The organism is Stenotrophomonas sp. HMSC10F06, from assembly GCF_001807865.1.
GTDB classification, from domain to species: Bacteria; Pseudomonadota; Gammaproteobacteria; order Xanthomonadales; family Xanthomonadaceae; genus Stenotrophomonas; species Stenotrophomonas bentonitica_A.
Map to the genome: position 1 here is coordinate 31,547 of NZ_KV791308.1, position 57,142 is coordinate 88,688.

At 66.2% G+C, this 57,142-nt stretch carries 48 protein-coding genes and 1 riboswitch (1 of these 49 only partly in view); of the genes, 34 read left to right on the plus strand and 14 right to left on the minus strand.

The window, feature by feature from the left end:
* Window positions 1-69: 69 nt before the first annotated feature.
* Both HMPREF3113_RS17170 and HMPREF3113_RS17175 read right to left on the minus strand, forming a co-directional pair.
* The gene (locus HMPREF3113_RS17170; RefSeq protein WP_070474263.1) at window positions 70-519 is read right to left on the minus strand and encodes a 3-dehydroquinate dehydratase; all 450 of its coding nucleotides are present in this window, start codon (window positions 517-519) and stop codon (window positions 70-72) included.
* A 3-nt stretch (window positions 520-522) separates the two neighbouring features.
* A complete protein-coding gene (locus tag HMPREF3113_RS17175; protein ID WP_046272279.1) occupies window positions 523-933 on the minus strand; it encodes a hypothetical protein in 411 nt (136 codons plus the stop codon).
* Window positions 934-1,111: 178 nt separating this feature from the next.
* On the opposite strand from HMPREF3113_RS17175, the gene lepB reads away from it, so the two are divergent.
* Both lepB and HMPREF3113_RS17185 read left to right on the plus strand, forming a co-directional pair.
* Window positions 1,112-1,741 (plus strand): signal peptidase I, encoded by a 630-nt coding sequence (lepB, locus tag HMPREF3113_RS17180; protein WP_070474267.1) that lies wholly within the window; start codon window positions 1,112-1,114, stop codon window positions 1,739-1,741.
* A 132-nt stretch (window positions 1,742-1,873) separates the two neighbouring features.
* Window positions 1,874-3,151, plus strand: coding sequence for an MFS transporter (locus HMPREF3113_RS17185; protein WP_070474271.1), 1,278 nt, complete (start codon window positions 1,874-1,876; stop codon window positions 3,149-3,151).
* On the opposite strand, the gene HMPREF3113_RS17190 is transcribed toward HMPREF3113_RS17185, so the two are convergent.
* Window positions 3,141-4,043, minus strand: a complete 903-nt coding sequence (locus HMPREF3113_RS17190) for a LysR substrate-binding domain-containing protein (RefSeq protein WP_070474274.1) — start codon at window positions 4,041-4,043, stop codon at window positions 3,141-3,143. The genes HMPREF3113_RS17185 and HMPREF3113_RS17190 overlap by 11 nt on opposite strands.
* A gap of 245 nt (window positions 4,044-4,288) precedes the next feature.
* Here HMPREF3113_RS17190 and HMPREF3113_RS19070 point away from each other — a divergent pair, with 245 nt between their 5' ends.
* The 5 genes from HMPREF3113_RS19070 to HMPREF3113_RS18690 all read left to right on the plus strand — a co-directional run bounded on the left by HMPREF3113_RS19070 (window position 4,289) and on the right by HMPREF3113_RS18690 (window position 11,062).
* Window positions 4,289-4,639: a hypothetical protein gene (locus tag HMPREF3113_RS19070; RefSeq protein WP_254665321.1), complete on the plus strand. Its 351-nt coding sequence runs from the start codon at window positions 4,289-4,291 to the stop codon at window positions 4,637-4,639.
* Between the two features lie 187 nt (window positions 4,640-4,826).
* Complete coding sequence (locus HMPREF3113_RS18500) at window positions 4,827-7,448, plus strand: DUF6531 domain-containing protein (protein WP_254665322.1); 2,622 nt, start codon at window positions 4,827-4,829, stop codon at window positions 7,446-7,448.
* Between the two features lie 781 nt (window positions 7,449-8,229).
* Window positions 8,230-10,320: an RHS repeat domain-containing protein gene (locus HMPREF3113_RS17200; protein WP_083298847.1), complete on the plus strand. Its 2,091-nt coding sequence runs from the start codon at window positions 8,230-8,232 to the stop codon at window positions 10,318-10,320.
* A 27-nt stretch (window positions 10,321-10,347) separates the two neighbouring features.
* Entirely contained in the window at window positions 10,348-10,566 is a 219-nt protein-coding gene (locus HMPREF3113_RS18685) for a hypothetical protein (RefSeq protein WP_139146399.1), read from the plus strand.
* Window positions 10,567-10,600: 34 nt separating this feature from the next.
* Window positions 10,601-11,062 (plus strand): hypothetical protein, encoded by a 462-nt coding sequence (locus HMPREF3113_RS18690; protein WP_139146400.1) that lies wholly within the window; start codon window positions 10,601-10,603, stop codon window positions 11,060-11,062.
* A gap of 204 nt (window positions 11,063-11,266) precedes the next feature.
* Here the strand turns inward: HMPREF3113_RS18690 and HMPREF3113_RS17205 are convergent, their stop codons facing one another.
* Window positions 11,267-12,232 (minus strand): LysR family transcriptional regulator, encoded by a 966-nt coding sequence (locus tag HMPREF3113_RS17205; RefSeq protein WP_070474283.1) that lies wholly within the window; start codon window positions 12,230-12,232, stop codon window positions 11,267-11,269.
* Window positions 12,233-12,340: 108 nt separating this feature from the next.
* Between HMPREF3113_RS17205 and aceB the strand changes: the two genes are divergently transcribed.
* From aceB to HMPREF3113_RS17225, 4 genes are all read left to right on the plus strand, one after another.
* A complete protein-coding gene (aceB, locus tag HMPREF3113_RS17210; protein WP_070474287.1) occupies window positions 12,341-13,987 on the plus strand; it encodes a malate synthase A in 1,647 nt (548 codons plus the stop codon).
* A gap of 83 nt (window positions 13,988-14,070) precedes the next feature.
* Window positions 14,071-15,363 (plus strand): isocitrate lyase, encoded by a 1,293-nt coding sequence (gene aceA, locus HMPREF3113_RS17215; RefSeq protein WP_070474290.1) that lies wholly within the window; start codon window positions 14,071-14,073, stop codon window positions 15,361-15,363.
* Between the two features lie 223 nt (window positions 15,364-15,586).
* Entirely contained in the window at window positions 15,587-16,633 is a 1,047-nt protein-coding gene (locus tag HMPREF3113_RS17220; RefSeq protein ID WP_070474294.1) for a GGDEF domain-containing protein, read from the plus strand.
* A gap of 13 nt (window positions 16,634-16,646) precedes the next feature.
* Entirely contained in the window at window positions 16,647-19,136 is a 2,490-nt protein-coding gene (locus HMPREF3113_RS17225; RefSeq protein WP_070474297.1) for a putative peptide modification system cyclase, read from the plus strand.
* A gap of 10 nt (window positions 19,137-19,146) precedes the next feature.
* Here the strand turns inward: HMPREF3113_RS17225 and HMPREF3113_RS17230 are convergent, their stop codons facing one another.
* A complete protein-coding gene (locus HMPREF3113_RS17230; protein ID WP_070474300.1) occupies window positions 19,147-19,455 on the minus strand; it encodes an NHLP-related RiPP peptide in 309 nt (102 codons plus the stop codon).
* A gap of 187 nt (window positions 19,456-19,642) precedes the next feature.
* On the opposite strand from HMPREF3113_RS17230, the gene HMPREF3113_RS17235 reads away from it, so the two are divergent.
* Window positions 19,643-20,836 carry a putative peptide maturation dehydrogenase gene (locus tag HMPREF3113_RS17235; protein WP_070474303.1) on the plus strand — a complete coding sequence of 398 codons (1,194 nt, stop codon included), beginning with the start codon at window positions 19,643-19,645 and terminating at the stop codon, window positions 20,834-20,836.
* A 1-nt stretch (window position 20,837) separates the two neighbouring features.
* On the opposite strand, the gene HMPREF3113_RS17240 is transcribed toward HMPREF3113_RS17235, so the two are convergent.
* The 3 genes from HMPREF3113_RS17240 to HMPREF3113_RS17250 are packed head-to-tail and all read right to left on the minus strand — an operon-like array spanning window position 20,838 to window position 25,666.
* Complete coding sequence (locus HMPREF3113_RS17240) at window positions 20,838-22,826, minus strand: acetyl/propionyl/methylcrotonyl-CoA carboxylase subunit alpha (RefSeq protein ID WP_070474497.1); 1,989 nt, start codon at window positions 22,824-22,826, stop codon at window positions 20,838-20,840.
* Between the two features lie 55 nt (window positions 22,827-22,881).
* Entirely contained in the window at window positions 22,882-24,492 is a 1,611-nt protein-coding gene (locus HMPREF3113_RS17245; RefSeq protein ID WP_070474306.1) for a carboxyl transferase domain-containing protein, read from the minus strand.
* A 10-nt stretch (window positions 24,493-24,502) separates the two neighbouring features.
* A complete protein-coding gene (locus HMPREF3113_RS17250) occupies window positions 24,503-25,666 on the minus strand; it encodes an isovaleryl-CoA dehydrogenase (protein WP_019184850.1) in 1,164 nt (387 codons plus the stop codon).
* Between the two features lie 146 nt (window positions 25,667-25,812).
* On the opposite strand from HMPREF3113_RS17250, the gene HMPREF3113_RS17255 reads away from it, so the two are divergent.
* The 3 genes from HMPREF3113_RS17255 (at window position 25,813) to HMPREF3113_RS17265 (ending at window position 28,591) form a co-directional block, all read left to right on the plus strand.
* Window positions 25,813-26,418 carry a TetR/AcrR family transcriptional regulator gene (locus tag HMPREF3113_RS17255; protein ID WP_070474310.1) on the plus strand — a complete coding sequence of 202 codons (606 nt, stop codon included), beginning with the start codon at window positions 25,813-25,815 and terminating at the stop codon, window positions 26,416-26,418.
* A gap of 114 nt (window positions 26,419-26,532) precedes the next feature.
* Window positions 26,533-27,051 (plus strand): c-type cytochrome, encoded by a 519-nt coding sequence (locus HMPREF3113_RS17260; protein WP_070474313.1) that lies wholly within the window; start codon window positions 26,533-26,535, stop codon window positions 27,049-27,051.
* 94 nt (window positions 27,052-27,145) lie between these two features.
* Complete coding sequence (locus HMPREF3113_RS17265) at window positions 27,146-28,591, plus strand: ExeM/NucH family extracellular endonuclease (RefSeq protein ID WP_070474317.1); 1,446 nt, start codon at window positions 27,146-27,148, stop codon at window positions 28,589-28,591.
* 83 nt (window positions 28,592-28,674) lie between these two features.
* Here HMPREF3113_RS17265 and HMPREF3113_RS17270 read toward each other — a convergent pair whose 3' ends face one another.
* On the minus strand, window positions 28,675-29,541 hold the full coding sequence (locus tag HMPREF3113_RS17270) for an EamA family transporter (RefSeq protein WP_070474319.1): 867 nt from the start codon (window positions 29,539-29,541) through the stop codon (window positions 28,675-28,677).
* Window positions 29,542-29,597: 56 nt separating this feature from the next.
* Here HMPREF3113_RS17270 and HMPREF3113_RS17275 point away from each other — a divergent pair, with 56 nt between their 5' ends.
* Together HMPREF3113_RS17275 and zapE are read left to right on the plus strand one after the other, a co-directional pair.
* A complete protein-coding gene (locus HMPREF3113_RS17275; protein ID WP_070474322.1) occupies window positions 29,598-30,284 on the plus strand; it encodes an alpha/beta hydrolase in 687 nt (228 codons plus the stop codon).
* On the plus strand, window positions 30,281-31,381 hold the full coding sequence (gene zapE, locus HMPREF3113_RS17280) for a cell division protein ZapE (protein ID WP_070474325.1): 1,101 nt from the start codon (window positions 30,281-30,283) through the stop codon (window positions 31,379-31,381). Before HMPREF3113_RS17275 ends, zapE begins: the two co-directional genes overlap by 4 nt.
* A 57-nt stretch (window positions 31,382-31,438) precedes the next feature.
* On the opposite strand, the gene HMPREF3113_RS17285 is transcribed toward zapE, so the two are convergent.
* A complete protein-coding gene (locus HMPREF3113_RS17285; protein ID WP_083298848.1) occupies window positions 31,439-32,260 on the minus strand; it encodes a DUF2884 family protein in 822 nt (273 codons plus the stop codon).
* Window positions 32,261-32,838: 578 nt separating this feature from the next.
* On the opposite strand from HMPREF3113_RS17285, the gene HMPREF3113_RS17290 reads away from it, so the two are divergent.
* From HMPREF3113_RS17290 to HMPREF3113_RS17310, 5 genes are all read left to right on the plus strand, one after another.
* Entirely contained in the window at window positions 32,839-35,223 is a 2,385-nt protein-coding gene (locus HMPREF3113_RS17290) for a ribonucleoside-diphosphate reductase subunit alpha (protein ID WP_070426398.1), read from the plus strand.
* A 147-nt stretch (window positions 35,224-35,370) separates the two neighbouring features.
* Window positions 35,371-36,390 (plus strand): ribonucleotide-diphosphate reductase subunit beta, encoded by a 1,020-nt coding sequence (locus tag HMPREF3113_RS17295; protein WP_070474329.1) that lies wholly within the window; start codon window positions 35,371-35,373, stop codon window positions 36,388-36,390.
* A 128-nt stretch (window positions 36,391-36,518) separates the two neighbouring features.
* On the plus strand, window positions 36,519-36,932 hold the full coding sequence (locus tag HMPREF3113_RS17300; protein WP_019184839.1) for an acyl-CoA thioesterase: 414 nt from the start codon (window positions 36,519-36,521) through the stop codon (window positions 36,930-36,932).
* A gap of 54 nt (window positions 36,933-36,986) precedes the next feature.
* Window positions 36,987-37,805 (plus strand): NAD-dependent protein deacetylase, encoded by an 819-nt coding sequence (locus tag HMPREF3113_RS17305; protein ID WP_070474332.1) that lies wholly within the window; start codon window positions 36,987-36,989, stop codon window positions 37,803-37,805.
* A 58-nt stretch (window positions 37,806-37,863) separates the two neighbouring features.
* Complete coding sequence (locus tag HMPREF3113_RS17310; RefSeq protein ID WP_046272298.1) at window positions 37,864-39,012, plus strand: NADH:flavin oxidoreductase/NADH oxidase; 1,149 nt, start codon at window positions 37,864-37,866, stop codon at window positions 39,010-39,012.
* A gap of 51 nt (window positions 39,013-39,063) precedes the next feature.
* On the opposite strand, the gene HMPREF3113_RS17315 is transcribed toward HMPREF3113_RS17310, so the two are convergent.
* Window positions 39,064-39,996 carry a LysR substrate-binding domain-containing protein gene (locus HMPREF3113_RS17315; protein WP_070474502.1) on the minus strand — a complete coding sequence of 311 codons (933 nt, stop codon included), beginning with the start codon at window positions 39,994-39,996 and terminating at the stop codon, window positions 39,064-39,066.
* 224 nt (window positions 39,997-40,220) lie between these two features.
* Between HMPREF3113_RS17315 and aceE the strand changes: the two genes are divergently transcribed.
* Window positions 40,221-42,893 carry a pyruvate dehydrogenase (acetyl-transferring), homodimeric type gene (gene aceE, locus HMPREF3113_RS17320; protein WP_019184835.1) on the plus strand — a complete coding sequence of 891 codons (2,673 nt, stop codon included), beginning with the start codon at window positions 40,221-40,223 and terminating at the stop codon, window positions 42,891-42,893.
* Window positions 42,894-42,968: 75 nt separating this feature from the next.
* Window positions 42,969-43,820: a formyltetrahydrofolate deformylase gene (purU, locus tag HMPREF3113_RS17325; protein WP_070474335.1), complete on the plus strand. Its 852-nt coding sequence runs from the start codon at window positions 42,969-42,971 to the stop codon at window positions 43,818-43,820.
* Window positions 43,821-44,057: 237 nt separating this feature from the next.
* Here purU and pncA read toward each other — a convergent pair whose 3' ends face one another.
* The 3 genes from pncA to metE all read right to left on the minus strand — a co-directional run bounded on the left by pncA (window position 44,058) and on the right by metE (window position 47,794).
* Complete coding sequence (pncA, locus tag HMPREF3113_RS17330; protein ID WP_046272299.1) at window positions 44,058-44,684, minus strand: bifunctional nicotinamidase/pyrazinamidase; 627 nt, start codon at window positions 44,682-44,684, stop codon at window positions 44,058-44,060.
* 52 nt (window positions 44,685-44,736) lie between these two features.
* On the minus strand, window positions 44,737-45,426 hold the full coding sequence (locus tag HMPREF3113_RS17335) for an epoxyqueuosine reductase QueH (RefSeq protein ID WP_070474338.1): 690 nt from the start codon (window positions 45,424-45,426) through the stop codon (window positions 44,737-44,739).
* A 70-nt stretch (window positions 45,427-45,496) separates the two neighbouring features.
* Window positions 45,497-47,794 (minus strand): 5-methyltetrahydropteroyltriglutamate--homocysteine S-methyltransferase, encoded by a 2,298-nt coding sequence (metE, locus tag HMPREF3113_RS17340; protein WP_070474341.1) that lies wholly within the window; start codon window positions 47,792-47,794, stop codon window positions 45,497-45,499.
* Between the two features lie 212 nt (window positions 47,795-48,006).
* Window positions 48,007-48,240, minus strand: a riboswitch (cobalamin riboswitch).
* 103 nt (window positions 48,241-48,343) lie between these two features.
* Here metE and HMPREF3113_RS17345 point away from each other — a divergent pair.
* The 10 genes from HMPREF3113_RS17345 to HMPREF3113_RS17390 form a co-directional block, all read left to right on the plus strand.
* Entirely contained in the window at window positions 48,344-49,126 is a 783-nt protein-coding gene (locus HMPREF3113_RS17345) for a hypothetical protein (RefSeq protein ID WP_083298849.1), read from the plus strand.
* A 169-nt stretch (window positions 49,127-49,295) separates the two neighbouring features.
* Window positions 49,296-49,760 (plus strand): sigma-70 family RNA polymerase sigma factor, encoded by a 465-nt coding sequence (locus tag HMPREF3113_RS17350; protein ID WP_254665327.1) that lies wholly within the window; start codon window positions 49,296-49,298, stop codon window positions 49,758-49,760.
* The gene (locus HMPREF3113_RS17355) at window positions 49,757-50,542 is read left to right on the plus strand and encodes an anti-sigma factor (protein ID WP_070474344.1); all 786 of its coding nucleotides are present in this window, start codon (window positions 49,757-49,759) and stop codon (window positions 50,540-50,542) included. The genes HMPREF3113_RS17350 and HMPREF3113_RS17355 overlap by 4 nt, the downstream gene beginning before the upstream one ends.
* Before the next feature lie 90 nt (window positions 50,543-50,632).
* Entirely contained in the window at window positions 50,633-51,592 is a 960-nt protein-coding gene (locus HMPREF3113_RS17360) for an acyl-CoA desaturase (RefSeq protein ID WP_070474347.1), read from the plus strand.
* Window position 51,593: 1 nt separating this feature from the next.
* A complete protein-coding gene (locus HMPREF3113_RS17365) occupies window positions 51,594-52,874 on the plus strand; it encodes an NAD(P)/FAD-dependent oxidoreductase (protein WP_070474351.1) in 1,281 nt (426 codons plus the stop codon).
* Entirely contained in the window at window positions 52,871-53,638 is a 768-nt protein-coding gene (locus HMPREF3113_RS17370) for a DUF1365 domain-containing protein (protein ID WP_070474354.1), read from the plus strand. The genes HMPREF3113_RS17365 and HMPREF3113_RS17370 overlap by 4 nt, the downstream gene beginning before the upstream one ends.
* On the plus strand, window positions 53,635-54,891 hold the full coding sequence (locus HMPREF3113_RS17375; RefSeq protein WP_070474357.1) for an SAM-dependent methyltransferase: 1,257 nt from the start codon (window positions 53,635-53,637) through the stop codon (window positions 54,889-54,891). The genes HMPREF3113_RS17370 and HMPREF3113_RS17375 overlap by 4 nt, the downstream gene beginning before the upstream one ends.
* A 1-nt stretch (window position 54,892) precedes the next feature.
* Window positions 54,893-55,450: a DUF2878 domain-containing protein gene (locus HMPREF3113_RS17380; protein ID WP_070474363.1), complete on the plus strand. Its 558-nt coding sequence runs from the start codon at window positions 54,893-54,895 to the stop codon at window positions 55,448-55,450.
* On the plus strand, window positions 55,447-56,244 hold the full coding sequence (locus tag HMPREF3113_RS17385) for a DUF1295 domain-containing protein (RefSeq protein ID WP_070474366.1): 798 nt from the start codon (window positions 55,447-55,449) through the stop codon (window positions 56,242-56,244). The genes HMPREF3113_RS17380 and HMPREF3113_RS17385 overlap by 4 nt, the downstream gene beginning before the upstream one ends.
* Window positions 56,241-57,142, plus strand: the 5' portion of a protein-coding gene (locus tag HMPREF3113_RS17390) for a cyclopropane-fatty-acyl-phospholipid synthase family protein (RefSeq protein WP_046272309.1). 172 nt of this gene lie beyond the right edge of the window; the window shows 902 of its 1,074 coding nt (coding positions 1-902); its start codon is at window positions 56,241-56,243; the stop codon falls past the right edge of the window. Before HMPREF3113_RS17385 ends, HMPREF3113_RS17390 begins: the two co-directional genes overlap by 4 nt.

A 57,142-nucleotide genomic window follows, 5' to 3' on the forward strand; every position in this document is an offset into this window, starting at 1 on the left:
CGCCCCCTCCCCCTTTATTTCGCCTCCAAGGGCATAGGGGCCCAGCGCCCGCCCCACCGACCCCGCGCCTCACGTCCCCACGTGCACGCCCTCGGCGATCTCACTGCACCCCAGGTGATCCAGCGCGATCTCCAGCGCGTGCATGTAACTCTGCGCGCAGTACCCACGCGCCACGCCGATGCGCTGGCCCACATCCGCTGGCAAGCACGCTTCCGGTGCGCGCGCATCGTCGTCGTGCACTTCCACGTAGGCGTTGTGCAGATGCGGCAGCAGGCGCTGCAGGCGCGCGCTGTTCACGCACGCACCCGGATCGAGCAGGGTGACTTCGCCACGGCTGTGATCGGCCACGCGCAGGGCGTCCAGCAACTCCTGCTCCGAGCCGCACGCGCGGATCGCCACCGTGGTGCCCGCATCGATCGCACGGTGCACCAGGGATTTCAGGACCAGCGCCGGCAGCGGCTGCGCGGTACGGATCAGCTGCCCGGCCGCCTCCGGCCCGCGGATGATGAAGATCGACATGGCTCAGCCCTCCACGGCCTGCAGGCGATGGGCGGCGATCGCCAGCGACAGGCGACACGCATCCTGGCGGCCGCTGCTGCAGACCACCCGCGCGGCCGGGGCGTGCTGCGGATGCAGGTGCTCGTCCAGCGCGTCGTCGTCGTTGCTGGCCATCTCGATGTACGGCGCTGGCAGGTCCTCCAGCGCGGTGCGCAGCGCCTGGCCATAACGAGCCCACTGCGGTGCATCGACCGCTGCGGTGGCGATCAGGACCAGCGCCGGGCGGCTGCGCTGTGCACGCTGCAGACAGCGCACCAGGGCCGGCAGGGAGTCGCAGTCGCGGCAGGCCAGGCGGTGCCCGGCGACCCGCGCAGGCAGCGGCGACGCGTCCGGCACGGCGTTCGACGGTGTGTGCCGGATCAGCAGGATGGTCATGGAGCGTCTCTTCGAAGCGCCCTTCGGCGCGGTGTCGCCACGATGCGGCCGCGCCCCGTAAAACCGCGATGCCGACCGGGCGGCCCCTGCGTAAAGAGTGCGTAGCTTTTTCAGCGCGGGGCAGGGAACTTGCCCGCCGTCCATTCGGTCACAGCCACACACTTCCTGGAGCGCCCGTATGGACACCCCCGCCGCCGCTGCCCCCAACGACCACCGCCTGCTGCGCTGGCTCAAGAAAGAAGCGCTGCCGCTGCTGGTCATGCTCGGCCTGCTCGCCGCGGCGCGCGACACCTTGGCCAACCACTACCAGGTGCCCAGCGGCTCGATGCAGCACACGCTGATGCCGGGCGACCGGGTGGTGGTGGACATGCGCGCCTACGGCGTGCGCCTGCCGTTCACCTCGGTGGAGCTGCTGCACACCGGCCAGCCGCAGCGCGGTGACGTGGCGGTGTTTAATTCCCCGCAGGACGGCACCCGGCTGATCAAGCGCATTGCGGCGGTCGGCGGGGATCGGGTCGAGCTGCACGACGGTCACCTGAGCATCAACGGCCGTCCGCTGGCCCAGGCCGGGGTGGGTGAGATCGAGGACTTCGGCCAGCATCTGGCGCAGCTGGATCTGGGCCAGGGCGGTGGCCCGGACATCACCGGCCTGACCGTACCCGCCGGGCAGGTGCTGATGCTCGGCGACCACCGCGGCAACAGTGCCGACGGCCGCTTCTTCGGCCTGGTCCAGGCCAGCGCGCTGTACGGCAAGGCCTCGCATGTTTACTACCGGCGCGGCGAAGGCCTGACCTGGCAGACGCTGTAATCCGGGCCGCGAACTGAATCGATATCTGCAACGTCTCGATTCAGACCTATCAGGTTATGGATCGACCTGTCCGCGCTGCCTATCCTGAGCGCTGACTCCTCGCTCCGGCCCACGCACGCGGGCCTTACCGGCATGAATGGCGACACCGCAGCGGTCCCCGACCGCAGCCCCCCGGCCACCACCAGCGCAGCGGCGGCCGGCGATCAGATCCAGCAGGGCACCCCGGCCTTCCGGCGCACGGCGGCCGCGCTGTTCCTGGCCGGCTTCTCCACCTTCGGGCTGCTCTACACAGTGCAGCCGCTGCTGCCCGAATTCAGTCGCCACTTCGGCGTCTCCGCAGCCAACAGCGCGCTGACCCTGTCGCTGAGCACCGGTCTGCTGGCGGTCTCGATGCTGATCGCGGGATTGATCTCCGACCGCATCGGCCGCCGCAGCGTGATGGTCGCGGCGTTGCTGGCGTCGAGCGTATTGTCTGTCGCCACCGCGATGGTGGATGACTGGACTACGCTGCTGGTGCTGCGCACGCTGCTCGGCATCGCGCTCAGTGGCGTACCGGCGGTGGGCATGACTTACCTCGCCGAGGAAATGGACAGCCGCGCGCTGGGCCTGGCGATGGGCCTGTACATCGGCGGCAATGCGATCGGCGGCATGAGTGGTCGTCTCATCGCGGGCATCGTCGCCGACCATTGGGGCTGGCGCTGGGGCATTGGCGTGGTCTCGCTGATCGCGCTGCTCAGTACCGTGCTGCTGTGGATCCAGCTGCCGCCCTCGCGCCACTTCCAGAGCCGCCGTGGCGGCCTGCGCGAACTGCCGGCGCGCTGGCGCAGCCTGTTCGGCGATCCCGGTCTGCCGTGGCTGTTCGCGACCGCCTTCGTGCTGATGGGCGTGTTCGTCACCCTCTACAACTACCTCGGCTTCCACCTGCTGGCGCCGCCGTATGGCCTCAGCCAGACCGTGGTCGGTTTGATCTTCAGCGTGTATCTGGTCGGCACCTTCAGCTCGGCGTGGATGGGGCAGCAGGCCAACCGCCATGGCCGCAGCCGCGTGCTGGCGATCTGCTACGGATTGATCGCGCTGGGCATCGTGCTGCTGGCGATGCCGTGGCTGGGCTGCATGGCGGCCGGCATCGCGCTGGTGACGTTCGGCTTCTTCGGCGGCCACTCGGTGGCCAGCAGCTGGGTTGGCAGCCGCGCCGGTGCGATGCGCGCCGAAGCGTCCGCCCTGTATTTGTTCGCCTACTACCTGGGCTCCAGCGTGGCCGGCGTGCTCGGCGGCGTGTTCTACACCCGCTGGGACTGGCTGGGCGTGTGCGGCTTCGTCGGCGTACTGACCGTGGCCGGTGGCGCGATTGCCTGGCGCCTGGGCCAGCGCGTGCAACCGGGTACCGCTACGCTCGCGCTCAGCCGCTGACACCCTGCAGCAGCCGGGTGAAGTGACCGATCAGGGGCGAGGCCGCACCGCGTCGGCAGGCGACGTGCACTTCGGAACTGGCCGCGCGATCACTGAGTGCGACGAAGCGCGCGCCGTCCACCTGGATATGGCAGCACGAGGCAGGCAGTACCGTTACCCCCAGCCCCGAGGCCGCCAGGCTGATCAGCGTCGAGGCTTCCCCTGCCTCCTGCACGATGCGTGGGGTGAACCCCGCGCTGCGGCACAGCGCGATGACATGATCGTGGATGCCCGCACCCACCTCGCGCAGGAAACCGACAAACGGCTCATGCGCGAACAGCCGCAGCGCCACCGCCGCATCGGCCGGCAACTCACGCACCAGCGGATGCTGATCGTGCACCACCAGCGCAAGTGGATCACTGAAGAGCTTGCGAGACATCAGCGGCGCGGGCAGGGCACGTTTGCGGATCAACCCGACATCCAGCTCGCCGGCCATCAGCGCATCGATCTGCTGCAGGGTATTCATCTCGCGCAGCTTCAACTGCACCTGCGGGAATTGCTGACGGTAGGCGAAGATCGCGCGCGGAATCTGCGTGGACAGCGGCGTCGCCCGGGTCAGCCCGATGCGCAGCTCACCGGTTTCCCCGCGTTGCGCGCGCTGGGTCAGATCGATCGCGGTATCCACCCGCGCCAGCACCTCACGCGCCTGCTCCTGCAGCACGCGACCGGCGTCGGTCAGTTCCACCCGGCGGTTCGCGCGCAGGAACAACCGCGCGCCGAGCAGTGTTTCCAGCTGGCGGATCTGTTGGCTGAGCGGCGGCTGCGACATCCCCAGCCGCTCGGCCGCGCGGCCGAAGTGCAGCGTCTCGGCGACGGCCAGGAAGTAGCGTAGGTGGCGGAGTTCGATGGACATGGGGGGGATTATGGCGTTCGGTTTGCCAATTGTCTGATTGCCTGGCCGACGATGGATGTGGGTCTCGTCGTGTAACGTTTCATCCAACTGGATATGGCAGCAGGAGGCGGACAACACCGCCACCTCCAACCCCACCAGCGCAAGCGGATCACTGAGCAGTTTGCGTGACGTTAGCGGCGGGTAGGGCACGGCCGCGGACCAACCCCACATACAATTCTCCGGCGATCAGTGCACCGATCCGCTGCATGGCGTTCATCTCGCGTAGCGTCAACTGCACCTGCGAAAACTGGTGGCAGCAGCCGAAGATGGCGCGTGGAATATACCTGCACAGCGGAGTAGCTAGTCTCACACCCGCTATCTGGGCCGCGCCACGCTCGATCAACCACCTGCGCGAAGACAAGAACTACATAAGCCAGTTCGTCCCGCGCATGCGCGGCGAGGGCGTGCACGCGGATCTGCTGTCCAACCGCTTCAAGCTGGCCCGCAAGCGCCTGGGCTTCGATGCGCAGCACAGCCACTGGCCGAAACTGGACTGCACCCGCTTCCTGCGGCCGCTGCCGCCGCGGGTGGACTCGCCGCAGGGTTCGTTGTTCTAACGAGCCTTGAAGGGACGGTCGTCAACAAACGTCTTAGTCCGTACCTAGTCGCCGTACATCAATGTAATCGGCCCGTTACTGCCGAGCATGCGTCCGCCACGGCAGTCTATTAAACAACCCCAGGCTTGCTTGCTGAACCGTGAACGATGTAGCTTAAGCTTAATTCTAAGTGAATGAGTCAGTATCCATGGATGGAAAAAGCACGCCCAATAGCCCGGGTAAGAGGCGCTTCTCCTATGTGATGACGCTATTGCCTATCGTTTCTTTGGGCGTCATATCAACGAGTGCTTTTGCAGCGCCCGCGAAAGAAAAGGTGCGAATAATCAGCCAAGCCGAGGGCGGGGGTGGGGTAGCCACAACAGATATGGCAAGGATGACCGTCCGTGGGACTAGACCCAATCAGCCTCCCCTATTTAAGTCCTATAGCGGGATCTCCGCTCCTTACATCCAGCTGCCAATAGGGGGGGGCGGAGGAGGAACTGCAGCCCCTGCCCAAACATCGAAAGAGCAGGAAACCGACGATAGGCAGGACGACTGTCCAGAAGTTAGTGGGAATCCCGTGGTTCTTTACACTGGGAACAAGGTGGAGCCTGAGCTGGATTTTGCGAGCCAGGGAGAAATGGGCCTGTATCTGCAGCGCACCTACAACCACCATTGGAGTGCGGTTGGCATCTTTGGCCAACACTGGCTGAGCAACTTCGACTACTCACTGGCATTCTCTGATGAAAGGAATCTGGCTTGGTCGCAACGGCCAGATGGTCGGCGAATCAAGTTCCTCCGTGACCTGAGCAGTGGTTACTGGTTCGAGGACAAAGCGCAACCGGTGGCGTACATCAAGCAAAACGGCGATGGCTCATTCACGCTGCACAACGAACAGCGCGGGACAGAGAGCTATAACGCCGAAGGATTCATTACGCAGCAGCGCGATGAACAAGGCGTGGCATGGACGTACTCTTACAATAATCGTTATCTCCAGCGGGTGACTCATTCTTCGGGTCGACAAATCAACTTTTCCTGGAGTAATGGCCAGCTCGTGAGTGTAACGGACCCAGCCGGGAACGCTTACCAATACACGTACACCGCCAATGCCTTCGGTAGTAACCGCCCCCGACTCGCCTCTGCTGTAATGCCTGGCGCGCCCGCTACAACCATCAGCTACCACTATGAAGATGCGAGATTCCCCGGCGCCCTTACGGGCAAATCGTTCAATGGTAATCGATACTCAACCTTTGCCTACGATGCGAGCAGGCGCGCGGTTCTTTCCGAGCATGCAGGTGGAGTCGAACGCTTTACTTACAGCTACGCTGTACTTCAGACGGAAGCCGTCGCCCCTCCCCCCGCACCTGCTCAGCCAGGACGGTCTGCCGGAGGGACGGGGAGTACGCCGGGTTCACCATGGTGCGAACCGCGCGTAGGAGGAGAAATCTGCTATGCCCCACAGTCCCTGCCGTCCTTCCCGTCCCAGCCATCTCTGCCGACGTCCGGCGGCCCAATTATCAACCTTCCCGGCGTACCTGGGTCACCTGGCCTACCTACAGACCCGCTTTCCCAACTTCCGACCACCAGGGACCGTGCAGTAAAGATCAGCGTCACTGAGACCAACCCGCTCGGCCGTAAGACTACCTACAAGTACGAGGATGGTAGGCAAGTATCGGTAAAAGGAGATGCGTCACCGAAATGTGCAGCCAGCTATAAGGAGCGTAGTTATGACGCCAATGGCTACCCCGACCTGGTCCACGACTTCGCGGACAACTTGACCAACTTTGATTACAGTCCCCAAGGCTTCCTGCTCAAACAGGTTGAGGCGGTCGGAACCAGTGCCGAACGGACAACAACGTGGGAGTGGGACACTGGGAAGAACCGCTTGCTGAAGCAGAGAATAGTGGGCGACGTCGAGAACAGTTTCACTTATGACGCCAAGGGAAACCTGGCCTCATCCACTGCGCGGAACGCCAGTGCAATTGGTGCGGTGGGCCAGTCCAGTGTCACGACATACACCTACACTTACCACTCCAATGGGCTAAAGGCATCAATAAAGTCCGACGGACCTCTCGCGCAAGATGACGTCATCGAAACATATAGTGGGTCAGGCGACCTTCTCGCGGTCAAAAACGCACTCGGTCACACCGTGAGCTACAGCAACTACAACGGTCTTGGACAGCCTGGCCGAATCGTTGGCGTCAATGGCGATGTAACCGAAATCTCTTACGATGCGCGGGGAAGAGTTGCCTCGTCTCGTAGAAGCATTGGGAATGACTGGGCCACGACGACTATCAGCTACGATCCAACTGGCAATCTGGCGAGCATCCTCCGCCCCGATGGCATCAAAGTAAGCTACAGCTACGACGCTGCACGGAGACTGGTGCTGGAGTCTAGGCCCCTCGGAGACGGGCAGTTTGCAAGGGTGAAGCATAGTTACGACAACGCCTCTAACCGTACTCGAACCGAAATATCGCAAAGCGACTATCCAGCCGATAGCCAAGTAGTTGGATACATCGATGGTGTCGCACACGACGGCCAGTGGAACTGGTTCGTACACGGTTGGGCCTGCACTACTGGATCCGCCGCATCCATCCAGGTCGACGCCTATGCCAGCGGGGTTTGCACATCGGAAGCACCAAGGCGAATAGGGCTACCGGTACTGAGGTTGCGAACGTTTGCCAGGCGAGTGGAGCAGCGTACGGATTTCGCGTGCCAATCACCTTGGCTCAGCGCCAACAGTTGGGTGGCCGAACTGTTTCGGTCCAAGGCGTATCGCCTCAAGGAGCCACTTACAATCGGGCTTTGCCGAGCGCGGCAGATCATCTGATCCCGACAGCGACGATCATTGGCGGCGTCAGTGGGGTGGTCCAAGACGAAACATGGAACTCATACATCGAAGGGTGGGCGTGCTCCGTTGGTGTTGCTGCACCTATCGCTGTCCACGTCTATGCTGGCGGCGCTGCGGGTTCGGGCACGCACGTTGCAAGCGGGACCGCCAACCTGCCAGGTGACGCCACCGTCGCACATAGCTGTCAGGTGGCGACAACTGCGCATCGGTTCAGGGTGCTCTTAGACTTTGGCACCCGCCAGGCCCACGCCAACAAAACGCTGCACGTTCACGGCATCTCGCCTGTTGGACAATCCAACCTGGTCGTTACCGGATCCGGCAGCCATACCGTTCCACCGGCCACACTTAGCGCGCAGATCATCAGCTTTAACACTTCTCCGACTAATATCGTAAATGGAGAAACCACCGAGCTGACTGCTCGGGTGCGCAACACAGGAAATATCGTCTGGCATAGCAATACCTATCTTGCTTGGGGATTCATCCACCTAAACAACAGCATGCTCCTGTCAGCACCAGTTCCTCCTGGGGGAGAGGTGGTCTTCAGTCAAACCATCGCGCCAGAAAATCCTGGGACGGGAAACATGTACTTCGAATATTCTGCGCAGATGGCGAGCAGTGGTACAGCGTGGGGCCCGCGAGCCACCACGGGAGTGACCGTGTCCAATGTTGGCTGGGTCTGTAAGCCGAACGGAGAGTGTCAGGCGCCAATGTCAGTCGAGCCAGGCGGCCAGATGCTGAAGTCCACGGAAGGAGAGCGCTGATGTCCATCGCAACGGCAACACTGATCGCGTTGAGCACAGTTTCCTACAGCGTTGACTATCAGTATGACGAGCTGGGAAGACTGGTGGCGGAGAACGGTAACAGTGGTCAGAACGTCCGCTACGCCTATGACGCTGAGGACCGTCTGATCCAAATCACGGATTCGCAGAATCGCACGACGAAATTCGAGTATGACGCGCGAGGACGATTGTTGAAGAAGATAGATCCAGCGGGTGGCGCGACACTGCTGGCCCACGACGTGGGTGATCGTGTTACCAAGGTGATCGACCCCCGTGGATTGGTAACGAGATTCGAATACGATGGATTTGGACAACTGTGGAAGCAGAGCAGTCCGGATACTGGGGTCACGAGCCACCAATACAACGCAGGCGGAATGCGAACGGGTACCGTGCGTAACGATGGCAGTACGGTGTCCTTTACTCATGACGGTTTGGGACGACTTACTGAGGTCAATTCCGACGGTCAACAACACAGTTACAGCTATGATTGGTGCAGTAGGGGGCTGGGCCGGCTATGTGGATTGGCCGCTCCAACCACATCCACACATTTCGCCTACAGCCCTGCTGGTGAAGTTTTGATCAGGCGGGACTTCATCATTGCCGGTGGAGCGACGACGGACCACAGCACCACCTACGGCTTCGACGGGATTGGCAGGCCTAACAAGATCACCTATCCCAATGGAAACGCTGTTGAATACGGGTACGGGGCCGGCGGTCAACTTGGTTCAATGTCCGTGACCATCAACGGTGTGACCAAGCCGGTGATCACAGCCGCGAGTTACAAAGCAACGGGTGCTCGAAACAACCTCTCTTACGGCAATGGTCTTGTGCGTGGATATGGCCACGATCTGGACGGCCGCCTCACCTCCATGTCCGTACGGCGAGGGGACAACACCGCACTGAGCGCCTGGGACTACCAGCACAGCGCGGACAATGAGATCACCCGGATAGGTGACGGGGTCTCCCCGGACATGACGCAGGTCATTGGCTACGACGCGCTGAGTCGCCTGACCACCCTGACGCGATTCGGCGTGACCAACCAGCTCTCGTACGATGCGGGTGGCAATCACGATCGTTACCAAGCAGGAACCTCGTTGACCCAGTACAGCATCGATCCTCAGAGCAATCGCGTCCTGAACTACACGAGTGATGGCGTAGGCCGCCAGTACCAGTACGATGCTGTAGGTAACAGAATCAGCGAGACGAGCGGTTCGCGCGTGCAGACGTACACCTACAGCCCCTTCAACCGGATGAGTCAGGCTAACGTCAATGGGACCGTTACAAACTACATGCTCAATGCGCAAGGCCAGCGTGTAGCGAAGCTCAACGCAAGCACGAGCCGCTACTACTACGCGGGGCAGAATCAGCTCACCTCGGAGCTGACGGACGGTACTTGGACGAACTACCTTTGGTTCGGCGGCGAGCTGGTAGGCTTGGACCGTGGTGGGCAAGTTAACTTTGTACACGCCGATCATCTGGGGCGGCCTGAATTCGCTACGAACGCCAGCCAGCAGACGGTGTGGAAGGCTTACAACTACGCCTATGGCCGCAGTGTTCAGCAGGACAGCATTGGGGGGCTGAACATTGGTTTCCCAGGCCAGTACTACGATGCCGAGACGGGGCTCTGGTACAACGGATTCCGGGATTACGACGCAAGCATTGCCCGGTACGTGCAGAGTGATCCAATTGGGTTGGATGGAGGTATTAACACGTATGCGTACGCAAAGGGAAATCCAATTTATTATGTAGATCCGCTCGGTTTGGTTGGAGGGCCGTTGAACGGATTTAACCCAGGGTATGGTCCGATAGTCATCAAGACGCCGACTTCGGCCATACATTGGGCAGAGAAGCTTGGAATGGGCTTGGTTGTGAGTAAGGCGACGATGGGTGTTATGAGCGTAAACAATCGTGGACAGCTGGTGCCGAAGGCTTCATCACTACTGGGGCGAGTATCTGTAGTTGTCGCTCTTATGGAGCCTGTAGAAATGGGCTGTGCAGAGCTTGACTGTGATAAGAATGGAATAATTGATTTCTTGGAGAAAGCTCCGTCATCTTGCGATGCTCCTCAATAGTTTTCCAAATTTATTAAGGCTGTCGAAATGCGAAAAGAAGCTAATTCAAAGTACTCAAAGAAGTCACGGATGGCTTTCTCGGCACTTATTTTTATTTTTATCTACTTCTTTGGTGTTGCGATATTTTGGAACCTGCCAAAGTACTTATCTCAAGCCACGCCAGTGCTGGCGATCGTATGGTTCTTCGTAACCACTACACTCTCCAAATATCTGATTGGTTTGTTAGGTTGGAGTGACGAGGCATGAACTTTGATTAAATTTATGCTTAGCGCGGGAGGGGGTGAATTTGATTTCAGGTTCGAGAACGCTGATTGTGCTCTCCGTTCTAGTCTTGGCGTTGAGCTGCGCCAAGAATGATGTTGGACCTAGGATAGCGCAGCTGTGTTTTGATGATGAGCGGGGCGTCGATGAGCTGATTGGGGTTCTCGAAAAGATCGCTTCCGACAATTCCCTGGGCTTTGTTGATCGGAGTTCAGGTATCCAGCGAGAGCTGCGAACGCTTGGCATGGACCCGGGTTATAGGGTCATCGGAATTTCAGTAACTGGAGAGGACGGTGTGGGGCTCGCAGCAGGGAACTTGAGCCTGGGTCCTTATCAAGCGGTAGTAGGTTTTACACAGGGCGCTGACGCCGACGCATCTGAAGCGTTTGCCAAGAACGCGATTGCTGCCTTGGAAGCGAAATGGACGCTGCGTCAGGTTGCCAATGGCCAAGGTGCGTTCAAGTTGCCCGACTGCCGCTGAGAGCGCGAAGAGCAACGCGAGGTTGCTTGCGGTTTACTGATTACCACAATTCCGGGAATCGAAATGCAGAAATGTAAAGCGTAGGGCGTAGATGATCGTTTAGGCTGCTGGGCAGTATTTGCAGGCGTCCAAGCAGCACAGCTTGGATGCAGTCTTACCCGATACGCAGAGCATTGCCGCGGGCGGCTTCTTCCGTCGTCTGCCTCACCGCTCCGAATGTCCACTCTCGTCATAGCTGCGCGGACTGAACAAATCCGGCTGGATCAGCTCGATGAACGCCCGCGCCTGCGGTGACAGAAAACGTCCACGCCGCACGATCACCCCATAACTGCGCTCCGGGAACCACGCACTCATCGAGCGCGTCACCAGCTTCTCGCGATCAGCATCGTGGAGGCAGAGCGCCGGCACGATCGAGATGCCCATGCCCATCGCCACGTATTGCTTGATCACTTCCCAGCCGCCCACCTCCAGCGCCACGGTGTAGGGCAGCCGATGCCGCTGGAACACCTGGTCAACCAGCCGGTAGGTGATCTGGCGCTTGGGCGGCAGCACCAGCGGGTACTGCGAGATCGCCTCCAGGCTCAGTTCGCCGTGCGCCAGCGGGTGCTCGGGCGGGGCGATCAGCACCTGCTCGAAGCGGTAGGCCGGGGCGTAGCTGAGGTCGGCCGGCACGTCGGTCATCGAGCCCACCGCCAGGTCCGCCGCATCGCTGCGCAGCAGATCGGTGCCGTCGGCGCTGATCGCGTTGTGCAGGGTCAGGCGGACATCCGGGTGGCGCTGGCGGAAGCGCTCCACGATGCGCGGCAGCAGGTACAGGATGGTCGAGCTGTTGGCCGCGATGTTGAGCTCGCCCGCGTCCAGCCCCTTCACCTTGTCGCGGAAGCTGGCCTCCAGCCCGTCCAGGTTCTCCACCAGCGGCAGCGCCATCTCATACAGCAGTTGGCCTTCACGGCTGGGCACCAGGCGTCGCCCGCTGCGCTCGAACAGATTGACCCCGAGTTCGCGCTCCAGCGCCTGCAACTGCTGGCTGATGGCCGGCTGGCTGACGAACAAAGCCTCAGCTGCCCGTGAGACTGAGCCCAGGCGGACCGTCTGGCAGAACGCCCGCAGCGGCTTGAGCCGATCGGATTTATAGGAAAACCGGGGACTTGGCGTGCGCGGCGTGGTCATGGCGTCATGAGTATAAGCACACCTTATGTAAGCCATTGCAATAACTGCTTTGTCAAATATCGGCGCGGCGGCGCACGGTGGAGCTCAACCGCACCGCAGGAGCCCGCCATGTCCGCCGTCGCTTACGCCACCGCCCAGTCCACCCCCGCCGATGCACCGGCCACCCCCGGCATTGCCCTGACCACCCAGCTGGCCGGCCAGTCCGCGCTGCTGCCAGCGGGGGTACTGGCGCTGCTGGTGTCGCTGCACCGGGCGGTGGAGCCGGAGCGTCAGCGCCGGCTGCAGGCACGGGTGGCCCGCCAGGCCTTCTTCGATGGCGGCGGCCTGCCGGACTTCCGTGCCGATACCGCCGAGATCCGCGCCAGCGACTGGCACGTCGCCCCGCTGCCGGAGGCGCTGCAGGACCGCCGGGTGGAGATCACCGGCCCGACCGACCCGAAGATGGTCATCAACGCGCTGAACTCCGGCGCCAAGGTGTTCATGGCCGACTTCGAGGATTCCACCGCCCCGGCCTGGCGCAACCTGCTGGCCGGCCAGCAGGCGCTGATCGGCGCGGTGCGTGGCGATCTGACCCACACCGGCCCGTCCGTGGATGGGAAGCCGGGCAAGCAGTACACCCTGCGGCCGTTCAACGAGCAGGCCGTGCTGATCGTCCGCCCGCGGGGCTGGCACCTGGATGAGAAGCACGTGCGCATCGATGGCCAGCCGATCGCCGGTGGCCTGTTCGATGCGGCGGTGTTCGCCTTCCACAACGCCCGTACGCTGATGTGCAGGCAGCGGGGGCCGTACTTCTACCTGCCCAAGCTGCAGAGCATGGAAGAGGCGGCACTGTGGGAGACCGCGCTGTCGCACATCGAGGGCATGCTCGGCCTGCCGCATGGGCAGATCAAGGTCACGGTGCTGATCGAAACGCTGCCGGCGGTGTTCGAGATGGATGAGATCCTGCATGCGCTGCGCGACCGCATCGTCGGCCTGAACTGTGGCCGCTGGGACTACATTTTTTCCTACATCAAGACCTTCCGCCGGCACGCCGACAAGGTGCTGCCCGAGCGCGGCCAGGTGACGATGACCCAGCCGTTCCTGAAGGCTTATTCGGAGCTGCTGATCCGCACCTGTCACCGCCGCGGCGCGCATGCGATGGGTGGCATGGCCGCGCAGATTCCGATCAACCACGACGCGGCCGCCAACGAGCAGGCGATGGCGCGGGTGCGGGCGGACAAGCTGCGCGAAGTCACCGCCGGCCATGACGGCACCTGGGTCGCCCACCCCGCGCTGATCCCGGTCGCGCAGGCGATCTTCGACGAGCACATGCCCGGGCCGAACCAGCATCGCGTGCTGCGCAACGACGTGCAGGTGGGCCGCGATGACCTGATCGCCGCGCCCACCGGCACCATCACCCGCGCCGGTTTCGAGGGCAACGTGGAAGTCTGCGTGCGCTACCTGGCCGCCTGGCTGGACGGCAACGGCTGCGTGCCGATCCACCACCTGATGGAAGACGCGGCCACCGCCGAGATCAGCCGCAGCCAGCTGTGGCAGTGGCTGCACGTTCCCGGCCAGCACCTGGACGACGGCACCGCCATCGACCTGGCCCTGCTCGACGCCACCCTGGCCCAGCTGCCGGCGCGGCTGGGCGATACCGCCGCGCTGCCCGGCAGCGCCCGCATCCCCGAGTCCATCGCGCTGCTGGCCGACCTCAGCCGCCGAGAGGAGCTCACCGACTTCCTGACCCTGCCGGCCTACGACCGCCTCGACTGAACCCTGCCGGCCTACGACCGCCTCGACTGACCACCCGCCATCCACCTGCTGTTACCGCATCCGTTCCCTTTTGGAGATTCGACATGAGCACCCTGCAGACCGCCGAACAGATCCAGCACGCTTGGAACACCGACCCGCGCTGGGCCGGGATCACCCGCAACTACACCGCCGCCGACGTGGTGCGCCTGCGCGGCACCGTGCACGTGGAGCACTCGCTGGCACGGCTGGGCGCGGAGAAGCTGTGGACGTACCTGCAGGAGAAGGACTTCGTCAACGCGCTGGGTGCGCTGACCGGCAACCAGGCCATGCAGCAGGTCAAGGCCGGCTTGAACGCGATCTATCTGTCCGGCTGGCAGGTCGCCGCCGATGCCAACCTGGCCGGCCAGATGTACCCGGACCAGTCGCTGTACCCGGCCGACTCGGTGCCGGCGGTGGTCAAGCGCATCAACAACACCCTGCTGCGTGCTGATCAGCTGCACCATGCCGAAGGCAAGGATGACATCGACTTCCTGCAGCCGATCGTGGCCGATGCCGAAGCCGGGTTCGGCGGCGTGCTCAACGCCTTCGAACTGATGAAGGCGATGATCGAGGCCGGCGCGGCCGGCGTGCACTTCGAGGACCAGCTGGCCTCGGTGAAGAAGTGCGGGCACATGGGCGGCAAGGTGCTGGTGCCCACCCGCGAGGCCATCGAGAAGCTCAACGCCGCGCGCCTGGCCGCCGACGTGATGGGCGTCCCGACCCTGCTGGTGGCACGTACCGATGCCGAGGCGGCCGACCTGCTGACCAGCGATGTGGATGGCAACGACCAGCCGTTCACCACCGGCGAGCGGACCGTGGAAGGCTTCTACAAGACCCGCAACGGCCTGGACCAGGCCATCAGCCGCGGCCTGGCGTATGCCCCCTACGCCGACCTGATCTGGTGCGAGACCGGCAAGCCGGACCTGGCGTTCGCCCGCAAGTTCGCCGAGGCCATCCACGCGAAATTCCCGGGCAAGCTGCTGGCCTACAACTGCTCGCCCAGCTTCAACTGGAAGAAGAACCTGGACGACGCCACCATCGCGACCTTCCAGAAGGAGATCGCCAAATATGGCTACAAGTTCCAGTTCATCACCCTGGCCGGCTTCCACGCCCTGAACTACTCGATGTTCAACCTGGCGCACGGCTACGCCCGCCGCCAGATGAGCGCCTTCGTGGAGCTGCAGGAAGCCGAGTTCGCCGCCGCCGACCGCGGCTTCACGGCGGTCAAGCACCAGCGCGAGGTCGGCACCGGCTACTTCGACGCGGTGACCCAGGCGATCCAGCAGGGCCAGTCCTCGACCACCGCCCTGAGCGGGTCCACCGAGGAGGAGCAGTTCAACGCCGAACGCGCGGCCTGACCCGGCAAGGACGGCCAGGGTAGGCCCACAGGGCGGCCGGTTGGAGGACCTGACGCCCTGTGTCGTCTCCGGACCCGGCTCTTCACATCGTCAGACGCGGTAGAACGCGCGTGTTTTCACGATCTTGGGGGGTAAAAGTCGGAAATGGGATAGGGCGCACAGTTTTGAGGAGTGCTATCCTCCATCGCTCACCAGGGGGACGCTGAAAAGCGGGTGTTCGGAAATGACCGGCAAGGGTGCGGCGGCGATCATGTGCGAACAGGAATCAGACATCGACCGAAAGGCGATGGCTGAGATCGTGCACGCCATCCTGAGCAACGGCGAGTCCGCATTGTTCTCCGAATTCGGCCGGCAACGCAAGCTGCCCTCAGGCACCCATCTGTTCCATCGCGGCCACGCCGGCAACACGATGTACGTGATCGTCAGCGGCTGCATCGAACTGGACTTCGGCGAAGACCTCGTCGTGAAGTCACTCGGTCCCAATGAATTCTTCGGCGAGCTGGGCCTGCTGATCGGCGACCACCAGCGCACGGCCGGCGCGCGTGCGGTCCAGGACAGCATCGTGCTGGAACTGGACCACGACGATTTCCAGCGTCTGGTCGACCGCGACCCTGGCCTGCTGGCCTACTTCCTGCGCCGCACGATCATGCGGGTGGTGAGCAACGAGCAGGTGCTGATCCGCCAGCTGCGCCGCCGCAACCACGATCTCGAAACCGCGCTGGACAACCTCTACGTCACCACCCACCAGCTCACCCACACCCGCGAGCTGGTGCGCACCGACGAGCTGACCGGCCTGCACAACCGGCGTGGCCTCGCGCTCTACCTGCAGGACTGCCGTGCGCAGGAAAACAGCGCGCCGCAGGGCCTGCTGCTGATCGACTGCGACCAGTTCAAGCAGGTCAACGATGTGCACGGCCACCAGGCCGGCGACCGCGTGCTGCAGAGCGTGGCCAACATCCTGCGCTCGGTGGCCACCGAGCCGGACGTGGCCTGCCGGCTGGGCGGCGACGAATTCTGCCTGCTGCTGCGCAGCGCCGACCAGGACAGCCTGCAGCACGCCGCCGAGTTCATTCTCAGCGCGGTGCATGGCCTGATCGACCGTGCGCATGGCGTGCCGCATGTGTGCCCGGTCAGCATCGGGGTCTGTCTGATCGACCCGCAGACCGACTGGAGCGAGTGGTACGCCCGCGCCGACAATGCGCTGTACCAGGCCAAACGGCTGGGCGGCAACCGATTGCACTGGTCGCGATCAGCGACCGCCACACCCTGATCGGGAGATCGGCATGAACGGCGACAACGGAACGTCGACCCAGGCCCCGCAGATGCGGGCGCTGCTGTTCACCGATCTGTGCGACTCGCTGATCCTGGTGGAGCGGATTGGCGATGCGGCCGCGGCCGAGCTGTTCCAGGCGCATGACCGGCTGGTGCTGGTGTTGCAGCAACAGTGGAATGGTCGCCTGATCGATCGTTCCGATGGCCTGCTGCTGTTGTTCGAGCGCGCCATCGATGGTCTCGGCTTTGCGCTGGATTACCAGCGCGGCCTGCAGGAGATCGGCAAGCAACGCAACATCGTGCTGCGCGCACGCGCGGGCCTGCACGTCGGCGAAGTGCTGACCTGGGAAAACAGCCCCGAGGCGATCAAGGTTGGGGCCAAATCGCTGGAGGTCGAGGGCCTGGCCAAGCCGATGGCCGCGCGCCTGATGGCCCTTGCCCGGCCCGGGCAGATCCTGCTCTCGGCCGTGGCCGAATCGCTGACCCATCGCGCGGTGGGCGAGCTGGGGGAGCGTGGCGAGCGACTGGTGTGGAAATCGCACGGCGGCTGGCGGTTCAAGGGCATGCCCGGTCGCCAGTACATCCATGAAGTGGGCGAACCGGAGTTTGCGCCGCTGCGTGCCCCACGCGGCAGCCCCAAGGCCCGCCGTGCCGTGCCGCTGTGGCGCCGGCCGATGACACTGCTGGCCGAGGTGGCGCTGGTGGCAGGCATGGTCTTCGGCACCTGGGCCTTTCTACGCCCGACGCCGGCCATTGCCTTCGGCGAACGGGATTGGGTGGTACTGGGCAACCTCCATAACCTGACCGGCAATGCACTGCTGGACGACAGTCTTCAACAGGCGTTCCGCATTTCTCTGGAGCAGTCGCGTTACGTCAATGTGCTCAGCGACATGAAGGTGCAGGAAACGCTGGAGCGGATGCGTCGCGAAGGTGGAGCGCTGGACCGCGACGCGGCGATCGAGGTCGCGCTGCGTGAGGGTGCCAGAGCCGTGATCGTACCCACCGTGGCCGAAGTGCATGGGCGGCTGCGTGTTTCACTGGAACTGATCGATCCCAACACCGGCAATACGGCGTGGTCCGACCATGCCGATGGCCGCGGCATGGAATCCCTGCTGGGATCCACCGATGACGTCGTGGCTCAGATGCGCGTGGAGCTCGGCGAGGCCATGCATGACATCTCGCGGGACTCGATGCCGCTGCCCAAGGTGGCGACGGCCAGCCTGGATGCGCTGCATGCCTACGCGATGGGCGTCAAAGCATACGGCGATGGACGCTATGACGACGCGCAGCGGTTTTTCGGGCAGGCGGTGCGTTTCGATCCGGACTTCGCGTTCGCCTACCTGGCACAGCTGCGCATCCAGTGGGGCCGGGGCAATCCCGAAGGGGCCCGACAATCGCTGGCCGCGGCAAAACGCGCTGCCGGTCGCTTGTCAGGCCGGGATCGGCTGTACATGGACGCCTGGGATGCCGATCTCAACGGCGCCGGAACACTCGCCACGGCCGAAAAGTGGAAGCTCTTGGGCGATCTCTATCCCGATTACCACGGCGCCCATGCCAACTACGCCTGGTCCATGCTGAGCGTGGGGCGATATAGCGAGTCCGAGCAGGCTGCACGCAAGGCCGCTGTCGCACAGAACCCGTTGCAGGCCATGGCGTTGCAGGCGCTCGGTCGCGCCGAGCTGGCGCAGAATCACGCCGATGCGGCACTGCGCAGCTATCGTCAATCCGCACGGATCGGTCAATGGTCAGTGAACCGCCACATGGTCGCCGCGCTCGCCGCTCATGGAGACCTGGTGGGCGCCCAGCGCATGCTTGCCGCCGCTCGGAAGGATGATCTTGCCATGCACCTGGAGGGCACCGCCGTCGCGCTGGACGCGGGTGAGCCGGCGGCGGCACTGCGGGCCAATGCAGCTGCGCTGCGCCACTGTGGTGACAATGCGCGGATCTGCGGAATGTTCCAGGCGCAGTCCCTTTCGCTGGCCAGCATTGCCGTGCGAAAGGCCGGCGCACACGAATATGAGCAGCTTATCGCCACCATGATCGCGCAGGCGGCCGATCCTGCGGCAGGCGAGCGGGGAGAGTGGCTGTACATGGCCGCTGCCTCGGCCTATCTCGCGCAACGCGCAGAGCTCTATGACGTGGCACGTCGCCAGTTGCCGCATCTGCAGCGACTTGCCAAGGCGCTGGATGACCCGCGTGGAACGCAGATGGTGGCGGTGCTGGTGGCCAATCAGGATCGCGTGGATGGCCGGGCTGCGCAATCGGTGCAGCGCTTGCGCACGCTCATCGACGGCGGCGAGTTGTTCCAGGTCCACGTCGCCCTGCAGGACAGCCTGGTGGCCGCCGGGGACCAGGTGGCTGCCGCCGCCGAGCAACGCTGGCTGGCGACACAGCGCGGCAGGGCCTACGCGGAGAACGCCGGTTCCTATCTCCTGCAGGCGCTGAATGTCCATGACAGCCGAGCCGCGCAACGACGTCTGGACGCGACGTCGTTGCAGTAATCGCCAGATCTCAGGGCTGCGGCTTGCGCTGCAGTTGCGAGTCGATGTCACCGCTGACGAAACAGTGCGGAAAGCTGAAGGAACTGGTGGCGGTCAGGTGGGCAAGCAGGCGCGTGCGAGCGGCCTGGAATTCTTCCTTGCTGGCCAGCGGACCTCCTGATTCGCAGTCGCACGATGCCGCGCCCGCCTCGGCGCTGATGGTCGCCAACGCGGCAGCGGGATCGGCCTGGAACAGGGTACGGAACGCGTCGTCGCTGCTGAGCAGATCCAGCAGCTGCACGGCATCGTTGGAGGAAAGCGGCGGAGAAGTGCTGGTCATGTGGCATGTCTCGGAGATAGCGGAGGGAAGGAGGGGGCGTACGCGCAGGCCGGGGTATGACGTTACATCCGCGATCGATAGCGGCCTGCCCGTGAAGCGCTTGAGTCATTCGGTGATCATCGGTCTTCATCTTTGGCGATCCCGGCCGACACACTGGAACACGCGATGCTTCCCTTTCTGGCTGCCCATGCACGATACCCTCCACCTGCGCCGATGCCGCACCCTCTACCTCGAGCCCCGACAGCAGACCTCGTTCGATCTGCGCGCGCTGGTATCCGGTGGCACGGGCATGACCCTGCGCAGTGTCTGGACGGCGCTGGCACCGCACCTGCCGGCGCCGGTCGAGCTCACTGAGTCACAGGTGCTGCTGCTGGGACGTCTCGACCCGGAGCGATGGGAGCCATGGCCCGCCGGGGAAGATGACAACGATCTTCGCTACCTGCTGACGCATGGGCTGGTCCAGGCACAGGGAGCAGATCGCGACGCGTTGGCTCAACGTGAAGCGCAGCTGCGGCAGGTGCCGTGGTGGGGACCTGCCGCGATGCTCCACTGGCAGGGCCGCTGGCAGGGCGAGGACAGCGTGAAAGCCCTGGAATCGGCGGGGCTGCACACAGCGGCGGGGCTGCGCGCACACCTTGGACCGCCACCGCCTGCGTTGGCTCCCCATGCCGGAGAACCTCGCCGCCTGCCACGCCAGCCCGAGGAGGCGTTCGACCGCAGCCTGCGCGAGCGCAGCACCTGCCGCAACTTCGATACGGCGCAGCCGCTGCCGCTGGCCGAGCTGTCACGACTGCTGCAGCGCACCCTGGCTGAAACAGGACGGCAGGTAGTCGAAGAAGACGCGGTGTTTCTCAAAAAGAACGTACCGTCCGCCGGGGGCCTGCATCCCACCGAAGCGTATTTGCTGGTGCAGCATGTCGAGGGTCTCCAGGCGGGTCTGTATCACTACGATCCTGCCTCGCACGGCGTGTCCGCCCTGCCTTCCGATGCGCGGTCCATGGCAGAGCTGGCGGCGTTGTTCACCGCAGGCCAACACTGGTTTGCCGATGCGCCGGTGCTGATCGTGCTGGCACCCCGGTTCGCCCGCACCTACTGGAAGTACCGCCACCATCCCAAGGCCTACCGCGCGGTGATCCTGGATGTTGGTCACATCTCGCAGCTGCTGCTGACCTGCGCGACCGAACAGGGCCTGGGGGCCTTTGTTACGGCCGCGATCAACGAACAGGATATCGAGCAGGTGCTCGGCATGGATCCCATGCAGCTCAGCCCGCTCGCCGTGTGTGGCGTAGGCTGGCGCGCACAGCAGATGTCGACCTCTGAGTTCGACCCCGGCGGCCAGGTGTGGACGCCGGTACTCACTGCCGAGCCGCCAACCGGGTGACTCACCCCGCCTCGAAATCCACCAGCACCGCCCCATCGCCCACCTGGTCTCCGGCTTTCACCCGGTAGCCCTGCACGGTGCCATCGGCCGGCGCCTGCAGCGTGTGCTCCATCTTCATCGCTTCCAGCACCAGCAGCGGCGCGCCGCGTTTGACCGCCGTGCCCGGTGCCACCAGCGTGGCCACGATACGACCCGGCATCGGCGCGACCAGGCTGCCGGCATCGGCAACGGACTGGTCCGCTTCGCTGACCGGATCATGCAGGGTGAAGCGCTGCACGCCTTCGCTGCCGAACAGGTACAGCTCGTTGCCGTCGCGGATAACGGTGGCGCGGTGCAGCTGCTCGCCGATCTGTACGCGCAGTGCATCACCGGCCAGGCGGCCGCTGCCCTGCAGCGCGTTGCCGTCCATGTGGACGGTCCACTGTTCGCCCGCTCCCGCGCCCTGCACGGTGACGCTGCGCTGCGCGCCCCGGTGCTCCAGCGTCAGCGCGCGTGCGGCGGCCGCGCCGAGGCGCCAGCCATCCTGGGCCTGCCACGGCGAGTGCGGGTCACGCGCATCACGGCTGGCAGCCTCGCTGGTGGCCACGCCGGCGATCGCGGCGAGCGCCCAGAGTGCCGGACCGCTGTCGTTGTCGTTGGGGGTGAGGGCGGCCTGCTCGCGCTCGATCAGCGCGGTGTCCAGCTTGGCTTGGGTAAACGAATCGGTCATCACCAGCCGGCGCAGGAAGGCGGCATTGGTGGTCACGCCAACCACTTCGCACTCGGCCAGCGCCTGCTGCATGCGGCGCAGCGCGGCATCGCGGTCGACATCCCAGACGATCAGCTTGGCGATCATCGGGTCGTAGAACGGGGTGATCGCATCGCCCTGTTCGACACCGGCGTCCACGCGCACGTGTGCGGTGTTGGCCGGCAGGCGCAGGTGGCGCAGGGTGCCGGTGGACGGCAGGAAACCGCGGTCGGCGTCTTCGGCGTACAGGCGGGCTTCCAGTGCGTGCCCGCGGATCTGCAGCTGATCCTGCTGCAGCGGCAGCGGCTCACCGCTGGCCACGCGCAGCTGCCACTCGACCAGGTCGGTGCCGGTGATGCACTCGGTGACCGGGTGCTCCACCTGCAGGCGGGTGTTCATTTCCATGAAGTAGAAATCGCCATCGGGGCCGGCGATGAACTCCACCGTGCCCGCGCCGACGTAGTTGACCGCGCGCGCGGCATCGACGGCGGCCTTGCCCATCGCGGCGCGGCGCTCGGGCGTCATGCCGGGGGCAGGCGCTTCTTCGAGCACCTTCTGATGGCGGCGCTGCACCGAGCAGTCGCGCTCGAACAGGTACACCACGTTGCCGTGGCTGTCGCCGAACACCTGGATCTCGATGTGGCGCGGGCGCTCGACATACTTCTCCACCAGCACGTGTGCGTTGCCGAACGCCGACTGCGCCTCACGCTGGCAGCTGGCCAACGCCTCGGTGAAGGTGGCGCTGTCATCCACGCGGCGCATGCCCTTGCCACCGCCGCCGGCGCTGGCCTTGATCAACACCGGGTAGCCGATGCTGTCGGCCTGCTTGCGCAGGAACTCGGGGATCTGCTCGTCGCCGTGGTAGCCCGGGGTCAGCGGCACGCCGGCCTGCTGCATCAGCGCCTTGGCCGCGCTCTTGTCGCCCATCGCGCGGATCGCCGCCGCAGAGGGGCCGATGAACACGATGCCCGCCTCGGCGCAGGCCTGCGCGAAGCCGGCGTTCTCCGAGAGGAAGCCGTAGCCGGGATGGATCGCCTGCGCGCCGGTGCGGCGGGCGGCGGCCAGGATGGCGTCGCCGCGCAGGTAGCTCTCGCGCGCCGGTGCCGGGCCGATCGCAATGGCCTCGTCGGCCAGGCGCACGTGGCGCGCGTTGCGGTCGGCGTCGGAATACACCGCCACGGTGGCGATGCCCAGGCGCTGGCAGGTAGCGATGACGCGGCAGGCGATTTCGCCACGGTTGGCGATCAGGATCTTGGTGAACATGGTGGTCTCGTTGCGCGGGCCAGGGGCGGCGGTGCCAGGCGGCACCGCCCGTGCATTACATGCGGAACACGCCGAAGTCGGTCTTCTTCGCCGGGGCGTTGAGGCTGGCCGACAGCGCCAGGCCCAGCACACGACGGGTGTCGGCCGGATCGATCACGCCGTCATCCCAGAGCCGGGCGCTGGCGTAGTAGGGGTGGCCCTGCGATTCGAACTGCTCGCGGATCGGCGACTTGAAGCCGTCCTCTTCCTCGGCCGACCACTGCCCGCCCTTGGCTTCGATGCCATCGCGCTTGACCGTGGCCAGCACGCTGGCGGCCTGCTCGCCGCCCATCACGCCGATGCGTGCGTTCGGCCACATCCACAGGAAGTTGGGCGAGTAGGCGCGGCCGCACATGCCGTAATTGCCGGCGCCGAACGAGCCGCCGATCACCACGGTGAACTTGGGCACCTTGGCGCAGGCCACGGCCATCACCAGCTTGGCCCCGTCCTTGGCGATGCCGCCGTGCTCGTACTTGCGGCCGACCATGAAGCCGGTGATGTTCTGCAGGAACACCAGCGGAATGCCGCGCTGCGTGCACAGTTCGATGAAGTGCGCGCCCTTCAGCGCGGACTCGGAGAACAGGATGCCGTTGTTGGCGATGATGCCCACCGGGTAGCCGTGCAGATGCGCAAAGCCGGTGACCAGAGTGTTGCCGTAGCGCGGCTTGAACTCATCGAAGCGCGAATCGTCGACCAGGCGCAGGATCACTTCGCGCACGTCGTAGGGCTTGCGCGTATCGGCCGGAATCACGCCGTACAGCTCGTGGGCCGGATGCCGCGGTTCAACCGGAGCCTGCACCGCCAGCGCCGGCTCGGGCTTGCGCCAGTTGAGCTGGGCGATGATCGCGCGGACCCGGGCCAATGCCTGCAGGTCGTTGTCGGCCATGTGGTCGGCCACGCCGGAAATGCGTGTGTGCACATCGGCACCGCCCAGTTCTTCGGCGGTGACCACTTCACCGGTAGCCGCTTTCACCAGCGGCGGGCCGCCGAGGAAGATGGTGCCCTGCTCGCGCACGATCACCGTTTCATCGCTCATCGCCGGCACGTAGGCGCCACCGGCGGTGCAGCTGCCCATCACGCAGGCGATCTGCGGAATGCCCTGCGCGGACAGGTTGGCCTGGTTGTAGAAGATCCGGCCGAAATGGTCGCGGTCCGGGAACACCTCGTCCTGCAGCGGCAGGAATGCGCCACCCGAATCCACCAGGTAGATGCAGGGCAGGCGGTTCTGCTCGGCCACCTCCTGCGCGCGAAGGTGCTTCTTGACCGTCATCGGGTAGTAGGTGCCACCTTTGACGGTGGCATCGTTGGCCACGATCACGCACTCCACGCCCGAGACCCGGCCGATACCGGCAACCACGCCGGCACTGGGGATCGGATCGCCATACATGCCGTGCGCGGCCAGCGGGGCGATTTCCAGGAAGGCGCTGCCCGGGTCGAGCAGGGCATCGATGCGGTCGCGCACCAGCAGCTTGCCGCGCGCGGTGTGCTTGGCGCGTGCCGCTTCGCTGCCGCCCAGCGCGGTCTGCGCCAGGGTGGCGCGCAGGTCGTCGACCACCGCCTGCAACGCGGCGCGGTTGGCCTCGAAGGTGTCGCTGCCCGGTTGCAGCTGGGTGCTCAATACGGTCATGGCAGGGCCCTTACTTGGTGCGCTGGAACAATTCGCGGCCGATCAGCATGCGGCGGATCTCCGAGGTGCCGGCGCCGATTTCATACAGCTTGGCATCGCGCCACAGCCGTCCGGTCGGGTACTCGTTGATGTAGCCGTTGCCGCCCAGGATCTGGATCGCCTGGCCGGTCAGCCAGGTGGCCTTCTCGGCCGAATACAGGATCGCGCCGGCCGCATCCTGGCGCGTGGTCCGGCCCTGGTCGCAGGCGCGTGCCACCGCGTACACATAGGCGCGGCAGGCGTTGAGGCCCACATACATGTCGGCCAGCTTGGCCTGGATCAGCTGGAAGGTGCCGATCGCCTCGCCGAACTGCTTGCGCTCGTGCACGTAGGGCATCACCACGTCCATCGCGGCGGCCATCAGGCCGAGCGGGCCACCGGAGAGCACCACGCGCTCATAGTCCAGACCGGACATCAGCACCTTGACGCCACCGCCGACCACGCCGAGCACGTTGGCTTCGGGCACTTCGCAATCCTCGAACACCAGCTCGCAGGTGTTGGAGCCGCGCATGCCCAGCTTGTCCAGCTTCTGCGCGGTGGAGAAGCCCTTCATGCCCTTCTCGATCAGGAACGCGGTGATGCCCTTGGCACCTGCATCCGGATCGGTCTTGGCATAGACCACCAGTACATCGGCATCCGGGCCGTTGGTGATCCACATCTTGTTGCCGTTGAGCACGTAGTGATCGCCGCGCTTGTCCGCGCGCAGCTTCATCGAGACCACGTCCGAGCCGGCGCCCGGCTCGCTCATCGCCAGCGCGCCGACCAGCTCGCCGCTGCACAGGCCGGGCAGGTAGCGCTGCTTCTGGTCTTCGTTGCCGTTCTTGCGCAGCTGGTTCACGCACAGGTTGGAGTGCGCGCCGTAGGACAGCGCGATGCCGCCGGAGGCGCGCGAGATCTCTTCCATCGCCACCACGTGCGCGAGGTAGCCCATGCCGCTGCCGCCGTATTCCTCTTCCACGGTCAGGCCGAGCAGGCCCTGTTCGCCGAGCTTGCGCCACAGCGCATTGGGGAACAGATTCTCTTCGTCGGCCTTGGCCGCCAGCGGCGCGATTTCAGCGGAGGCAAAATGGGCCACGCTCTGGCGCAGCAGGTCGATCTCTTCGCCGAGATCGAAGTTCATGGTCGGGACGTGCATGGGCGACTCCGCAACAACAAGGGATGGGACGCGCCGGGAGGGATGGACGGGCTGACAGGGCCGTCCCGCGGGCGATGTACCCCCAGCGTAGCCGGGTTCGACAAAGAAGTGAACACAAATTCAAAAATTGAACATAGAATCAACAAATGGCCTATAAACGCTCCGCCCTGATGGAAGAACGCCTTGCCGGCGCCCGCGAACGCATCCTGCTGGCGACCCGTGCGCTGGTGGCGGCCGGCGGGTACCGCAATGCCCCGGTCACTGCCGTGGCAGCCGAAGCCGGGGTCTCCACCGGGCTGATCTACCGGCACTTCCCTTCCAAGGCCGAACTGTTCGTGGAGGTGCTCACCGCCGCCGTCGAGCACGAGCTGCGCATCTTCGAGGCGATCGCAGCCGAGCCGCTGCCCGCGCCGGAGCGCCTGCGCCGGGCGATCACCGCCTTCGTGCGCCGCGCGCTGGCCGGGCCCGGGCTGGCCTATGCCTTCATCGCCGAGCCGGTCGATCCGGAAGTGGAAGCCGAGCGCATCCGCTGCCGCCGTCTGTTCGGCGATGTGTTCCGGCGCATCGTCGCCGATGGCGTGGAGGCAGGCACCTTCCCGCCGCAGGACACCCATGTCGCAGCGGCCTGCATCGTCGGCGCGTTCACCGAGGCGCTGGTCGGCCCGACCGCACTGAGCCGCGACGCGCACGGCGACGAAGATGCGCTGGTCGAGTCGATCTGTGTTTTCTGCCTGCGTGCCGCGGGCGCCTGAGCCGCGCCGATGCTGCATTGCGACACCCGGCGGTCGCTTGCGCAGCGCCGCCGACGCTGGTCATACTCGGCCGACAAGCCGTGGTCCAACGACTACCAGCCAGGGGTATAGAGAGTGCGGAATTACGACCTCGAGTTCCTGAAACGCTTTTCCATGGTCATCGCGCTGCTGATGGCCATCACACTCGGCCTCATCATCTTCGCGGCCTACCTGCATACCAGCATTCCCCCTGAAGTCTCGCCGATGGCGGCCAAACGTACCGAGCAGCGCATCGCGCCGGCCGGTGCGGTGTACGCCGGCAGCACCGGTGCCGCCGCGCAGGCCGCCGCCCATGCCGCCGCGCTGGTCAAAGCCGCCTCGCAGGTCGCCTACGGTGGCACCACCGACGGCAAGGTGATCTACGACAACCTCTGCACCGCCTGCCATACCAATGGCGTCGGCAAGGCGCCGACGCTGGATCACGGGCATTGGGATGCGCGCATCGCCCAGGGCAAGGACACGCTCTACAAGCACGCAGTGGAGGGCTATACCGGCCCGGACGGTGGCATCATGCCGCCCAAGGGCGGTAATCCGGCGCTGACCGAGGAGCAGATCCATGCCACGGTCGATTGGATGCTGGCCAACCTGAAATGACGGCTTTGCCGGATCAGGCCACCGACGCCGCCGAAGGGCGGCGTTTCACTTTATGTGGTTAGCCTTGTCGCACTTCCCTGGAGTCCCGCTTCCGATGCGCCGTACCCCCCTCGTGTTCGCTCTCGCGCTGGCGTTGTCCGGCGCGGTCCATGCCGCCCAGCCGCAGCCCGCCACCTCGCCGCAGGCGCGCCCGGCGCCGACCACGTCGGCCACGGTCACCCTGACCGCGCCGCCCACCGACTGGCGCACGCTGGATGGCCAGCAGGTCCGCATCGCCGCGCCGCTGACCCTGGCCGGCACCGATGGCCTGTCGCGCTTTGGTGAGTTGACCGTGGCCTTCGGTGGTCGCCTGTGGCAGCCGAGCGAAGTGGCCGCGCCCGGCACCGCGGGGCACGCGCAGGTGGTGGCCGACAACCTGCATCGCCGGCTGGTGCTCGACGATGGCAGCGACGCCCGCGACCCCGGCCTGGTGGCCTACCTGCCGGCGGCGGCGAACCTGCGCACCGGCATGGTCCTGCGCAATGTGGAAGGCGTCGTCCGTATCGATCCCAAGGGCAACACGCGTCTGCAGGTGACCCGCCCGCTGAGCCTGCCGGCGCTCGAGCGCCCGGCAGTCCCGGTGGTGGCTGGCGCCCTGCACGTGGCCGCGTTCAATCTGGAGAACTTCTTCAATGGCGACGGCCAGGGCGGTGGTTACCCGACCCTGCGTGGTGCGCGCACCCTGGCCGAACACCAGGCGCAGAAAGCCAAGCTGGTCGCCACCATCAACGCCCTGGGTGCCGATGTCGCCGCGCTGATGGAACTGGAGAACGATGGCTACGGCCCGCAGTCGGCGATTGCCCAGCTCGTCGATGCGCTCAATGCGGACCGGGGCCAGGGTGCCGACTGGCGTTTCATCAACGCGAAGCAGGGCCCCGGTGACAACCCGATCCGGGTCGGCATCATCTACCGCGCCACGCGCGTGACCCCGGTCGGCGCCCCCGCCGTGCTGGAGAAGGAGCCCTTCGGCGAACGCAGCCGCGTGCCGCTGGCGCAGGCCTTCCGTGCGGGCAAGGGCGCACCGTTCGTGGTCGTGGCCAATCATTTCAAATCCAAGGGTTGCTCGGAAGCGACCGGCGCCGATGCCGATCAGAAGGACGGCCAGGCCTGCTGGAATGCCACCCGGATCGCCTCGGCCACGCTGCTGGACCAGTGGCTGGCGACCGACCCGACCGGTGCCGGCACCCGCGATGCGGTGCTGCTGGGCGACTTCAACGCCTACGCCATGGAAGATCCGATCCGCACCCTGCACGCCGCCGGCTGGCGCGATGCGTTCGCCGTGGCGAAGGTCGAACGGCCTTACAGCTACGTCTACAACGGGATGACCGGCCGGTTGGACCATGCGCTGTTGAGCCCGGGCATGGCCAAGCGCCTGCGCGCGGCCGCGGAGTGGCACATCAACGCCGATGAGGCTGACGATGTCGGCTACCGCGACCGCAACGAAGCGGGTCCGTGGCGCAGCTCGGACCATGATCCGCTGCTGCTGGGGTTTGATCGCTGATACCGCGCGGGTGCGCCGGCACGCCCGGCCACCGTCGCGTTGCCCGGGTAGTGCCGGCCGCTGGCCGGCACCGCATCAACCAGTTACCACGTGCCCCACGCGATCAGCCCGATCGCCACCACGGCCAACGCCAGGCCCACCCGGTTCCACACACTGGTGCGCTCGCCGAAACCGACGATGCCCACCAGCGCACCCAGCACCACCACGCCGATGTTCATGCCGGCGAACACCACCGCCGGGCTGTCCGGCAGGTGCTGGTGGGCGCGCACGTAGAACAGGATGTTGCCGAAGTTGAGCAGGCCGAGCAGGGCGCCGCCGACCCCGTTGCGCCATTGCAGGCGGGCGATGCCGCGCAGGTGGCGCCAGAGCTGCAACGCCAGCATCAGCACGAAGGCCAGGCTGAAACTGGCCAGCAGCGCGGCCATCGAGGGCGTGCCCGACAACGCCACCTTCTTGAGCAGGATGTCGACCAGGGCATAGCCCACCCAGACGGACAGCAGCCATGGCCAGGCCCGTCCGCCGCTGGGCTCGGCCGCGCCGGCGCGTGGGCGCACGCTGATCCCCAGGATCGCCAGCAGCCCCAGCCCCAGGCCGGCCAGCTTCCAGCCGTTGGCGGTCTCGCCGAACACCAGGAACGCGGCCAGCAGTGAAAGCAGCAGCGACAACCGCTGGGCCACGTCGCTGCGCACGATCCCGGCGCGGGTCACCGCGCGGGCCATCATCAGGAAGATCGCCGGCAGCACCACGGCCAGGCAGAGCAGGGCCGCCCACGGTGCATGCGGGGCCTGCAGCGAGGCCAGCGAGGGCTGAAGCAGCACCGCGCTGAGCACGCTGGCGACCAGGTAATTCCAGGTCACCACCTGCGGCATGTCCAAGCGCTGACGCGGCGCCAGCTTCAGCAGGACCGAGACCAGCACGCTGCAGAAAACACTGAAAACCAGATAGTGCATGTACGAACCCGGCGGGGGCGGCGGTGAAGCACGCGGAGGGACGGTATTATGACGCCATGCACAATCCCCCATTTCCCCAAGAAAGCGGTGCGCTGACGCTGGACGGACCGGTCGGTCCGCTGGATGTCGTGGTTGATCTGCCCGAGGCCGGTGTCGCGGTGCAGCCGGTGGTGGCGATCGTCTGCCATCCGCTGTCCACCGAGGGCGGCAGCATGCACAACAAGGTGGTGACCATGGCCGCGCGCTCGCTGCGCGACCTGGGCATCGCCACCGTGCGCTTCAACTTCCGCAGCGTCGGCGACTCGGCCGGCACGTTCGACAATGGCGTGGGCGAGCAGGACGACCTCAAGGCCGTCGCCGCCTGGGTGCGTGCGCAGCGGCCGGGCCAGGACCTGTGGCTGGCCGGTTTCAGCTTCGGCGCCTACGTCTCGCTGCGCGCGGCGGGCGACCTGCAGCCGACCACCCTGATCTCGATCGCGCCGCCCGCCGGGCGCTGGGATTTCGAGGGCATGCAGCCGCCGGCCCAGTGGCTGGTGATCCAGGGTGAGGAAGACGAGATCGTCGATCCGCAGGCGGTCTATGACTGGCTGGACGGCCTGGACGCACCGCATGAACTGGTGCGCATGCCCGATACCAGCCACTTCTTCCACCGCAAGATCGTCGACCTGCGCGGCGCGCTCATCCATGGCGTCAAGCAGTGGCTGCCGGTTCCCGCGCCCGACGCGGCCCCCGACGCGGCATGAGCGACACCGTGATGACCCCGTCGCAGCGCTACGCCGATGGCGTGGCCCGGGGCGAATGGCAGAACGACCCGGCCCAGCACGCCGCCCTGGCCGAGCTGGACCGCATCCATATCGCGCTGGTCGACAGCGCGCAGGATGGCTGGCTGGATCGCCTTTCCGCATTCTGGAAGAAGCCCGAACCGGTCAAGGGCCTGTACTTCTGGGGCGGGGTGGGGCGCGGCAAGACCTTCCTGGTCGACCTGTTCTATGACGGCCTGCCGATCGAGCAGAAGTACCGCACCCACTTCCATCGCTTCATGCGCGGCATCCACGAGCGCCTTCGCGAGCACCAGGGGCAAAGCGATCCGCTGGCGAAGATCGCCCAGGAATGGCGCAGCAAACTGCGCGTGCTGGTGCTGGACGAGTTCTTCGTCACCGATATCGGCGATGCGATGCTGCTGGCGCGCCTGCTCGAGCGCATGTTCGCCGAGGGCGTGACCCTGGTGACCACCTCCAACACCGCGGTGGAAAACCTGTACCTCAACGGCCTGCAGCGCGACAGCTTCCTGCCCGCGATCGGGCTGCTGCAGACCTACTGTGTGGAGTTGTACGCCGAAGGCACCGAGGACTACCGCATGCGCGCGCTGACCCGCTCGCCGGTGTACCAGTCCCCGATCGATGCCGGCAGCGATGCCTGGCTGGCCGGCCGCTGGGCCGAGCTCAGCGGTGGGCAACCGGCCAAGGCGGGCAACATCGAGATCGAAGCGCGCAAGATTCCGGTACGCGGCCGCGGCAAGAGCATCGTCTGGTTCGATTTCAAAGCGCTGTGCGAAGGCCCGCGCGGCCCGTCGGACTACATCGAGATCGCGCATGAGTTCAACACCGTGCTGCTGGGCGACATTCCGCACTTCGACAAGCTGAATGAAGATGCCGCGCGCCGCTTCGTCAACCTGATCGACGAGCTCTACGACCGCCACGTCAACCTGGTCTGCACCGCGACCGATTCACCGGTCGGGCTGTATTCCGGCGTGCGCCTGCAGGGCGCGTTCGAACGTACCGCCTCGCGCCTGATTGAAATGCAGAGCGCCGAGTACCTGGGCACCCCGCACCGCGCGTAGCTCCACGCCGGGCCTGGATAGGCCGTGATGTAGATCCACGCCCTGCGTGGATGCTTGCTACAACGGGGGCAGCACCAGCGCGTCCCCGCGCGGCTGTTCGTGCGCGATCGGCGCGGTCGCGTCCTTCTCGCGGTCCATCACCATCATCGCCAGCGGCTTGCCCTGGTAGCGCACCTCCAGCGACTGCTGGATCGCATCCAGCGCCAGCACCTGGGTGCACAACGACCGGGCCTGTACCTCCAGCGCCTGCCCTCGGACGTCCATGCGACGCTCCAGGTCGGCCTCCATCTTCTCGGCGCGCGCCTCGATCCGATCCGAGCCGCCGGTCAGCATCGTCCACATCACCCCGCGGGCAAGCGAGGCAGACATCGACTCGGCCGCCTGCTCGATGCGCGCCTCGAACTGCTCGCCGAACAGATCCTGCTCCCAGATCCCGCGGCCCAGCGTACGGCCAACGTAATCGTGGGCATCCCTGCGCAGCCCCTCCACCTCGCGCGCCTTGCGGCGGCTGCCGGTCATGATCTCCACCGTGGCCCCCAGCGCATCGAAGGCGATGTCCGTGACCTCCCCGGCCACCCCGGCCACGGCAGGCACCAGCTGGCGGGTGCCCCATTCGAGCTGGCGCAGGCGCTGGGCGTCGGCGTCGCTGACCGGAATCGGCTGGCGGTCGATGTTCAGTTCGCCATCGTGGAAGAAGATCTCCGCCGGCACCTGGTCGCGGTTGCGCAGCCAGATCCCGCCGCTGTCCACCAGCACGTTGTAGGGCGTGCTTACCCCGCACTGGCGCGAGGACAGCTCCGGCCCCTTGCTCCCGCCGGCAGCGGTGGTGCCAGCCAAGGTCAGGCCCAACATCAGACAGCCGGTCAGGGGCAGGCGCATGGTCGCGTTCATATAAAGGAGACAACCGGAGCGTGGCACCCCGGGGCGACCCCGGCGCGGGTCGGAAGTCACCCTGACCGGCGGCCATTCGTTAGGGTCGCGTGAGGCCCGCTGTTCCGTTTTTCGCGCCCCTGCGTCGCATCCCCGATCGGCGTTTCGGCCTTGACTGCGCACTCGCTTTCGACAGGTCCAGACCGTTCGTCGGACGCCTTCCCGGCCCGGTCCTTGCGCCGCAAGGGATTAGGGAAATTCACTACATTTGGCGTTGACGACACCTGGTACCCCCACTATCTTGTGGCCGTCGGTACCGCCGACCACAAGTCGACGGGCGTATCGCCTTCACGCCGATGGCCTGAAGACCTACTGACAACCGCACGAAGTACAGCGTGTGGTGCCGGTCGCAGGATTCTCCGGGGGGAGAGGACCGGTGACGCAGGGGAATCGCCCGCAGGCTTGCCTGCCCGGGTCGCGGCTCCTGCGACGCCGATAGTCCACCCTGAGCATCTCTGCATCGGTTCCGGCGCCTGCCAGGCAGACCCACGCTGTACCACCCCAAATCACGCCAAGAGGAAAACGCCGTGAGCACCGAAACCAGCGCAGCTATCGATAAGGAAAGCGAATTCCTGCTGACCTCGCCGCCCACGGCGACCGCCATGAGCGTGACCAAGCGCAATGGCACGACCGAACTGGTGGACCTGAACAAGATCGTGCGCGCCGTACAGCGCTGCTGCGAAGGTCTGCATGCGGTGGATCCGATGCGCGTTGCGACCCGCACCATCTCCGGCCTGTACAACGGCGCGACCACCCAGGAGCTGGACGAGCTGTCCATCCGCACCTCGGCGCTGCTGATCGGTGAAGAACCCGAATACGGCCGCCTCGCCGCGCGCCTGCTGGCCAACTTCATCGCCAAGGAAGTGTCCGGCCAGGAAATCCATGCGTTCTCGCAGTCGGTTGGCCGCGGCCACGAAGTGGGCCTGATCAACGCGCGCCTGCTGGAGTTCGTGCAGGTCAACGCGCGCAAGCTCAACGACGCGATCGATCCGTCGCTGGACCTGCATTTCGATTACTTCGGTCTGCGTACCCTGTACGACCGGTACCTGCTGCGTCACCCGCACACCCGCAAGGTGATCGAGACCCCGCAGCAGTTCTTCCTGCGCATTGCCAGCGCGCTGAGCGAAGACGTGCCGGAAACCCTCGCGCTGTACAAGCGCATGGGCAACCTGGATTACCTGCCGTCCAGCCCGACGCTGTTCAACTCCGGCACCACGCATGAGCAGCTGTCCTCGTGCTTCCTGCTGGATTCGCCGCAGGATTCGCTGGAGTCGATCTACGCCAAGTACGGTGATATCGCCCAGCTCTCCAAGTTCAGCGGCGGCATCGGCGTCAGCTACAGCCGCGTGCGTTCGCGTGGTTCGCTGATCAAGTCGACCAACGGTCATTCCAACGGCATCGTGCCGTGGCTGAAGACCATGGATTCCTCCGTGGCAGCGGTGAACCAGGGCGGCAAGCGCAAGGGCGCGGCCTGTGTATACCTGGAAACCTGGCACGCCGACGTCGAGGACTTCCTCGAACTGCGTGACAACACCGGTGACGAATCGCGCCGTGCGCACAACCTGAACCTGGCCAACTGGGTGCCGGACCTGTTCATGCAGCGCGTGGAGGCCGACCAGGAATGGTCGCTGTTCGATCCGAGCGTGGTGCCCGAGTTCACCGATCTGTTCGGCGAGGCCTTCGAGCAGGCCTACCTGCAGGCCGAAGCCCAGGGCAAGGCCCAGCGCACGATCTCCGCCCGCAAGCTGTACTCGCGGATGATGCGTACCCTGGCCGAGACCGGCAACGGCTGGATGACGTTCAAGGACAAGTGCAACCGCGCCAGCAACCAGACGCTGCGCCCGGGCAACGTGATCCACCTGTCCAACCTGTGCACCGAAATCCTGGAAATCACCTCGGCCGAAGAGACCGCGGTGTGCAACCTGGGCTCGATCAACCTGGGCAATCATTTCGACGGCCACGGCGAGTTCGATTTCGACAAGCTGGCCGACACCGTGCGCCTGGCCGTGCGTCAGCTCGACCGCGTGATCGACCTGAACTTCTACCCGATCGAAACCGCCCGCCGCGGCAACCTGCGCTGGCGTCCGGTCGGCCTGGGCTGCATGGGCCTGCAGGACGTGTTCTTCCGCAAGCGCCTGGCCTTCGACAGTGCCGAAGCCCGTACGCTGTCGAAGAAAATCGCCGAGACGATCTACTTCCACGCGCTGGAAACCTCGTGCGAGCTGGCCCAGGAACGCGGCAAGCACCCGTCCTTCGCCGACACCCGTGCCGCCAGCGGCGAGCTGCAGTTCGATGCCTGGAACGTGGTGCCCGAAGACACCGCGCGTTGGGATGCCCTGCGTGAGCGCATCAAGGAACACGGCCTGCGCAACTCGCTGCTGATCGCGATCGCCCCGACCGCGACCATCGCCTCGATTGCCGGTTGCTACGAGTGCGTCGAGCCGCAGGTGTCCAACCTGTTCAAGCGCGAAACGCTGTCCGGCGACTTCCTGCAGGTCAACCGTTACCTGGTGAACGAGCTGAAGAAGCTCGGCCACTGGACCCCGGAAATGCGCGACGCGATCAAGCTGGCCGAAGGCTCGATCCAGGGCATCACCCAGATCCCGGAAACGCTGCGCCACGTGTACCGCACCGCCTGGGAACTGCCGATGCGTTCGCTGATCGACATGGCCGCCGACCGTGGCGCGTTCATCGACCAGTCCGCCTCGCTCAACCTGTTCATGGAAAGCCCGAGCATCGGCGCGATGTCCTCCATGTACATGTACGCCTGGAAGCAGGGCATCAAGACCACCTACTACCTGCGTTCGCGTCCGGCGACCAAGATCGCCAAGACGACCGTCAGCAGCTACACCCCGGTCGAAGCCGTCGCCTGCTCGCTGGAAAATCCGGAAAGCTGCGAGGCGTGCCAGTAAACAAGGCGTGCCGGCCCACCGGGCCGGCAACGCCGGGTGCACCGACCAACGTCGGCGCCTATCCGGGAACACCGGTTCCGCCGGAAAAATCACACATCCGGTAGCGACCGACCGTTGGTCGGTCGTTGCCAAGAAGGACGAAACACCATGGCCGACAAGCCTCGCCAAATGCTGCTCGATCCCGGTTTCGAACTGACGTTGCGCCCGATGCGCTACCCGCAGTTCTATGACATGTATCGCAACGCCATCAAGAACACCTGGACGGTCGAGGAAATCAACTTCCAGATCGACATCAGCGACCTGCACGGCAAGATGTCGCCGGGCGAGCGCCACCTGATCCACCGCCTGGTCGCGTTCTTCGCCACCGGCGACTCGATCGTGTCCAACAACCTGGTGCTGAACCTGTATCAGCACCTGAATGCGCCGGAAGCGCGCATGTACCTGTCGCGCCAGCTGTACGAAGAAGCGCTGCACGTGCAGTTCTACCTGACCCTGCTCGACAACTACCTGCCCGATCCGGACGAGCGCGCCAAGGCGTTCGACGCGGTGGAGAACATCGACTCGATCAAGAAGAAGGCGGACTTCTGCTTCAAGTGGATCGACTCGATCCAGAACCTGAAGCGCATCGGGACCCGTGACGAGCGTCGCCAGTTCCTGCTCAACCAGATCTGCTTTGCGGCGTGCATCGAGGGCCTGTTCTTCTTTGCAGCTTTCGCCTACGTGTACTACTTCCGTTCGCGTGGCCTGCTCAACGGTCTGGCCTCGGGCACCAACTGGGTGTTCCGCGACGAGAGCGCGCACATGGAGTTCGCGTTCGAGTGCGTGGACGTGATCCGCGAGGAAGAGCCGGACCTGTTCGACGATGCGATGAAGCAGCAGGTGTATGACATGCTGGCCGAGGCGATCGAGTGCGAAGTGCAGTTCGCCGAGGACGTGCTGTCGGGCGGCGTGGCAGGCATTTCGACGCGTGACATGCGCCAGTATCTGCAGCATTGCGCGGACAATCATTTCCATCGCCTGGGCATGGAGAAGAAGTACAACGTGCGCAATCCGCTGAGCTTCATGGAGCTGCAGGACGTGCAGGAGTTGACCAACTTCTTCGAGCGTCGTTCGTCGGCCTACCAGGTGGGCGTGAAGGGCGAAGTGTCGTTCGACATGTCGTTCTGATCTGACGCTCGCGTCGTGATTCCGAAGAGCCCCGGACCTGTTCCGGGGCTTTTCCGTCTGCGCTCTACGCGACCCATCCACCCCCCTGTCGTATCATCCGCGCCACCCCACCATTCCCGGCCCCCGCCATGACCCCGATCCCCGAAACCATCCCGCCCATCGAAGTCCGCATGGCCGAGATCGTGTTCCCCAACCACACCAACCACCTGGGCACCCTGTTCGGTGGCCAGGCACTGGCCTGGATGGACAAGGCGGCGTTCCTGGCCGCGGCCCGCTACTCGCGCCGCACCGTGGTCACCGCGCGCTCGGACCAGGTCGATTTCAAGCTGCCGATCCGCATTGGCCAGATGGTGGAAACCGTCGGCCGCATCGTCGAAGTCGGCCGCAGCTCGATGAAGGTGGAAGTGGAACTGATCGCCGAAGATCTCCACACCGGTGAGCGCAAGCTGTGCACGCGCGGGCACTTCGTGATGATCGCGCTGGATGCCGACGGCCACCCGACCAGCGTCCCGTCGCTGCCGGGTGACATCCCGGGTCCGTAAGCGGCTCCCGATCTCCCGATTGCCTCACCCCCCCTGCGCCCCCATCTGCTGTCCATGAGCACACCTCTCGCCGAGTTCATCGACCGCGCCCAGCGCCTGTTCGTGCTGACCGGCGCGGGCTGCAGCACCGATTCGGGCATCCCGGATTACCGCGATGCCGATGGCCAGTGGAAGCGGACGCCGCCGGTCACCTATCAGGCATTCATGGGTGAGCTGGCCACGCGCCAGCGCTATTGGGCGCGCAGCCTGCTGGGCTGGCCACGGTTCGGTTGGGCCCAGCCGAACCGCACGCATGCCGCGCTCGCCGCGCTGGAAGCCCGTGGCCAGGTCGAGCTGCTGCTCACCCAGAATGTCGATCGCCTGCATCAGCGGGCGGGCAGCGAGGCGGTGATCGATCTGCATGGGCGGCTGGACCAGGTGCGCTGCATGGGCTGTGAAGCGCGTACGCCGCGCGAGGCGTTCCAGCACCGGCTGTTGGCGCTCAACCCGGGCTGGGAGCACCTGGAGGCCGCACAGGCGCCAGACGGCGATGCTGATCTGGACATGGATTTCTCGTCCTTCCAGGTGCCGGCCTGCCCGGCCTGCGGCGGCGTGCTCAAGCCGGATGTCGTGTTCTTCGGTGAAAGCGTGCCGCGTGAGCGCGTGGCCACCGTTCACGACCATCTGCAGCGCGCCGATGCGGTGCTGGTGGTCGGCTCCTCGTTGATGGTCTATTCCGGCTTCCGCTTCGTGCAGGCCGCGGCCCAGGCCGGGTTGCCGATCGCCGCGCTCAACCGCGGGCTTACCCGCGCCGATGCGCTGCTGAGCCTGAAGGTCGACCAGTCCTGCGCCGACGCGCTGGCCTTCCTGCTGCCGGGGACCGCCACCGCCTGAGCCGCTGCGAAACACTGATCCACTGGCACGGTTGCCTCCGCCGCCGCACAGGAGTGCAATGGCGCCCGGTTCCATTTCCTCTTCCCGAGTTCCCCCCTTGAGCCAGCTCTTTTCCTCCATTTCCTTCGGCCCGCTGTCCCTGCCCAACCGCATCGTGATCGCGCCGATGTGCCAGTACTCCTGCACCGACGGCCTCGCCAATGACTGGCACCGCATCCACCTCGGGCAGCTGTCGCAGTCCGGCGCCGGCCTGCTGATCCTGGAAGCCACCGCCGTGCTGCCGGAAGGCCGCATCAGCTGGGCCGATCTGGGCCTGTGGGATGACGCTACCGAAGCCGCGCTGGCCTCGGTCGTGGCCTCGGTCAGGCAGTGGTCGCCGATGCCGCTGGGCGTGCAGTTGGGCCATGCCGGCCGCAAGGCCTCGGTCAACAAGCCGTGGGAAGGCGGCGGCGCGATGGACCCGTCCGATCCGCGCGCGTGGCCCACGGTCGCGCCGTCCGCGCTGCCGTTCGCCAAGACCGATCCGACCCCGACCGAACTGGATCTGGCCGGCATCGATGCCATCGTGGACGCCTTCGCGGCGGCGGCACGTCGCGCCGAACGGGTGGGCATGGACCTGATCGAACTGCATGCCGCGCACGGTTACCTGCTGCACCAGTTCCTGTCGCCGCTGAGCAATCGCCGCGAGGACGAATACGGCGGCTCGCTGGAGAACCGCATGCGCCTGCTGGTGCGTGTGTTCGATGCGGTGCGCGAAGCGGTGTCCGATCGCATTGCCGTCGGTGTGCGCATCTCCGCCAGCGACTGGGTGGCCGGCGGCTGGGACATCGAGCAGAGCACGACCCTGGCGCACGTGCTGGACGCGCGCGGGTGCCAGTTCCTGCACGTCTCCAGTGGCGGCAATGACCCGCGCCAGCAGATTCCGCTGTCGCCGGGCTACCAGGTACCGTTCGCGCAGGCGATCAAGGCGCACAAGCTGCGCATGCCGGTCATCGCGGTGGGCCTGATCACCGAGCCCTCGCAGGCCGAATCGATCCTGCGCCATGGCCACGCCGATGCGATCGCGCTGGCCCGCGGCATCCTCTACGACCCGCGCTGGCCGTGGCATGCCGCCGCCGCACTCGGCGATTCGGTGGCACCGGCACCGCAGTACCTGCGCTGCGAACCGCGCGAAGCCCGCGGTGTGTTCATCGCCCCGGAACGCTGACCCGCGAAAGGTCGTGCCGGCCGCTGGCCGGCATCCCGGGTGGCCCTGCGCTCAGCCGGCGTCCACCCGCCATGCGGGCGGCAGCCCCTCGATGATGTGCTGCATCAGCGCCCGCACCTTCGGCGTCAGATCGCGGCGATCGCTGACGCACAGGAACAACCGCATCGGCTCCGGTGAGGCCTGCGTGCTCTCCGCATCGCCCGGCTCGAACAGCGCCTGCAGCTCACCGCGCGCGAGATAGGGCGCGGCGACGAACGCGGCCAGCCGGGTGATGCCGCCGCCGGCCACTGCCATCGCGGCCAGCGCATCGATGTCGTCGCTGACCAGCGCCGGGGCGACCTCGGCATCGAAACGCATGCCGTCGCGCACGAAGCCCCACGGCAGGTAGCGCCCGTCCAGCGGGTAGCGCAGCAGCAGACAGCGGTGCTCGCGCAATGCCTCCGGCGTCAGGGGAATGCCAGCCCGCGCGAGATAGGACGGGGCCGCGCAGAACACGAACGGCACCTGCGCGATCGGCCGCGCCACCAGGCCTTCCTCCAACTGCGGCTCGATCCGGATGCTGACGTCCACGTCTTCGTGGGCGTGGTCCACACTGCGGTCGGTGAGCAGCAGTTCGATCGCCAGGCGCCGGAAACGCGCCTGAAGCGAGGGCAGCAGCGGCGCCAGCGTGTGCCGGCCGAAGGCGGTGCTGCTGGCGATCCGCAGGCGCCCTTCGGGCGTGGCGTCCAGATCGGTCACGGCAGCCTGGGCGCGCTGCAGGTCGCGTTCGATATGGCGCACCTGGGCCAGGTACAGCGCGCCGCGCTCGGTCAGGGCCAGGGTGCGGGTGGTGCGGTTGAGCAGGCGCACGCCCAGATGCGCCTCCAGCCGGGCGATGTTCTGCCCGACCGCGGCCGGACTGACCCCCAGCGTCCGCGCGGCCGCGGCCAGGCTGCCGGCATCGGCGGTCCGGATGAAGCTGCGGATTGACTGGAGAATGTTCATGCTGGCCGCCATTCTCGCGCTCCATTGGAAAGAATTTCTTTATAAAGCGCCAAGCCCATCCGGTCTACCCGCCCCGCTGGGGCCTGCTTATCGTGCCTGTCCCGCAACCGCCAGGTTGCCTGCTCGCCCGGCTCCGCAGCCTGGGCGACGCCGCTTCCGCGTTGTGCCGCCCCCGCTGCCGTCGCGTCCTGCGCACGGCCTGGCAGCCTTCCCCGGAGATGGACATGAACCCAGCGCTCGCCCCCCTCGATACCGACCCGCAGGAAACCCAGGAATGGCGTGAGTCGCTGGAGGCGGTCATCCACGCCGCCGGCCGCCCGCGCGCGCATTACCTGATGGACCAGCTGACCGAGCTGGACACGGCCCGCCATGGCGACCTGCATGGCCGTGTGTGGACGGCGTACACCAACACCATTCCCGTGGAACGCCAGCCGGCCTACCCGGGCGACCTCGGCATCGAGCGCCGGCTCAACGCGATGATCCGCTGGAACGCGATGGTGATGGTGCTGCGCGCCGGCAAGCACTCCAACGTGGGCGGCCACATCGCCACGTATCAGTCCGCAGCGGTGCTGTACGACGTCGGCTTCGATCACTTCTTCCGCGGCCGCACCGACACCTTCGACGGCGACATGATCTACATCCAGGGCCACTCGGCGCCGGGCATCTACGGCCGTGCGTTCGTCGAAGGCCGCATCGCACCGGAACGGATGGACAACTTCCGCCGCGAATCCGACCGCGATGGCCTGTCCTCGTATCCGCACCCGCGCCTGATGCCGGACTTCTGGCAGTTCCCCACGGTCTCGATGGGGCTGGGGCCGCTCACCGCCGCCTACCAGGCGCGCTACATGCGCTACCTGGAATACCGCGGCCTGAAGGAACATCAGGGCCGCAAGGTCTGGGCCTTCCTGGGTGATGGCGAAATGGACCAGCCCGAATCGCTGGCGGCGATCTCGGTGGCCGGCCGCGAGCGCCTGGACAACCTGGTGTTCGTGGTGAACTGCAACCTGCAGCGCCTGGACGGTCCGGTGCGCGGCAATGCCAAGGTCATCCAGGAACTGGAAGGCACCTTCCGTGCCGCCGGCTGGAACGTCATCAAGGTGATCTGGGGCGGTGGCTGGGACGCGCTGCTGGCCAAGGACAGCACCGGCCTGCTGCGCCAGCGCATGATGGAATGCGTGGATGGCGACTACCAGACCTTCAAGTCGCAGAACGGTGCCTATGTGCGCGAGCATTTCTTCGGCAAGTATCCCGAGTTGCTGGCCCTGGTCGCGGACCTGAGCGATGACGAGATCTGGGCGCTCGCGCGCGGCGGTCACGACCCGCAGAAGGTCTACGCCGCCTACGCGCAGGCGGTCGCCGGCAACGGCCGGCCAAGCGTGATCCTGGCCAAGACGGTCAAGGGCTTCGGCATGGGCGAGGCCGGTGAAGGCCAGAACATCAACCACCAGCTCAAGAAGATGAGCGCCGATGCGGTGCGTGCGTTCCGTGATCGGTTTGATCTGCCGGTCAGTGACGACCAGCTGGAGGAGATGCCCTACCTGCGCCCGGCGCCGGGCAGCGCCGAAGCGCGTTACTTCGCGCAGCGCCGCCAGGCCCAGGGCGGCCAGCTGCCGGCGCGCCTGACCCACGTCGATCCGTTGCCGGTGCCGGCGCTGTCGGCCTTCGCCACCCAGCTGCAGGGCAGTGGCGAACGCGGCCAGTCCACCACGATGGGCTTCGTGCGCATCCTCACCACGCTGCTCAAGGACCCCGAACTGGGCAAGCTGATCATCCCCATCGTGCCCGATGAATCACGCACGTTCGGCATGGAAGGCCTGTTCCGCCAGATCGGCATCCACTCCTACCTCGGCCAGTTGTACACCCCGCAGGACGCCGGCCAGCTGAGCTATTACAAGGAAGCCAAGGACGGCCAGATCCTGCAGGAAGGCATCAACGAATCCGGTGCGATCTGCTCATGGATCGCCGCCGGCACGGCCTACAGCAACCACGGCCTGGCCACGATTCCGTTCTACATCTTCTATTCGATGTTCGGCCTGCAGCGCGTGGGCGACCTGGCCTGGGCGGCTGCCGATGCGCGCACCCGCGGCTTCCTGCTCGGTGCCACCTCCGGGCGTACCACGCTGATGGGCGAGGGGCTGCAGCACGACGACGGCCACAGCCATGTGCTGTCCTCGGTGATCCCCAGCTGCGTCTCCTTCGATCCCACCTACAACTTCGAACTGGCGGTGATCATCCAGGACGGCCTGCGCCGGATGTACGTGGACCAGGAAGACATCTACTACTACATCACCGTGCTCAACGAGGCCTATCCGCACCCGGCACTGCCCGAAGGCAGTGAAGCGGGCATCCTCAAGGGCCTGTACCTGCTGCACCCCGCCGCCGCCGACAGCGACCCCGCGCTGCGCGTGCAGCTGATGGGCAGCGGCGCGATCCTGCGCGAAGTGGAAGCCGCGGCGTCGCTGCTGCAGCAGGACTTCGGCATCGCCAGCGACGTGTGGAGCGCCACCAGCCTCACCGAGCTGCGCCGCGATGGCCTGGCGGTCGAGCGCTGGAACCTGCTGCATCCGGTGCAGGAACCGCGGGTGCCGTACGTGCAACAGTGCCTGGCCGCGCACCCCGGCCCGGTGATCGTGGCCACCGACTACATGAAGATCGTCGGCGACCAGATCCGTCCCTTCATCGACGGCCGCCGCTTCACCGCCCTGGGCACTGATGGCTTCGGCCGCTCGGACACGCGCGAGTCACTGCGTACGTTCTTTGAAGTCGACCGCCACTTCATCGTGCTTGCCGCGCTCAAGTCGCTGGCCGATGAGGGTCGGATCGAACGTGCCCAGTTGCAGGTGGCGATCGACCGGTACGGGATCGATGTGGAAAAGGTGGACCCGACGGCGGTGTAACTGCTGGCACGGGCACCCTTGGTTGCATCTGAGAGCATCGACCGCAGCCCGGCGGTGCTCGCTTACACTGGCCGGATGCGCCCCGATTCCATCCTCACCCTGTCATGCCCGGACCGTACCGGGATCGTCTACCGTGTGTCCGGCCTGCTGTTCGAGCTGGGCTGCAACATCCTCGATGCCCAGCAGTTCGGCGACGACGAGAGCGGCCGGTTCTTCCTGCGCGTGCACTTCGATCGGGCCGCCGAGCAGTCACTGGGCGACGTGGAAGCCCGCATGGCCACACTGGCCACCGAGTTCGGCATGGACTGGCAGCTGCATGATGCCCGCCGCCGGGCACGGCTGCTGGTGCTGGTGAGCAGGCAGGGGCATTGCCTTAACGACCTGCTGTTCCGTGCGCACAGCCGGCAGCTGCAGGTGGACATCGCGGCTGTGGCCTCCAATCACGAGGACTTCGCCGCGCTGGCCGGCTCGTACGGCGTGCCGTTCCATCATCTGCCCGTCAACGCGGACAACCGCGCCGTGCAGGAGCAGCAGATCATCGACCTGGTCGAACGCGAGCAGATCGACCTGGTGGTGCTGGCGCGCTACATGCAGATTCTGTCGCCGCGCCTGTGCGAGGCGCTGGCCGGGCGGGCGATCAACATCCACCACAGCTTCCTGCCCAGCTTCAAGGGCGCCCAGCCGTATCACCAGGCGCACGCGCGCGGGGTCAAGATCATCGGCGCGACCGCGCACTATGTGACCCCGGATCTGGACGAAGGCCCGATCATCGAACAGGACGTGGCGCGCGTGGATCACGCGATGACGCCGCGCGATCTGGTGCGGCTGGGCAGCGATACCGAGTCGCAGGTGCTGGCCCGCGCGGTACGCCGGCATGTGGAGCATCGGATCCTGCGCAACGGGCATCGCACCGTCGTCTTCCGCTGACCGGTAGGTACCGACCGTTGGTCGGTACGACTGACCTGTAGGTACCCACCGTTGGTGGGTACGACGCTCCGGTAGTGCCGGCCGCTGGCCGGCTCATCGCACGCCCCAAACGGTATCGGGAGCCGGCCAGCGGCCGGCACTACCAGCGCACGGCCAGCACCCGCCGATCGTTCTTTGATCCGGCAGGTACCGACCGTTGGTCGGTACGCCGTTCCGGCCGGCGCCCGGGTTCGCCCGTCAGATCACCGCGATCTTTGCCTTCGCCAACGCCTCGCGCACCATCCCATCGTTGGCGTCGGTCACCGGCCGGGTCAGGTCCCAATGGAATTTGACCCGGAAGCCGGACTTCACCGCATCCTGCGCGCTCCACAGCACGCAGTAATCGCGTGCCAGGCCGCACACATGCACCTCGCGGATGCCGCGCTCATGCAGCCAGCCGGCCAGGCCGGTGGCCGGGCGGGTCCCGTCGGGACCGTGGTTTTCACGGAAGGCACTGTACGAGTCCACCGCGCGGCGGGTGCCCTTGCGCAGGATCAGGTCAGCCACCGTCCAGTCCACGCCCGGGTGCAGCGCGGCACCGGCGCTACCCTGCACGCAGTGGTCCGGCCACAGGGTCTGCGGCTGCGCGTGCAGCAGGATCGCCTCGAACGGGAGGTGGCCCGGGTGCTGGCTGGCGAAGGAGGCGTGGTCGGCCGGGTGCCAGTCCTGGGTCGCCACCACGGTGCCGTAACGGCGTTCGGCCAGCAGCGCCGCAATGTCCGGCACGATCGCATCGCCGTCCACGCAGGCCAGCGCACCACCGGGCATGAAATCCGGCTGCAGGTCGATCACGACCAGGGCGACATCGGCGGGGTAACGGCTCATGGCGGCTTCACGACGGTGGGGGCGCCCAGTCTAGCCGACGCCCCCGCAGCGGTCAGTCGGCGTCGCCCTGCCGGGAGGTGCCATCGCCGTAGTACAGCACGCCCAGCTTGATCCGCTCGCGCCCGGTCTCGCGGCGGTGGCGGTTGGCGTCGCGCAGCGAGTACACGCAGCCGCAGTACTCCTGCTGGTAGAACTGCTCGCGCTTGCTGATCTCCACCATCCGCGCGGCACCGCCGCCCTTGCGCCAGTTGTAATCCCAGTACTGGATACCCGGATAGTGCGCGGCGGCGCGGTGGCCGCAGTCGTTGATCTGGTTCATGTCCTTCCAGCGCGAGATGCCCAGCGAGCTGCTGATCACCGCAAAGCCGTTCTCATGCGCGTACAGCGCGGTGCGCACGAAGCGCATGTCGAAGCACATCGTGCAGCGGATGCCGCGCTCGGGCTCGTTCTCCATGCCGCGCGCACGCGCGAACCAGTTGTCGGTGTCGTAGTCGGCGTCGACGAACGGCACGCCATGTTTCTCGGCGAAGCGGATGTTCTCCTGCTTGCGCAGTTCGTACTCCTTCACCGGGTGGATGTTGGGGTTGTAGAAGAAGATCGTGTAGTCGATGCCGGAGGCGGTGATCGCCTCCATCACCTCGCCCGAACACGGTGCGCAGCACGAATGCAGCAGCAGTCTGGTGTGCCCGTCGGGCAGGGACAGGGTGGGTCGGTCGATCGGTGTCAGGTCATGCAGGTTCATGCGTTTCTCGTCGACCCCACCGCCGGCAACGGCGGCGATGGGGTCCTTGGGGCGGTCTACAAAGAGGCGATCACGCGGCGTTGGCGTCTGCCGTTTCCTCGCGCAGTTCACGCGCGGCGGCCACCAGCGCTTCCAGCGCCGCGCGGGTTTCCGGCCAGCCACGGGTCTTCAGGCCGCAGTCCGGGTTGACCCAGATCTGCTCCGGTCGCAGCACCTCGGCGGCCTTGCGCAGCAGCGCCAGCATCTCGGCCTTGTCAGGCACGCGGGGGGAGTGGATGTCGTACACGCCCGGCCCGATCTCGTTGGGATACTGGAAGCGCACGAAGGCATCCAGCAGTTCCATGCGCGAGCGCGAGGTTTCGATCGAGATCACGTCCGCATCCATGGCGGCCACCGAGTGGATGATGTCGTTGAACTCGGAATAGCACATGTGCGTGTGGATCTGGGTCGCATCGCGCACGCCGCTGGCGCTGATCCGGAACGCTTCCACCGCCCAGTCCAGGTAGTCGCGCCATTGCGCACGGCGCAGCGGCAGGCCCTCACGGATGGCCGGCTCGTCGATCTGGATCACGCCGATGCCGGCCGCTTCCAGATCCGTCACTTCATCGCGCAGGGCGAGTGCGATCTGGCGGCAGGTGTCCGCCCGGGACTGGTCATCGCGCACGAACGACCACTGCAGCACCGTCACCGGCCCGGTCAGCATGCCCTTCATCGGCCGCTGCGTGAGCGACTGCGCATACTGCGACCAGCGCACGGTCATCGGCTGCGGACGGGTCACATCGCCGAAGATCACCGGCGGCTTCACGCAGCGCGAGCCGTAGCTCTGCACCCAGCCATTCTTGGTGAAGGCAAAGCCATCGAGCTGCTCGCCGAAGTACTCGACCATGTCGTTGCGCTCGAACTCGCCATGCACCAGCACGTCCAGCCCGATCTGTTCCTGCACGCGCACGCAGTGCTCGGTCTGGGTGGCCAGGAACGCATCGTAATCCGCATCGGAGAGCTTGCCGGACTTGTTGCGGGCGCGGGCCTCACGCACCTCCAGCGTCTGCGGGAACGACCCGATCGTGGTGGTCGGGAAGCGCGGCAGCTTCAGCGCGGCGGCCTGGGCCAGGTGGCGTTGCGGGTAGCGGCTGTGGCGCTGTGCATCGGCCGGGGTCAGCGAGGAAAGACGCGCGGCGACGGCCGGGTTGTGCACGCGCGGCGAACGACGGCGCGATTCGATGCACGCACGCGAATGCGCGAGCGGTGCCTCGGCACGCGCCGGCGCATCGATCGCGTCGGCCAGCACGCGCAGCTCGCCGAGTTTCTGCTTGGAGAACGCCAGCCAGCTGCGCAGTTCGTCGTCCAGCTTCTTTTCGTGGTCCAGATCGACCGGGCTGTGCAGCAGCGAACACGATGGCGCCAGCCACAGCGCATCGCTGCCGACATGACCGTGCGCGTAGCGCGCCAGCACCAGGGCGTTGTCCAGGTGGGTGCGCCAGATGTTGCGGCCGTTGACCAGCCCGGCCGAGAGTACGCGACCGGCCGGCAGCGCCTTGATCACCGCATCGAGCTGTTCCGGCGCACGGACCAGATCCACATGCAGGCCATCGACCGGCAGCGAGGCAGCCAGCGCCAGGTTGTCTTCCAGCGCACCAAAGTACGTCGCCACCAGCACCTTGGGGCGGGCGACCTGGCCCAGCACCGCATAGGCGTGCTCGAACGCGGCCCGCGTGGCCTCGTCCAGGTCCTGCACCAGCAGCGGCTCATCCAGCTGCACCCACGCCGCGCCGGCGGCCTTGAGTTCGCCCAGCAGCTGCACGTACACCGGCAGCAGCGCATCGAGCAGGTCCAGGGCGTTGCTGCCATCGGTGGTCTTGGACAGCCGCAGGAAGGTCACCGGCCCGATCAGCACCGGGCGGGTCTCGATCCCCAGCGCCTTGGCCTGGCGGTACTCGGCCAGCGGCTTGTCGCCGCGCACCGCGAAGGTCTGGCCGGCATGCAGTTCGGGCACCAGGTAGTGGTAGTTGGTGTCGAACCACTTGGTCATTTCCAGCGCATACAGGTCGATGCCATCGCGCTGCAGGCCCCGCGCCATCGCGAAGTAGCCGCTCAGGGGCTCGGCATCGGCGAGCGCGCGGTAGCGGGCCGGGATCGCATCGAACAGGAAGGCCGCATCCAGCACCTGGTCATACAGGCTGAAATCATTGCTCGGCGGCACATCCACGCCGGCCTCGCGCTGCAGCTGCCAGTGGCGTTCACGCAGCTCGGCCGCGGTGTCCTGCAGCGACGCGGCGCTGCTCTCGCCGGACCAGAAGGCTTCGAGCGCGCGCTTGAGTTCGCGCTTGGCACCGATGCGCGGAAAACCCAGGGTGGTAACAGTGGTCATTGGAACGTGTCCTCATTGCGTAGGGGCATTGAGGAACGAAGGAACCGCGCGCCGTCCGGGGCCTTGCAGCCCGTTCCGCCCCGCCAGCGACCTTCGCCCCCGCGGGCGAACCGGATGCCGTGAAGCGGACGCACGGGGGCAGCGCCATGCAGGCGGCAGGGCGGCAGGCCCCGGCAACCTCCCCGCGGACGTTCCAGGTCGAATCGGAGGACGGTCATGTCCTCCGGCCGGGCCGGTATTCGGGCTGATGGACACGGGCGCGGGCGCCCACCTACTCCCTGCCGCTTCCCAGGCCCCAAGGCCCAGTGCTGTTGGCAGGTGTCGTTTCCATTCACCGCTGCGGGGCAGCTCCGGAATGGGCGCGCGAGGCGCCTTCACCGGATTCCCGTTTAAATCCATCCCTTCATCTGCATGAAGCGATGGATACCTTCGGCGAGCACAAGGTAGGCCGAAGGCGGGCGATGGTCAAGTCGTCTGCGCGATCCGCCCACTGCATCCAAACCACCGCCGCCTGCGTATCTCCCTGCAAGCCCGCCCGTTTGGACCCCCATGCGCCAGCCCTTGCCCTGCCTGATCCTGCTGCTGTCGGTGAGCGCCGCCCCCGTAAGTGCCGCCGATCAGACCGTGCAGCGCCAGGAAGGCCGCGCGTACGCCACTGCCGATGGCCGCCTGCTGTATCGGGAGACCCATTGGCTGCAGGGGCCGGCGAACGCACAGTCGCGCCTGGTGCTGTACCGCTGCAGTGACGGCCGGCCCTTCGCGCGCAAGTGGATGACCCCGCAGGGCAGCCCGCAGACGCCGGATTTCACCCTGGACGATGGTCGCGACGGATATCAGGAAGGCGTGCGCGGCCGTGCCGCCGACCGCCAGGTATCGGTCCGCGCCAGCGCCCAGGCACCCACCTTCAGCCGCGCCATCACCCTTCCTTCGGGGGCGGTGGTGGATGCCGGTTTCGATGCGGCGGTGCGCAGCCATTGGGCCGCGCTGCAGGCCGGGCAGAGCGTGGCCTTCCAGTTCCTGCTGCCCAGTCGGCAGCGCCTGGTGCCGTTGAAACTCCAGCGCACCGGCGCGGTGAGCTGGCAGGGCGAGCCGGCCGAGCAGCTGCAGATGAAGCTCGACGCCTGGTTCGGCTTCGCGGTGCCGGCGGTCACGCTGGTCTATGCCACCGCCGACCAGCGCCTGCTGCAGTTCATCGGCACCGGCAACGTCCGTGACGAGAAGGGCAGGTACCCGCAGGTGCGGGTCGAGTTTCCGGCGGCACCGGTTGCCACGCCTGCGGCCGAGTTGTCCGCCGCGCGGACGCAGCCGCTGGTGAAGACATGCGGTGCCTGATCGCCCCCTTGCAGACGGCGCCGGGAGCAACGAGGATGCCGATACGCCCGTTATCGACATTGAGCCTGCAATGCCCGAGCTGGACGCCGCCGCCGCATCACACCGCCTGGATGAACTGCTTGCCCGGGTCGCCGGCGGGGATCGCCAGGCGTTCGAATAGGTCTATCAGCTGGCCTCCGGCCGCCTGTTCGCCATCTGCCTGCATGTGCTGCGCGACCGCGGGGATGCCGAAGAGGTCCTGCAGGAGGTCTTCACCGCGGTCTGGAACAAGGCGGCGCAGTTCGACCGCGCCAAGGCGGCGGCCATGACCTGGCTGTCGATGATGTCCCGCAACCGCGCGATCGATCGTCTCCGCGCGGCGCCGCCGCGTGCGCTGGATGATCTGTCCGTCGCCGAGGAACTCCCAGATGTCGCGCCGCAGCCGGCCCAGGTGGCCGAGCAGGCGTCGGATCACGAGCGCCTGCAGGACTGCCTGGATACGCTGGAGCCGCGCCGTCGCTCGCTGATCCGGCTGGCCTTCCTGGAAGGCGCCAGCTATGAAGAACTGGCGCGCCGCATCGGCTCGCCGCTGGGCTCGGTGAAAAGCTGGATCCGCCGCGGGCTGGGCCAACTTCGCGTGTGCCTGGAACGATGAACGTCCGCGACCTCCATGATCTGCATGACGACGGCGAACCGCCGAGCGCCGACATCCTCGCCGGTGAGTACGTGCTGGGGGTGCTCGATGCCGCGCAGCGTGCCGAGGTTGAACGCCGCATCGCCAGCGATCCCGGCTTCGCGCGATTGGTCGCCCAGTGGGAGAACCGCCTTGCGCCCCTGCTCGCATCGCTCGGCAGTGAACCGGTGCCTGCGCATCTGTGGCCACGCATCCGCACCTCGCTGGGCTGGCCTGCCGCAACGGTCGGCTCCCCGCGTCTCTGGCAGCGCACCGGGTTCTGGCAGGGCATGACCGCGTTGGCTGCCGCGCTTGCACTGGTGGCAGTGTTCAGCCGCCGTGACCTGGCGCCGACCGCACCGGTGTCCACGCCGGTCGCGGTCACACCCACCACGCCGCCGACGCCGGCCGAGCCGGAGCAGGCCACCAGGCCGGTCACGCCGCTGCTGCACGACGATGGCACCCCGGGCTGGCTGGCCTCGGTCGACAAAACCCAGGGCAAGGTGCTGATGGTGCCGGTGCCGGCCGCGGCGGATGCCGCCGGACGCGCGCCGGAGCTGTGGCTGATCCCGGCCGGAGGCGCACCGCGCTCGCTCGGTCTGGTCTCCATCGATCGCGCGCACACGGTTGCCGTTCCGGACGCGCTGCGTGATGCGCTTGTGAACGGCTCGGTGCTGGCGATCACGCTCGAGCCGGCCACCGGTGCGCCACAGGGCATTCCGACCGGTCCCATCATCGCCAAGGGCGACATCGCGAACCTGTAACCGCACGGGTCCGGAATTATTTTCCGGATCCGTGCATCCAAACGGCGCCCGCTCCCGTATCTCCTGATAACGCCTCAGGAGAAGCGAGTCATGTCGGTCAGCCCCACCCCCGACGCAGGACGCACCGCACAGCGACGCCGCTGGGCCACGCTGTGGCGTTGGTTCGATACCAGCACGGATGCGGCGGCTGCGACCGGCCAGCCACAGCGGGTGGACTGGGTGCGGGCCATCCCGTTCGCGGCGATGCACCTGGCCTGCCTGGCGGTGATCTGGGTGGGTGTGTCCTGGGTCGCGGTCGGCGTGGCGGTGGCGCTGTACGCGGTGCGCATGTTCGCGATCACCGCCTTCTACCACCGCTACTTCTCGCACCGTACCTTCCGCACCTCGCGCGCCGTGCAGTTCCTCTTCGCGCTGATCGGCGCCTCCAGCGTGCAGCGCGGCCCGCTGTGGTGGGCCGCGCATCACCGCAACCATCATCGCCATACCGACACGGCGGCCGATCCGCATTCGCCCTCGGTGCATGGCTTCTGGTGGAGCCACATGGGCTGGTTCCTGACGGTGGAAGGCTTCCGTACAGACTGGTCGCGCATTCCCGATCTGGCCAAGTATCCCGAACTGCGCTGGCTGGATCGCTTCGACACGCTGGTGCCGATCGCGCTGGCCGCGGCACTGTTCGGCCTGGGTGCGCTGCTGGAGCGCATCGCGCCGTCGTGGGGCACCACCGGTGGGCAGATGCTGGTGTGGGGCTTCTTCATCTCCACCGTGGTGCTGTTCCACGCCACGGTGACCATCAACTCGCTCGCGCACCGTTTCGGCCGCCAGCGCTTCAACACCGGTGACGACAGCCGCAACAACCTGTGGCTCGCCCTGCTGACGTTTGGCGAAGGCTGGCACAACAACCATCACTTCTTCCCGGGCACCGCGCGCCAGGGCTTCTACTGGTGGGAAGTGGATGTCACCTGGTATGGCCTGCGTGCGATGGCCGCACTCGGCCTGGTGCGTGACCTCAAACCCGTGCCGGCCTGGGTGCTGGCCAAGGCGGAGCACTGACATGCGTATCGCCGTGATTGGATCGGGTATCGCCGGCCTCGCCAGTGCGTGGTGGCTGAGCCAGCAGCATGAAGTGACGCTGTTCGAGGCCAATGACTACCTTGGGGGCCACACCCATACGCATGAGGTGGAGGTCGATGGCCGCACGCACGCGGTGGACACCGGCTTCATCGTGTTCAACCCCGCGCACTACCCGTTGCTGACCGGCCTGTTCGAGGAACTGGGCGTGGCCTCGCAGCCGACCACGATGAGCTTCTCGGTGCACAGCGAACGCAGCGGGCTGGAGTACAACGCCACCTCGCTGGACACGCTGTTCTGCCAGCGCCGCAACCTGGTGTCGCCGCGCTTCTGGGGCATGCTGCGCGACCTGCGCCGGTTCTACCGCGAGGCGCCGGCGCTGCTTGCGCGCGACGATGAAGGTCCCTCGCTGGGCGAGTTCCTGGACAAGGGCCGTTACGGCCGCACCTTCATCGACGAACACCTGCTGCCGATGGCCTCGGCGCTGTGGTCGTCGCCGACGGCCAGCCTGGCCGCCTTCCCGGCGCGCTACCTGGTGCAGTTCATGGCCAACCACCAGATGCTGCAGATGACCGGGCGCGCGCCGTGGCGGGTGGTGCAGGGTGGTTCGGCACGGTACATCGATGCGCTGCGCAGCCGCTGGCAGGTCCGCGAGCGGCTGGAGTGTCCCGTGTTCGGGGTGGAGCGCCACGAGCATGGCGTGCGCGTGCACAGCGCTGCCGGGCTGGAAGGCTTCGACCAGCTGGTGCTGGCCTGCCACAGCGACCAGGCCCTGGCCTTGCTGTCCGATGCCGATCTCACCGAGCGCGCGGTACTGGGTGCGATCCGCTACCAGCCCAACGAGGTGGTGCTGCATACCGATGCAAGTCTGTTGCCGCGTGACCGCAAGGCCTGGGCGGCCTGGAATGCGCATGTGCCGCGCGATCCGCTGGCGCCGTGCACGGTGAGCTACTGCATGAACCTGCTGCAGGGCATCGATACGCCCACGCCGCTGGTGGTTACCCTCAACCGCAGCGAGGCGGTCGATCCGGCCACCGTGCTGCGCCGCCTGCAGTATGCCCATCCCGTGCACGACCACGCGATGGTGCGGGCGCAGCAGCGCTGGACGGAAATCCAGGGCCATCGCCGGACCTGGTTCGCCGGTGCGTACTGGGGCTGGGGCTTCCACGAGGATGGCATCCGCAGTGCCCGCCGCGTGGTCGATGCATTGCAGGCGTTGGATGCCGAGTCCTACTGGCCGCTGGCCGAGGCACTGCCGGCATGACCGCCAGTGCGATCTATCGCGGCTGGATGCGCCATCGGCGGCACGCGCCGCACGCGCACGCGTTCGGCTACCCGATCGCGCAGCTGCTGCTGGACCTGGACGAACTGCCGCGCCTGTTCGAGCGGCGCTGGCTGTGGTCGGTGGGTCGCCGCAACGTGGTCGAGTTCCGCCGCAGCGACTATCTCGGTGCGCCCGATCAGCCGCTGGTCGATGCCGTACGTGCACGCATCACCGAGGCACTGGGCCACGCGCCCGCCGGGCCGATCCGCCTGCTGACGCATCCGCGGTATGCCGGCCACGTGTTCAATCCGGTGAGCTTCTATTACTGCTATGCCGCCGACGGCACGACGCTGGACAGCATCGTGGCGGAGATCACCAACACGCCCTGGAAGGAGCGCCACGCCTACGTGCTGCCGGTGGCGCAGGCCGATGCCCAGGGCCGCGCGCTGTGCTGGTCGTTCGACAAGCAGTTCCACGTGTCGCCCTTCATGCAGATGGACTGCGAGTACCGCTGGCGCTTCACCGCGCCCGGCGAGGACCTGCACGTGCACATGCAGGTCTGGCGCGAAGGGACGTGCCAGTTCGATGCCGATCTGGTGATGCAGCGCCATCCGCTCACCGGGCGCGGCCTGGCCGGCGTGCTGCTGCGCTACCCGCTGATGACCCTCAAGGTGGTGGCCGCGATCCACTGGCAGGCGCTTCGCCTGTGGCTCAAGCGCAACCCCGTCCATGACCACCCTTCTCTTGCCGGAAAATCCCCATGAACGACATGACCCGTGCGGTGGCCCTGCCGCAGCCGTCCGCCCTTGAAGGGTTCCTGCGTGGGCGCCTGTTGGCTCAGCTCGCCCCGCTGCGTGGCGGCCATCTGCGCCTGCGCGATGCGCTCGGTGATGTGGTGATCGGTGATCCACAGGCCACGCCACAGGTGACGGTGTGGGTGGATGACCCGGCCTTCTATCGCGCAGTGGCTGCGCAGGGCAGTGTGGGCGCAGGCGAGGCGTACATCCGTGGCGACTGGCGCTGCGATGATCTGGTCGCGCTGGTGCGGCTGCTGGTGCGCAACCGGGATCTGCTCGATGGCATGGAGGGCGGGCCGGCGCGTGTCGGTGGCTGGTTGCTGAAGGGCTGGAACCGGCTGCGCCGCAATACGCGCGAAGGCAGCCGCCGCAACATCGCGGCGCACTACGATCTGGGCAATCCGTTTTTCTCGCTGTTCCTGTCTCCGGACCTGATGTACTCCTCGGCGCTGTATGCGAGCCCGGACGACACGCTGGAGGCGGCCTCCGAGCGCAAACTCGCGCGCATCTGCGAGCAGCTGCAGCTCACCGCCACCGATCGCGTGGTCGAGATCGGCACCGGCTGGGGCGGCTTCGCGCTGTACGCGGCGCGGCACATCGGTTGCCACGTCACCACCACCACCATCTCGGTCGAGCAGTACACGCTGGCCCGGCAGCGGGTGGAGGCGGCCGGGCTGCAGGACAAGGTGACCCTGCTGCTCAAGGACTACCGCGATATGGAGGGCCAGTACGACAAGCTGGTCTCCATCGAGATGATCGAGGCGATCGGCGCGCAGTACCTGGACACCTACTTCGCCACGCTCACCCGGTTGCTCAAGGACGATGGCCTGGCGCTGCTGCAGGCCATCACCATCGAAGACCAGCGCTACGAGCAGGCCCGGCGCAGCGTCGACTACATCAAGCGCTTCGTGTTTCCCGGCAGTTTCATTCCGTCGATCAACGCGATCGTCGCCGCCAAGACCCGCAGCAGCGACCTGCAGTTGATCGGCCAGCATGATTTCGGCCCGTCCTATGCGCTGACCCTGCGTGCCTGGCGCCAGCGCTTCCTGGCCCAGTTGCCCGCGGTACGCGCACAGGGCTTCGATGCATCCTTCATCCGCCTGTGGGAGTTCTATCTGGCCTACTGCGAGGGGGGCTTCCTGGAGCGCTCCATCGGCGTCTCGCACCTGCTGATGGCGCGTCCGGGCTACCGGCCCGCGCTGATTGCCGGGGAAGGCTGAAGTGACACGATTCTGGGCCAACGTGATCGGCAACCAGCTGGTGTGGCTGTGCGCCGTGATCGGTGCCGGCCACGGGCTGCGCTGGCCGGCGCTGGTGGCGGCTGCTGCCTACGTGGGCAGCCAGCTGGCGTTGTCGGCGCAGCCGTCGGTGGAGCTCAGGCTCATGCTGGTGGCGATCGGGTGCGGCCTGCTCGTGGATGGGCTGGCGGGTGCGTCCGGGTGGGTGACCTACGCGGCTGCCAATGAGCGCGCGTGGATCGCACCGGTCTGGATTCTGGCCCTGTGGGCCGCCTTCGCGATGACGCTGACGGTGTCGTTCGCGGTGCTGCAGCGGCATCTCATTGCCGCCGCGCTGGTCGGCCTGCTGCTGGCGCCGCTGGCGTATCTGTCCGCTGCGCGCGGTTGGTCCTCGGTGGTGTTCGCCACACCGCAGTGGCACGGCGTGCTGCTGCTCGGCCTCGGCTGGGCGGTCGCGCTGCCGCTGCTGGCCGCCTGCGCCCGCCATTGGCAGGGCCGCACGGCCCCCTTGAACACACTCACTCCTGGAGAGACACGATGAAGATGCTGTGGGTGGTGTGGCTATATGCCGCCGTGATCATGACCTGGGGCTGGTGGTGGCAACGCCGGCATCAGAACATCGGCGTGGTCGATGTGCTCTGGGCCAAGGGCGTCGGCGCGTCGGCCCTGTTGCTGGCCCTGCTCGGCGATGGTGCGGCGATGCCACGGATCGCACTGGCGGTACTGGGTGGCCTGTGGGGATCACGCCTGGCGCTGCACCTGTGGCACCGGGTGCGCAGCGAACCCGAGGATGGACGCTACCAGCACCTGCGCAGGCACTGGAACGGCCACCAGGGAAAGATCTTCGGCTTCTTCCAGTTCCAGGCCCTGCTGATCGTGCTGTTCGCGCTGCCGTTCGTGGCCGTGTCGGTCAATCCGCAACCGCAGGGCTGGGGCTGGCTGATCGCGGCAATGGCGATGTGGCTGCTGAGCGTGAGCGGTGAATCCATCGCCGACCGCCAGCTGGCGCGCTTCCGCGCGAATCCCGCGAACAAGGGCAAGACCTGTCGTGACGGTCTGTGGCGCTACTCGCGGCACCCCAACTATTTCTTCGAGTGGCTGCACTGGTTCACTTACGTGCTGCTGGCCGTGCAGTCGCCGCTGTGGTGGCTGGCGTGGTCGGGCCCGTTGGTGATGTACGTGTTCCTGCGCTGGGTCAGCGGCATTCCCTTCACCGAGGCGCAGGCGCTGCGCTCGCGCGGTGAGGATTACCGCGAGTACCAGCGCACCACGCCGATGCTGTTCCCGTGGTTCCCCTTCCGTTCGTCGCATGCCCGCAAGGAGTCTTCACCGTGAATGTCGCCAGTGACCAACTGCCCCTGCCGGACTACGCACCGGGCCTGACCGGCCTGGCCGAACGTGGGCTCGTGCCCGATGCGCTGTTGCGGCTGGGCATCCGCCGCCAGTGCGAGCAACGCCTGCGCGAAGAGCTTGCCGGTGGCCAGCAGGTCCAGTCGCAGCGCTTTGCCGCGCGTATTGCCGGGCTGGCCAGCAGCGCGGTGGCGCTGCACGTGGATGCGGCCAATCGCCAGCACTACGAAGTGCCGGCCGCGTTCTTCCATCGCTGCCTGGGCAAGCGCCTGAAGTACAGCAGCTGCTATTACGCCACGGGCAGCGAAACGCTGGACGAGGCCGAAGAGGCGATGCTCGCGTTGTACGGTGAGCGCGCGCAGCTGGCCGATGGACAGCACATCCTGGAGCTGGGCTGCGGCTGGGGGTCGCTGACGCTCTGGATGGCCGAGCGCTACCCGAACGCGCAGATCACCGCTGTCTCCAACTCCAACAGCCAGCGCGAGTACATCCTGGGCCAGTGCCGCGCGCGTGGCCTGATCAACGTCACCGTGCTGACCCGTGACGTGAACCATCTGATGCTGGATGCGGAGACCTTCGACCGCTGTGTCTCCATCGAGATGTTCGAGCACATGCGCAACTACCCGCAGCTGCTGCAGCGCATCCACCGCTGGCTGCGCCCCGAGGGCAAGCTGTTTGTGCATATCTTCGTGCACCGCACGCTGATGTACCCGTTCGAAACCGAGGGCGATGACAACTGGATGGGCCGCCATTTCTTCACTGGTGGCCTGATGCCGGCGGCCGATACGCTGCTGTTCTTCCAGCAGCACCTGCAGCTGCAGCAGCGCTGGCTGCTCGATGGCACCCACTACGAGCGCACCGCCAATCACTGGCTGGCCAACCA

What these genes read in the sequence shown, in the direction of transcription:
- HMPREF3113_RS17275 (WP_070474322.1), top strand. Translation starts at nt 29,598, where the DNA reads ATGCACAATCCCCCATTTCCCCAAGAAAGCGGTGCGCTGACGCTGGAC.
- HMPREF3113_RS17265 (WP_070474317.1), top strand. Translation starts at nt 27,146, where the DNA reads ATGCGCCGTACCCCCCTCGTGTTCGCTCTCGCGCTGGCGTTGTCCGGC.
- HMPREF3113_RS17310 (WP_046272298.1), top strand. Translation starts at nt 37,864, where the DNA reads ATGGCGCCCGGTTCCATTTCCTCTTCCCGAGTTCCCCCCTTGAGCCAG.
- HMPREF3113_RS17285 (WP_083298848.1), bottom strand. Translation starts at nt 32,260, where the DNA reads ATGCGCCTGCCCCTGACCGGCTGTCTGATGTTGGGCCTGACCTTGGCT.
- aceE (WP_019184835.1), top strand. Translation starts at nt 40,221, where the DNA reads ATGAACCCAGCGCTCGCCCCCCTCGATACCGACCCGCAGGAAACCCAG.
- HMPREF3113_RS17295 (WP_070474329.1), top strand. Translation starts at nt 35,371, where the DNA reads ATGGCCGACAAGCCTCGCCAAATGCTGCTCGATCCCGGTTTCGAACTG.
- HMPREF3113_RS17225 (WP_070474297.1), top strand. Translation starts at nt 16,647, where the DNA reads ATGAACGGCGACAACGGAACGTCGACCCAGGCCCCGCAGATGCGGGCG.
- HMPREF3113_RS17305 (WP_070474332.1), top strand. Translation starts at nt 36,987, where the DNA reads ATGAGCACACCTCTCGCCGAGTTCATCGACCGCGCCCAGCGCCTGTTC.
- HMPREF3113_RS17255 (WP_070474310.1), top strand. Translation starts at nt 25,813, where the DNA reads ATGGCCTATAAACGCTCCGCCCTGATGGAAGAACGCCTTGCCGGCGCC.
- HMPREF3113_RS17205 (WP_070474283.1), bottom strand. Translation starts at nt 12,232, where the DNA reads ATGACCACGCCGCGCACGCCAAGTCCCCGGTTTTCCTATAAATCCGAT.
- HMPREF3113_RS17240 (WP_070474497.1), bottom strand. Translation starts at nt 22,826, where the DNA reads ATGTTCACCAAGATCCTGATCGCCAACCGTGGCGAAATCGCCTGCCGC.
- HMPREF3113_RS17365 (WP_070474351.1), top strand. Translation starts at nt 51,594, where the DNA reads ATGCGTATCGCCGTGATTGGATCGGGTATCGCCGGCCTCGCCAGTGCG.
- HMPREF3113_RS17235 (WP_070474303.1), top strand. Translation starts at nt 19,643, where the DNA reads ATGCACGATACCCTCCACCTGCGCCGATGCCGCACCCTCTACCTCGAG.
- HMPREF3113_RS17175 (WP_046272279.1), bottom strand. Translation starts at nt 933, where the DNA reads ATGACCATCCTGCTGATCCGGCACACACCGTCGAACGCCGTGCCGGAC.
- HMPREF3113_RS17190 (WP_070474274.1), bottom strand. Translation starts at nt 4,043, where the DNA reads ATGTCCATCGAACTCCGCCACCTACGCTACTTCCTGGCCGTCGCCGAG.
- HMPREF3113_RS17220 (WP_070474294.1), top strand. Translation starts at nt 15,587, where the DNA reads ATGACCGGCAAGGGTGCGGCGGCGATCATGTGCGAACAGGAATCAGAC.
- HMPREF3113_RS17370 (WP_070474354.1), top strand. Translation starts at nt 52,871, where the DNA reads ATGACCGCCAGTGCGATCTATCGCGGCTGGATGCGCCATCGGCGGCAC.
- HMPREF3113_RS17245 (WP_070474306.1), bottom strand. Translation starts at nt 24,492, where the DNA reads ATGACCGTATTGAGCACCCAGCTGCAACCGGGCAGCGACACCTTCGAG.
- HMPREF3113_RS17355 (WP_070474344.1), top strand. Translation starts at nt 49,757, where the DNA reads ATGAACGTCCGCGACCTCCATGATCTGCATGACGACGGCGAACCGCCG.
- HMPREF3113_RS17300 (WP_019184839.1), top strand. Translation starts at nt 36,519, where the DNA reads ATGACCCCGATCCCCGAAACCATCCCGCCCATCGAAGTCCGCATGGCC.
- metE (WP_070474341.1), bottom strand. Translation starts at nt 47,794, where the DNA reads ATGACCACTGTTACCACCCTGGGTTTTCCGCGCATCGGTGCCAAGCGC.
- HMPREF3113_RS17250 (WP_019184850.1), bottom strand. Translation starts at nt 25,666, where the DNA reads ATGCACGTCCCGACCATGAACTTCGATCTCGGCGAAGAGATCGACCTG.
- zapE (WP_070474325.1), top strand. Translation starts at nt 30,281, where the DNA reads ATGAGCGACACCGTGATGACCCCGTCGCAGCGCTACGCCGATGGCGTG.
- HMPREF3113_RS17270 (WP_070474319.1), bottom strand. Translation starts at nt 29,541, where the DNA reads ATGCACTATCTGGTTTTCAGTGTTTTCTGCAGCGTGCTGGTCTCGGTC.
- HMPREF3113_RS17385 (WP_070474366.1), top strand. Translation starts at nt 55,447, where the DNA reads ATGAAGATGCTGTGGGTGGTGTGGCTATATGCCGCCGTGATCATGACC.
- HMPREF3113_RS17200 (WP_083298847.1), top strand. Translation starts at nt 8,230, where the DNA reads ATGTCCATCGCAACGGCAACACTGATCGCGTTGAGCACAGTTTCCTAC.
- HMPREF3113_RS18500 (WP_254665322.1), top strand. Translation starts at nt 4,827, where the DNA reads ATGGATGGAAAAAGCACGCCCAATAGCCCGGGTAAGAGGCGCTTCTCC.
- HMPREF3113_RS17315 (WP_070474502.1), bottom strand. Translation starts at nt 39,996, where the DNA reads ATGAACATTCTCCAGTCAATCCGCAGCTTCATCCGGACCGCCGATGCC.
- pncA (WP_046272299.1), bottom strand. Translation starts at nt 44,684, where the DNA reads ATGAGCCGTTACCCCGCCGATGTCGCCCTGGTCGTGATCGACCTGCAG.
- aceA (WP_070474290.1), top strand. Translation starts at nt 14,071, where the DNA reads ATGAGCACCCTGCAGACCGCCGAACAGATCCAGCACGCTTGGAACACC.
- HMPREF3113_RS18685 (WP_139146399.1), top strand. Translation starts at nt 10,348, where the DNA reads ATGCGAAAAGAAGCTAATTCAAAGTACTCAAAGAAGTCACGGATGGCT.
- lepB (WP_070474267.1), top strand. Translation starts at nt 1,112, where the DNA reads ATGGACACCCCCGCCGCCGCTGCCCCCAACGACCACCGCCTGCTGCGC.
- HMPREF3113_RS17185 (WP_070474271.1), top strand. Translation starts at nt 1,874, where the DNA reads ATGAATGGCGACACCGCAGCGGTCCCCGACCGCAGCCCCCCGGCCACC.
- HMPREF3113_RS17345 (WP_083298849.1), top strand. Translation starts at nt 48,344, where the DNA reads ATGCGCCAGCCCTTGCCCTGCCTGATCCTGCTGCTGTCGGTGAGCGCC.
- HMPREF3113_RS19070 (WP_254665321.1), top strand. Translation starts at nt 4,289, where the DNA reads ATGGCGTTCATCTCGCGTAGCGTCAACTGCACCTGCGAAAACTGGTGG.
- HMPREF3113_RS17170 (WP_070474263.1), bottom strand. Translation starts at nt 519, where the DNA reads ATGTCGATCTTCATCATCCGCGGGCCGGAGGCGGCCGGGCAGCTGATC.
- HMPREF3113_RS17335 (WP_070474338.1), bottom strand. Translation starts at nt 45,426, where the DNA reads ATGAACCTGCATGACCTGACACCGATCGACCGACCCACCCTGTCCCTG.
- HMPREF3113_RS17375 (WP_070474357.1), top strand. Translation starts at nt 53,635, where the DNA reads ATGAACGACATGACCCGTGCGGTGGCCCTGCCGCAGCCGTCCGCCCTT.
- purU (WP_070474335.1), top strand. Translation starts at nt 42,969, where the DNA reads ATGCGCCCCGATTCCATCCTCACCCTGTCATGCCCGGACCGTACCGGG.
- aceB (WP_070474287.1), top strand. Translation starts at nt 12,341, where the DNA reads ATGTCCGCCGTCGCTTACGCCACCGCCCAGTCCACCCCCGCCGATGCA.
- HMPREF3113_RS17360 (WP_070474347.1), top strand. Translation starts at nt 50,633, where the DNA reads ATGTCGGTCAGCCCCACCCCCGACGCAGGACGCACCGCACAGCGACGC.
- HMPREF3113_RS17230 (WP_070474300.1), bottom strand. Translation starts at nt 19,455, where the DNA reads ATGACCAGCACTTCTCCGCCGCTTTCCTCCAACGATGCCGTGCAGCTG.